Genomic DNA, 57671 nt, shown 5'->3' on the forward strand with positions numbered 1-57671 from the left:
AAAACTATCTCCAAGCCTTGTTTTTTGCCCATGTTGCCGGAATAAAGAACAACACGAGTGGATTCGGCAATGCCCCAACGCTTACGAAAAAGATCAGGGTCGGCATCCGGCGTAAGAAAATCGGTATCTACCCAATTAGGAGAATAAAACACTTTCTCAGGGTCTATATAGTTAAATGAGAGAATATGATCGCCGTTTAGGCCAAACCCTGATGAGTTCTCCGGCAAAGCCGGAGGTTCACTTTGATAAAGATGACTAGCGTATTCCTGGCCTTCCAGTTTACTGACCAGCCTACTTAGAATTTGGTCTTTCTTAAGATTATTCAGCGCAAACTGGTGAGCTACTTTGTTATAAAATCCTAGTGATTTTGCCAGCAAATTCAATTGCATTTCCTTTAATGCCGTTGTCAGAGCGTCTATATTTTCCGGCTCGATACATTTGGCAATGCCAGGATATTCTTGGCATAACAATCCTAACTCGGTATTAGCCTCGGCAGTAATTATGCACTCACCGCCAACCGCAAGAATAGTGGTCAGCTTGGAAGGCATAACAGCGTCAGCGGCTCCCTTTTTTTGCACCACCAAATGAATATCGGCCAAAGCCATGAGTGCAGGCAACTCTTCATAGGGCTGCAACGGATAGAACCTCAAATTATCCAGGTGCATCTGCTCTGCCTGTTGCATAAGCTCTTCCTGCGCGGCACCGTTACCTATCATCAAAAACAGCAAGTCAGGTTCGTGTCTGAACTGATCGGCAGCCTGTAAAACTATCTCCAAGCCTTGTTTTTTGCCCATGTTGCCGGAATAAAGAACAACACGAGTGGATTCGGCAATGCCCCAACGCTTACGAAAAAGATCAGGATCGGCATCCGGTGTGAAAAAATTGGTATCTACCCAATTAGGAAAATAAAACACTTTCTCAGGTTGGCTGGTTTTGTCTTTGGCTTTTTGCAACATGCTATAAGAAATGGTGGAAATCGCATCAAAGCGGCGCATAAACCAGCGCTCAACCTGGCCGGCAAATTGCGTAATAATCCCAGATTTTCCTAAACCTAAACCCAACATGGCATCGAGTTCAAAATCCTGAATGTGCAACAGACTTTTAATATTGCGCAGTTTGCAAAACAATACAGTCGCCGGCACGCAAAAAAAGGCCGGTTCGATACAAATTACAATGTCGGGTTTCCAAAACCATTGCTTGAATAATACCGGCAGGCTGGAAAATCCAAAACTGAATAAATGAATCAGGCGGCTTAAAGTTTTGGGTTTTTTAGGCACATACAACGGACAGCGAAATACGGTCACCTTATTGTGCTGTTCGGTTCGGTATTGCCAGCTTCTATACGGTTTATCAACCTGCCATTCTGGATAGTAGGGCGGGGCGCAGATAACGCGAACATCATGACCATGTTCAGCCAACCATTCGCACATCTCTCCGGAATACTTGCCGATGCCAGTCAGTTCAGGTGCGTAATTGAGGCTGTAGAGTAAAATTTTCATAAAGGTGATTTGGTTATCTCACCTATAATTGTTAGGAGTTTTAATCCGCGGAAAGCCATATTTAATGCGGTTTATGGCATTTGCTCAAAGCCGCATTATTTAAAGATTCAACAATTAAGGGTTAGGTAGAATTTATAAATGAGTTTTTGCTCATTCTGATCAAATCGCGTGAAAATATGATGACGTTCCGATGAAGCTTTAATGACATAAAAATGATTTTGATCATTTAATGTAAAACGCGGTATTAGCTAATTAACTCAGTTGCCTATGCTTTAGGCTTTTTGCAAGGCATCATATGATTTGCTCAGGGCAATCGCGCTATGTCGGTAGTGAGTGATCTCTTCCCTTCCCGAAGAGAGAGGGAACTAAAGGCGTTAACTTTCCGTATAGCGCGATTGCCCTGATGGGTTGCTCCATGCCCTTTACAAAAAACATATATTTGGTGTACTTGTTACGTTGTGGTTGCCCAGACAACTTGCTGACTTATGGCGAGCGTGTTTGTGCCAGAAAACCTTTTTGTTGAATAAAAAGCGCTTTAAATTCCATTTTGGATGCTATTTTTGCCCCCAGTGAAGCATGCCCGCTATTAAACGGGATTAGCTTCGGTTACAGGAAATTTCGCTGCCTTTGCTCAACTTATCTGCTAAGCGACAGGCTGTTTTTCGGCAACGACAACCATGCTTTTCCAGAAATAGGGGATTCTGCCCACGCCTGTAGCTTTGATGACTTTAAACCCCTGGTCTTCCAATAATTTGCTCAGTGTTTTTATGCTCCAAAATTTGATGTGTCCTCCTTCCCAAAGCGCTGTATGGTGATGGTCCCACTTATCAAAAATTGATAATGCTAAATTTTTCAGATAGCCATGGTAGGGTGTAGTGATAATCAGTTTGCCGTTTTTAGTCAAAATACTGTGCGCATACTGAGCCAGCAACTGGGGCGAGTACAAATGCTCAATCACCTCTGTGGAAACAACCAGATCAAAGTGTTCCCGGTTTTCATGCTCAAGCAAAAGGGCAGGGTTATCCTGTACACCATAATGATAAAAGTTGATTGATGGATAAGCTTTGCGGGCAAGTTCAACGCCTGTTGCATCATATTCCATGCCACAGACATAATGGTGGTTTTGAGCAATTAGGCCGCATAATCTACCGTTGCCGCTGCCAATATCGAGTACTCTTTGCGGCTGATATTGATCAATCAGGCCAACGACAAAAGGCGCAATATAATCGCAGGATTGAGGGGATTCAGCGGTTTCCCAGCCGTAATTAACAACGTTATTTGTAGACATGGTTACCTCTGATTTTATGTTATTTAAGTTGCAAACTGGTCAACTCGGTAAGCCGAGCGACTTTTTCTTCTCTGGAATCAGCGCCTTTCAATATCCGTTCAGCCTCCAGACATTTGAGATCGACCAGACAGCGATACCACAAGCCTTGCATGAAGTGATAGGCAAAGCCTTCCGGTCCATCCAGAAAGCCCAGCCTTAAAATATAACGATAGAAAAAATACAGCAGCGGCCTTACAAACAACGGTAGTTTGTTATAAAGCGTTTCTTTAACGAAACGTTTAAGTTTGGCTTGACCGCTTTCGGCTTCGGCAATCGATTCATCGCGTGAAAACAATTGGTATTTATGGTTGAGGATATCCAGCATTTCACGGCTGGCGTAACGGTTGTGTTTGGCAATAAACCATTCGACGGTATTCAGGTTGTCATCGACGAAGTCGCCTGCGCAAGTGATTGCCTTACCGGAATCCAGAACGATATGTTCATCCATCCAGCGGTTTTCGATATGCGCCTGGCCGGTTTTCCAGATGCGCAGCAATACCAACGGATATCGGTCGCCATGTTTAATCCAGCGACCTAAAAAATGGTGCTTTCGCTTTAAATAAATCCCGTTGATGTCGTTGGGTAACACAGGAAATTTTCTGATGATTTCATCAATTAAAGGCGACTCCAGATACTCATCGGCATCCATACGCATCACCCAACTTGTTTGAACAGGGCAATTATCAAGCCCCCACTGGAACTGATCGGCATAGTTTTTCCATGGACGTTGAAAAACTTTGGCACCCAGCGATTCTGCAATTTGCACGGTTTTGTCGGTAGAAAAGGAATCGACAATGAATATCTCTCGAGCTATCGGTAACAGATTCCTGATACAACGTTCGATATGCAGTTCTTCGTTATGGGTCAGGATGATGACGGAAATATCGGGCTTATTCATGGCTGCTAGCTCTGATACGGCGTTGTTTAACAGGTTGAGCCGGATTACCGCTGTAGACCTGCCAAGCTTGAAGGTTTTTAAACGTAGCGGCCCTGGCGCCCAGCACAGCGCCTTCACCAACGGTTACACCGGGTCCGATAAACGCGTCGGCACACACCCAGGCATCCTTGCCGATGCTGATTGGCCGAGCAAATAGCGGAAAATCCGGATCGTTATAATCATGTGAGCCGGTACACAAATGTGCGCCTTGAGAAACAATGACGCGCTCTTGCAATGTTATTCTGGCTTGCGTGTAACAAATAACATCGTTGGCAAGGCAGGCATAATCGTGCATTTCCAGATTCCACGGCGCCCAAATTTTAACCTTGGGATAAACATGGCAATGTTGGCCAAGACGAGCGCCAAAACATCGCAAAAGAAAAACCCGCCAGCTATGCAAAGGCCGTGGAGTAAAGCGGAAGAACATCAAATAGGCTAAATCCCAAACGACACGCAACATGCGGTTCTTCAGGTTAAAACTGGGGCCTGAAAGGCGGGTTTTACTAATAATGTCAGCTGTTTTTGTTTTGTTTGTCATGAATAAAAATCGAAGCAGTTCAGGAATATCTGGAACAGAGAGGCTCTGTTCACGGTTCAACAAACTCATCAATAACGGAATTAACTTTCGCCGTCCTGAGCATGCCGAAGGACGTAATTAGAGGGGCCTTTGAATTGGGCGAACGAATAAATTAAGCAAACTCATGGCTGCCTTGGTAATCTCAAAGCGGTTAATAAAACAGCAATAAGCATTGCTGCGCATTTCGGCTTTGCTGTTGTCATCCATTTGCTGCCAGCGTCTTATTAAATCCACACAACCGGCCAGTGTGTCATCCGCTTCCAATCCGGCGTTATCCTCGAGGATCTCTTGCCAAATATTGACCTTATAACTGATTAAAACCGGCAACGAACAGGACAGCGCTTCAGCGACCACGATGCCAAAATTTTCCTGATGCGACGGCAATATAAAAGCCTCGGCGGTTTGAAATGCCCCCCATTTCATATCGCCTTTTAACATGCCTGTCCAAGTTATTTTGTCGCTGATGCCATGTTTCTCGGCCAGTTGCTGCAACTCTACCTGCCAGCCGACTTGATCGGGTCCGGCAATCACCAGTTCAAGATCTGGCTGATCTTTGCTTGTTTTGGCAAACGCCTCAATCAACAAATCGACACCTTTTTTGGGATGGATACGGCTTAAAAACAGCAGAAAACGTTTGCCTTGCAAATGAGGAAAGTTTTCCAAAAACAGGCGGCGTTGTTCATCGGCATTGCCGGTATGTCCGGCGGTGCCGTAATTGACCACTTTTTCATTACAGCGGTACAGCCAGAAAGATTGACGCGCTAGAACTTTTTCGTCTTCGCAAGTAAATAACACATTTTTGGCATCGCGAATAACTGGGTATTCGCCCCAAGGCCAGTACAGCCATTTTTTTAAATGTTTGAGCGGGTATCGATGTTTGAACCACGGGTCCAGCATGCCGTGGGTAAACAGGTAATAGCGCCGGTTTAGGCTTTTTAATACGCTATGTGAGGCAAAGCTGTGGTATTGCCAGATGCCGTTGATAATAAAAACATCATAATCCTGAAGATGGGCTCTCAGCCAGGGTTTGAATTTACTGTTGTATCCGTAAATGCCTCTTCCCGGCCCCAAGGCATGAACGGGTAATGGACATTCTTTAACGGACGAATCATCCGGTGCATCCAGGCTGAGAACTTCGACGCTATGGCCGTGATCCTGCTTAACGCGAGCAAGCTGCATAACACCTTCAATCGGGCCGCCGCCCTCGGGATTAACTGAGCGGATAATGTGTAGAATTTTCATTTGATTAGTTTCGTTTTAAAATGATTTTCTTATAAAGAGACAAATACCTCTCCACCATTAATTCGGTACTGAATTGCAACAGATTGGATGGATTTGCATTAAGGGTTTTGTTAATAAGATCATTATTGTCGAGTGTATTATTGATAATCGATGCAGCCTGATCGGGGATTTCGGGATCAATATAAATAGCTGCATCGCCCCCTACTTCAGTCATCGGTTCACGATTGCTGGTAAATACCAGCGCATTACAGGCTTGCGCTTCAATAATCGGCCAGCCGAAACCCTCGCATAGAGACGGAAAGATAAATGCGGTTGCCAGCGAATAAAGAGCTCCCAGATCTTCTGTCGAAGGCTCGGTTAATTCCACTACTTTATCTTGAAGATCATACTGCCGAATAAGCCTGGACAGCTCGTCAGTAAAAGGCTTGCCTGCCATAACCAGCTTCAGATCGGTATCTGGCCGTTGCCGGATAATCCGGTTAAAGATAGCTAACAGTCCCCTGCGATTTTTGTACCACTGATTGCCGCCGACATGCAGTAAAAAGCGCATGTTTTGGGTAATGCCGTATCTATTTAACAATGCCAGCGCTTGTTCCTTTGCAACGGGATTAAAAGAATAATTAAGGCCGTTATGGATAACGGTTACATTATCAGAGGGCTGCTTTGCCAGACGCATAACATCCTGTTTGGTAGCATTGGAAACCGAGGCGATGTGACCTGCCAATTGCAGACCTTTCAAAATCCATTGTTGCTGTAATTGACCTGTTTTACCGACCTGATTATTTTCTTCAAACTCACCGAGTGCAGAACGAACAGCCATCAAGTCATGACAGGTGACCAAGTGAGCATATTTTTTTATATAAAATACATAAATAGCGTTGGAATGATCGCAGATATGGATAATATCTGCCCAGTGCGCCGACTTTCTAAGTGACAAGGGAAACAGCAGATACTTGTCGATATAACCCAACCATTTAGCAATGCCGGTAACGGTAGATTCAAACGGCCGACCAAAAAACGCTTGCGGCTGAAGTATCCGAACCTGATGACCTTGCTGCAACAGTCCTTGTTCCAGACAGGCAGAAAATTTCTGCATGCTGAATTGATGATCTTTGGCGTAATTACCGATGAGCAGTATTTTCATTATCTAATCAATTGGTTTGATTTTGTGTTTTAGGTATTCCTACCCATGCCTCAAAAGGTGCCAGCCAGTGAACGGTGGCATGGGATAGCTCTTTTAATGTTCTTTCTTTTACCATTCTGGCTGGATTCCCTGCTACGACTTGGTAAGGTGGAACACTTTTGGTTACAACAGACCCCGCGCCAACCACTGCCCCTTTGCCTATAGTTACGCCAGGCAAAATCATTGAATTTGTAGCTATCCAGGCATAATCTTCAATGACGATAGGTGCTTTAACATGACTCCAATTTGGGCAATTAACATCATGACTGGCAGTGAGCAATACACAGCCATCGTTAACAACAACGTTATTTCCGAGATTGATCTTCTCGTACAAAGCTAAATGGACATGGGAGCCAATAAAACATTCATTACCAACCACAAGATTGGCTGGACTACCATTTAACTCAGCGTCGCCAATCACAGATAAATACCCAATTTTTACACCTTTGCGAGAAAGACAAAAATTGCGCCATAGTATTTGGCATAAGCCTTTAAAATTAACAACTCGTTTAGCCCAGACTTTGTACCAAGGATAAGTAAAACGTTTCGGTTTAATCCTGTGTTTAATCAAATAGGCAATACAACCATTTTGTTGGTTTGGTTTAAATAAGTAGCGGTAGCAGAAATATGCAGACATGGCTAATAAAAATTCTGCAAATAAGACAGCATAACCGGCACCGTTTAAGCCCAACTGTTCAGTAAAAAACCACCCAAGGATGAAAGAAAGCGCTGAAATAATAAGGAACAATAAGGCAAACTGTAGATGCTTGTTAGTTGCCATTTGTGCTACCCAAAAAGGTTGCCAGAAAATATGAATGAAAGCCGTAGCTGTTAAAAGATTCAATAACAGTTGGTTGTGTTGTAGAGGAGTAGATGTCCAAATATCAATCAGTGACTCACCCATAAAATAAATAACACAGACCACAATAGCCCCAAACGTGGCGCAAATTAACTGCATTCTAATCACTAACTTTTTAACAGATGCAGTGTCGTCATTGCCATAAGCGTAGGAAATTTCAGGCCAAATTGCTTGGTTAATTGAAGTTGCCAATTGAATGGGAACGCGGGTAAATGTTCTGTAAATAGTAAACAGGGTAACCCCAGTAGAACCAACCAGACTGCTAACAATAAGAATCATGCCTTGCATTGAGAGTGACAAGCCCAATGGAAAGCACATACTGGCTATAGCTGGGCGTAATAACTGCTTGATGTGTTTAAAGGATGCATAGCGAATGCCGATTTTCAGAGGACTTCTACTGTTTTGCAATGCGATCCAAAAGCATATGTTGCCGAGTAATCGTATTAGCGACATGCCAATGGCGACGGCCAGAAAATTTTCCCCTAGCAAAACGATGATTGTCGCAGCTATCCATTCGAATAAACGAATTAAGTTACTAAAAAATATGGCAATTGGATTTTTTTTAATAGCTCTGAATGCTATTTCAAAGATGCCCGTTTGCATACTCATAGCAACGTTCAGCAATAACACAATAAGTGTCAAATTGAAGTCTAAATTATTGGTTAGTTTGAAATCGAATAAAGATTTTAGGTTGAAATTCAGGATGATTGCAGCAAGCAGAGCTAAAACACCGAAAGAGACAGCATTAACCATCACCCAGGTACTTTGATAGATTTCCTGCATGTGTTGCGCATCATCTTTTTCGGCAAGCATGGCCAGCGAATTTCCGGCAGTTGAGGTTAAACCAATATTGCTAAGTACAAGATAGGCGGGCAGTGCTGAAAGAGCGACCCATTCCCCATAAAGTTCAACGCCCCAAGCATGAATCATGATGGGTACACTGGCGATTTGTATCAGTAAGGTAACGGCTTGGCCAAAGCCATTGGCGCCTATGCCCTGAATAATTCTACGCTTGATGGGCATTAGCCAATTCTCACAATGTTAGGATAAAGTGGCTCGAATTTATTCAAGACCGGCAGTTTCGACTCAACTTGTTTCTTGGCAGCAGCCATGATCAAACCAACAAAAATCCAGTTGTAACCCATCAAAGTGCCAACATGGGTGATCTGCCCGGCGAATAAATAAAAACCAATAAACCCAAAAAACATCATCGGTAGCAGATTATTGTCGAGTCGGGCGCTTTTAATGGCTTGAGTGACCAGACTTAGGGTAAAAACAATACGGTACATGATGAACATCAACCCAAAACCTGGTCCTGCTTCCATAATTACGCGTGACCATTCATCTTCTGCCAATACTAATGCTGCTTTGCCTGTCGCCAGTTGCGAACCTCCACCGGTGCCGAAGCCGACGCCGTGACCGAGGATAGGTGTGGTGGTGAGATGATCGGTGAAAATGATTAACGGGGCCAGCGCTCGCCTGATGGCACTGCCTTCGGATTGTTGCGCTTGTTCAAAACGAGTGCCAAGAGCATCGAATGATTCCCTGAATGGCCCTAGAAATAAAATAGTTCCAATCAATAACAAGAAAACCATTAATCCCGCGCCTGTAAATTTCATCTTGACGTTATTGGTGAACAGCAAGCCGAAAAAGGTTGCCGCTACAATCAGCCCCGTCATGAAAAATGCAGTTCGACTGCCGGATAAGAGTAAGTGAGTCATTGATGCGCCCGTGGCAATAATTAACCAGAACAAGGGCATCAAAGTATATTGTTTGCGGTAAAGCCATACGAAAGTCAACATAGCCATTAAGCTGGAGGCAAAAAATGTTTGTCCTGCGGTAAAAGTAAATGTACCAGTGGTTCTCACAATGTTGCCTGTCACAACAAACGCCATGCCTTCGTTATAACCGGCATTTATAAAGCTGGTTCTCGGTGAGATAAATTGAATATAAACCAGTATTGACAATGGAATGGCCACATACAGGGTTTGCCTGATGAATTTATGAATGTCTTCTGGATGAAAAGCGTCTTTAATAACAAAAGCCAGAGGTAAATAATAAAAGTAAACTCGCCAGCCATAGATAAGGGTCAGAATGTTCATCTTAATGATCACAACCTGAAGAAAAATCAGGGGAATAAAGGCGAGTGAAATGATGACCCCTGCTATTAAAAGCCCATCTCGTGTAAAAATATTATTACGCCATGCAATGATGTAAACGAGCAGAACTACCGGATCACGCAGAAAGAAAATAAGTTGATGGTATTCGGGGAAAAACCATTTGCGGAACGCACCTTCAAAAATCAGCATCCAGTAAATCAGAAAGACATATTTCACTATTTTCTTTCTGGCGATTTCTTTGTTATTCATGATAAGAAATTAGGGTTTACAGAAAGAAATAAAATAGCCGGAATTAGGACTATCAATTTTAAATTTGTTTTTTTCATTGTTCTGACAATTTATCTCTTGAGTAAAGTAGTTAATTGATTTTGGTACTTTTCCCAGGAAAAAAGCCCGGCTTTGGTCAGTGCTGCTGTTTTCAGTTGATCAAGCAAATCCCGATCATCAGCCAACAATTCAAGTTTTTCAGCAATTGCCTGAGCTGAGCGGATAGGAACAATGTAACCGTCTTCGCCATCGGTAATGACGTCAGGCCCAGCAGTGTGCGATGTGGCGATTACCGGTATGCCACGCGCCATGGCTTCCAATATTACAAGTCCAAAGCCTTCGAATAGGGAAGGGAAGACGAATACGTCGTGCCGATCCATTTCTTTCAGAATTTCATGATGTGGCAAGCTGGGAATGTATCGATATTGTTGAAGGGCTGCATCCAATGGCGCACATTCGGCGATGCGGCTGCCTATAATCGTGAGTTGTATTTTATTGTTCAAAAAATTTGCCGCATCAAGAAGATAAGAGAGTCCTTTTCTTTGGCTGAGCCCGCCCACAAATAAAACTTTAAGTTTTTTATGACGGCTGAAATTAGGTTGGTCTATTGGTTGCGGGCTTCCGTAAGGAATCACAATGGTTTCCTTGTCACGAGCTTCCGACAATTTGAGGGTGTCGGCGGTAAATTGGCTGGCAACGATAATTTTATCGGCTAAGGCAAGTTCCTGATCTTTGCGAGCCAGTTTTTGAGCGCTGTCGAGCATGGAGAGGATAGTCTTGGCCCACTCCGGTTTTAATTGCGCTTCTTCGCCCATAATTTTTTGTGCAGCACACCAATAGCCGATGGGAAGTTCGTACAGAGTTTGACTATTTTGCTGTTTTGCGACTTTAAAGGTTTCCAAAGCGCCGTCTTCGTAGGCATAAATTTGGCTAACGCCTTGTTGTATGCGCAGTTGCTTGGCAACGTAGTTATCGAAAGTATGGTAAACAGCATCAACAGACAGTAAGCCGGTTTCGTGCTCGGTCAGAAAGTTGACTTTCAATTTGCCGGCAAGAAGTCTACAAACTTCCAGCGAAGGTTGAGTAGAGATAAGCTTTGCCGGGATGCTGTTGTATTCCCGGCGTTTTAATGTTGCAGCCAATCCGGCAGGGAGCAATTTTGCTAATTTCGATTGGCTGTTCCAGGCGATAGTAGTGTAAAACCGCGCAAGTTGATCGGCTTTGTAAAATGCTTCGGCAGCATTTCTTGAATTCTGGTTACCGGTTGGGTGGCTGATAATTATCATGCTTTAAAAAGGATGGGCAATCTGGTTACTAAATAGGCTATTGGTGGCAGGTTTGTCTAAGCTTTCTGAAAAGTTGCTGTTAATAATTAGGCCTGTGTCCAGATTTTGCGTGGTTGGTTGTGTCAGAGTGCTGTTGATGAAATAGCTGTTTTTGCTGGTTGGCGTGACGATCAAGCCGGAAGCAGCTGCACTGTTGTCGAAATTGCAATGATGGCAGAACACGTTGCTATCAAACATGACATTACCGGGCTGTTTGCTGACAAAGTAGCTGCTGACGAAGCCGGTGACTCTGTTGGCACGTAGTAACGGTTGTTCGGATACGGTTTCGAAAACACTGTTCGCGAAGAAAGTTGAGTCAGAATTGGTTAGGTTAATGGCTAGCCCGTTATTTTTAAATAGACAGTTGATGAAGGCATTCAGGTTGTTGCCGCGTTTTGCCTGCCAGTCAATCGCTATATCGTTTTCAATAAACTGGTTTTGGTAAAAAACGTTTTTGTCTAGAAATGTGATGCCTATTTGGTCACCGCCAACATAAGCCGGATCAGGCCTTTGCTTGATGCCGGTTTTACAACGGTAAAAAACAGCGTGATCGATAAAGTTGTTATCCCAGGCATAGATATTATCAATCAATATGCCTGCATTAGCCATGTCGCGGATAGTGATATGAGACAGTGTAATCCGGTTGTAATCAGCTCCTTGACCTGAACCTGCCGCACTGTGATTTATGCCGTTAAGGCCGCCTTGTAAGGTTAAATCGGCCAATACAAAAGACGTGACAACGGTTTTGTCATTAAAATGGGTTGCCCCGGCGATTAGATCGATAGTGGGTGATTTTGCAATAATGGCCGTTTTGTCAGCTCCAGCGCCGATAATGCCTTGTCCAGCCTTAAGCAATAAAGGTTTACTGATGTAATAAGTACCTGCATCAAGCTCGGCAATGCCGTTTTGATCGATTAAAGCCTGGATGGCCTCAGAAGAATCAGGCTTTTTGCTGAGATTGGTTTGCCATTTTGATCCTGCCGGATCAGGAATTTGGTTAAATACCGGTTTTTCCCAGAAGTTGTAAATGCTCTTTTCGGATTGCAATAAATTGGTAATGGCACTTTTAGTTGTGTTGCTCAGTTTTTCCGGTTGCAGGGTTTGATTATTCTCAGCTATTGATGGATTTGAATCGTTGAAAATATCAATAACCTGTGTTGAACCATTAAACTTTGTAAGCCCAATATTCTGAGTGTCTATGGTTAAGAGCTTTTCAACACCATCCCTCAGAATAATGCCAGGTTTTTGGGTAGTGCCTATTCTCATGCCCTGCAAGACAATGTTTTTAACATCCAAATTAAAATACTGGCCGGTTTTGTTGTAATTATCGCCGCCATTTGACATGAATACCGATAGAAAATCAGTATTCATTACGTTCATCATGCCAGGATAATCGGCTTTGCGACTCCAGTTCCAAGATTCTGAATCAATGCCGATAAAACCAACATCTTGTTGGTTCTTGATAATAATCCCGTCGCCATGGGGGGTTAGTATGTTTGTCCAGATGAACAAATTACCCTGGGATTGCTTGGTGCTATCGCCAATTATTTTTATTGCAGGATAAGCGGCGTGCACCATAGTGCGGATGAATCGATTGTTTTTCAAATAGCCTTTTTGGGATGTGTCGACATCAATAGTGACATTGCTTAAGTCGGTGAACAGGTTATTTTCAAGCAGTGCATTTTTGGCTTCTATTTTTGAATTGCTGATTCGGTTAAAGCAGTTGCCTTGGCTGAGCTTTGTAGATCCCTCAAAGCTGATCTTTTTCGGACTCACATCGCTAAGTATGGCGTTGCTTGTACCTTCGGGAATAATTACTTGAGGCAGTTTTGTACCCGCCAAACCGTAAAGCGCTTGATTAGAACCTAACTTGATGTTGAATGATCGTGTGTAATCTTCACCCGCTTTTAATCGAACGATATTATGTGTATTGAGCGCTTTTTGTAGCTGTGAAGCTTGATTTTCAGGCAGGTAAAACGCGCTTTGGGGTACGGCAGCTTGTGCAAGCTGATCTTCGCATAAGAGCGGCTGAGCAAAAACCGGCTTGTTAAAGAGGCAAGTAACTAATGCAAGTCCCCAAAAAGCCGTTTTGTGTTTATGCATGGTTGATTTCCCTATTTTTTGCAAAACACTGAATAGCGAAAGTTGAAAACAAGCCGCCACAAAAGTCAGCCAGTAAATCCCAGCCATTGGCATTTCTTCCGGGTACAAAAGCTTGATGGAATTCGTCAAACACCCCGGCGATAACAACTAAAAATACAGCAAGAGGTAATACGGGTATTTTTTTATAAATGTCGATGATGTTTAGTATCGCCAAGATCATAAGACCTAAAATGCTGTAAACCGCAAAATGCGCAACTTTATCCAGCCCAGGTATTTCACCCAATATTTTTGGCGGCGGCTGTGAAGATTCAACATAAATTAATACTATCCAGCCGATGGTGATCAGGCTGGAAAAAATTAACCATTTGTTATTTGTATTAATCATCATTGCCTTGTGCCTTAGTTGTGAAGAATACGTACGATTTGGAAATCATTCGCTAATACGCCTGCTTGCTGACAAAGCCTTTAAATATTGTCAAAAATACTATTTTTAAATCCAGCCACAGTGACCATTGTTTTAAATATTCCAGGTCGTGGTGAATCCTGGCTTCCATTTTGTCCAGCGTGTCGGTTTCGCCGCGGCAACCGTTAATCTGTGCTTGGCCGGTAATGCCGGGTTTGACTTTGTGGCGCAGCATGTAACCTTGGATCTGCTTTCGATAATATTCGTTATGAGAAATGGCGTGAGGGCGTGGGCCAACAACAGACATGGTGCCGTACACTACGTTTAAAAACTGGGGTAGTTCATCTAGCGACGTTCTGCGCAGAAAAGCGCCGAATGGCGTAATGCGTCTATCATTTTGGGTGGCTTGTTTTATGTCGTTGCCATTTTCGCAGACGGTCATGGAACGGAATTTCCATACTTCTATTTGTTCTCCTTTTACGCCATAGCGTTGCTGTCTAAAGATGACAGGACCAGGTGAAGTTAATTTAATAGCAATGGCGATGACAAGCATGGGAATGGCAATAACCGGCAATATGATCATGCACAGCAGAAGGTCTTCAATACGTTTTGAGATACCATCAAAGGCATTAAACGGGGTGTCAAATACACTGACAACGGGTATGCCTTGCACATTGCTCCATTTGGACTGAATCAGGTTAAAGGTGAAAAAGTCGGGTACGATGTTCACGGAAACGGTGCTGTCGGCTAGCTGTTGAATAAGCATGCTGATACGTTTTTCCGCGCACAAGGGCAGGGTGATGTAGATATGGTCGATTTCACCATTTTTTGATTTTTCAAGCAGTTGTTGAAATCCGCCCTTTATATCGCCAATCTGTTTTTGCTCTAAGCGCCTGTCATCGCATTCGGCACGGTCATCAAAAAAACCGATAAATTGATAACCTAACCAGGGCATTTCCGACAATGCAATTTTAAGTCTGTGACCTAACGGAGTGGCGCCGAGTATGGCGTAAGTCCTTGTGTTAAATCCATGCTTTCTTAAGTAGGATAAGCAGCCGCGTCGTATAGAGTGTGTCAGAATGATACTGAAAGGGGTAAGCGGCAGCCATAATTCTATGACTTCTAATGAGTAATCATATTCGGATTTATAAAGGTAAACACCGCTGATCAATATTGTAAAAGCCCCCAGCCAGGAAAACAGTATGCGCAAGGCTTCATCAAACATGGGCGCTCCGCGCCAGCCTTGATAAATCTCGTTGTTTTCAGCAAAAATACCGAACAGTGCGGCAGCTATCAGACAAGGCAGCATATATTCACGATCGAATGGAACGTTGTACTGATTTAACGAGACATACAAAGAAGCCACAATCAAAGCGCCGTCAAGCGTACGGGCTAAGGCTTGTAGTTTGGAATGCAGTGGACGAATAAATCCTTTATAACGTTCTCGGTTCATTGGCGTGGTTAATTGGATGTAGGTAGTGAATACCCTTTCGCTTTATCAGTATAAGTAGGGTTTGTGTCAGTTTGATGAAAAGGCAAACCTGATGAATTACCTTGATCTAAAGGGTGAAGCTTCCAATTTCACAGGTACTGGCAAAACACAGGGGACTTGTCTTCTCTGCCTTGGCTAACTATGCCTTGCTTCTTAATTAAGATTTTGAAGAAATCCTGTAACAAAGAGGTGTTAAAGTGGATAGCGTTACGTTGAATCGTTGGGGTGTTGGTTATTCGTCTTTCCTCGCGTTGGCGGCTCAAAGTCGCCAATGCGCGGTAGCGATTTTCTTGCGAATGGATGAAACCTGCATCAACCTTGTGAGGGTGAATGGGTCTACTTATCATAGTACTCTAATGTGTTGACACATCACTTGACGCTATGTCACGATGCCTCGCATTTTCTCCGCAACGAAAATCGCTCGGCACTACACAGCTTGTGGACTAAAAATTCCGTTCTGTTTCCTGGATTTTCAAGGTTATTTAATCAGTTTTCGCCTATTCATCATTGGTTATTTCAAATGAAGCATCTATGACATCGAATCATAAAAAATTCAGGCTAAATCGAATACTGATACCGCTTATGACGGTCGGAGTTATATTTGAGGCTCAGTCTGGGCAATTAAGCAGCACTCTTGGATCGATAGGGGCTATGGGTGTTAACCGCGTGTTGGAAAATTTTGGTTTTTCCGGTAGCAGTGATAGTAATTTGGCGGATGCTGTATTTCTTGCAACCAATAGCGATGAAAGTAATTCAGTGAATTTGCAAGGTGGCGTTAGTAATAATGCAGAAGCGGGTGGATGGGTAAAAAGAAATGGAGCTAACGGCGCAAACGTGAGAAACGTCAATGCTTTGGCGGCAGCGACCGTGACCGGCGGCGCCGGTTCAGGGGGACAAGGCGGAGATGCCGCCGGTTCTTCTGGCGCGAGCCGGGGTGGCGGCAATGCAAGTGCAATCATACCGGCTACTGACAGCAGTTCTAGATTAATTTTTGTATCGGCTCACCCCTTGGATGGTTCTAGCGTTAACTCTTATGGGGGTAACGGTGGTAATGGCAGTAAAGTCGCGAGTAGTGTCATCGTAAGCGCCGACAACAGCTATCTCTTGGTAAGCAACACCGCAACGGGCGGTAATGGTGGTGATGTTTATAGTGGGAGCGGTAACGGAGGAAGAGGAGGCAGTGCCAGCTCGAGTGCTATAGCCAGTAACATTGGTGCACAGTCGGTGTATGTTTTTTCGACGGCCAATGGAGGTGCCGGTGGAGTCGCACATGGAAGCGGCAGTAATGGTGTGGGCGGTAATGCTACTGCATATGCCAGCGCGACTAGCAGTGACGGTTATGCATACGCTTATTCGACAGCAAATGGCGGGCGTGGTTTGACCGTTCCTATCATTAATGCGCATGCAGTATCAAAGGGTGGCGCAGGTTCTCAAGCAAACGCTGTTGCAATAGCAACGGGTATTAAAGTCCATGCCCAAACAAAGGTAAATAATACTTCGGGTACGAGCGATGCCATAGCTACTATCATGCAACCGGCTATAGCGGCATCAAGTGCTGTTGGTAAAGAGGCTGCGGCTTATGGAACGGCTTTACCACAACTAGCGGACGTCAGTACTGCTTTGGAGGGGCAATCTACAGTGAAGCATTATTTTGATTTGGATGGAAATAGCCAGATTTGGTTGCTAGGCAATATGAGTGTCCTGAATACGTCGATAATCGAGGGTCTTCATGACTATCACAGCATGCTGAATTTTAATATAGATACCACTTCGATCAGTAATCCTCAGCATGTATTAATAGGATTACTGGATCCTTTATTTGGGAATAACAGCTTTTTGAATGGGAACGGCGACAGTCTGACTTTTTCTTATAGTATTTCCGGTGCTGGTGCAAACCGCTCGAAGACCTATGCGTTCAATTCTGCGGACGCTAATGATGCAGCTGATTTTTTTAGTGACAGGATTCTGGATTTGGGTCCATTATCAGGTTTTGTTACTTCAAATAATAAATATCTTAATTTGGTATTTAATCTTGATTTACAAACCAGTTTGACAGGCGCCGGGCTAAATTTGGGTTTAATTGCCGGAAATTCCAGCTTAGGTGGTGGTTCTGTAGCACCAGTGCCTTTGCCGGGAAGTTTTTGGCTGCTTGGTTCCGCTATTGCCGGAATGGGGTTCATTAATAGGCGCTATTTAAGATTACCTTGGAAAGTTAAATTAAGGACATCTCTTTATCAAGTTTGAGTCTCAGACATTGATAGCGGACAAAGGAAATAATCAATCACATAGGAAATAAAATGATTCCAGTAATTTTATCAGGTGGTTCAGGTACTAGGCTTTGGCCATTATCCCGTGGCCAGTATCCGAAACAGTTTTTGCCATTGGTGTCTGAAAACACCATGTTGCAGGAAACCGTATTAAGGCTCGATGGTGTCGCCGGTTTAAAACCGCCTTTAGCCGTTTGTAACGAAGATCATCGTTTTATGCTGGCGGAACAATTATGGGAAATTAACATTAAACCTGCTGCGATAATTCTTGAGCCGGTTGGCAAAAATACCGCACCAGCGGTAGCTCTGGCAGCATTAGCGGCAGAATCTGAAGATGAAGTTTTGTTGGTATTGCCGGCGGATCATGTCATTGGCGACAAGGAAGCCTTCCACGAAGCCATTGCAGAGGCCAAGCGTCTGGCAGAGCAGGATTTGTTAGTGACATTCGGCATCGTGGCCATCGAACCTGAAACGGGTTACGGCTATATTAAGCGCGGAAACACAGCTTATGGTAGTGCCTTTAATGTAGCGGCTTTTATCGAAAAACCCGATCTGGATACCGCCAAACACTATCTTGCCAGCGGTGAATACTTCTGGAACAGCGGCATGTTTGCGTTTAAAGCGGGTGTTTTTCTGCATGAGTTGGAGCGGTTTAATCCCGAGATGCTGGCAGTGTGCCGCGAAGCATTGAAAGCAGCCAAAACGGATCTCGATTTCACCAGGTTGGATAAAGTCATTTTCTCCAGTTGTCCAGCCGATTCTATTGACTATGCCGTGATGGAGAAAACGGATAGGGCCGTGGTTATTCCGCTGGACGCGGATTGGAACGATGTCGGTTCTTGGTCGGCATTATGGGATGTGCACGGGAAAGATGAACAGGGTAACGCCACTAAAGGCGATGTATTAACTTTCGATACCCAAAATTCATTTATACATTCTTCGAATAAACTGGTCGCAACAATTGGCGTTAGAGATTTGGTAATTGTGGAAACCGATGATGCCGTGATGATTGCGCCTAAAGATCGGGTTCAGGAAGTCAAGCAAATTGTAGATCAGTTAAAACAATTAAAACGCACCGAAGCGACTTTTCACCGCAAAGTGTATCGTCCCTGGGGGCATTATGACTGTGTCGACAATGGCGAAAGGCACCAGACTAAACGCATCGTGGTTAAGCCCGGCGCTAAATTGTCAGTGCAGAAACATCATCACCGTGCTGAACACTGGATAGTGGTGAAAGGTACTGCATTGGTCAACAAAGGCGAAGAAACAATACTGATAACTGAGAATGAGTCCATTCATATACCTTTGGGTACAATACATAGCTTGCACAATCCGGGGGTGATCTCTCTGGAAATGATTGAAGTGCAATCCGGCAGTTACTTAGGCGAGGATGATATCGTGCGTTATGAAGATCAGTATGGCCGGGCTTAATCGCTTAAATTGAGGTTGCAACAGATCATGCTGAGTTCAGTTATCCAGCATGATTAAACGGGTGTGATTAAAAGAGCGGTTTTTTAGATGATTATCACCCCCGTCCTTTGAGTGTATAAGTATCTACAAGACACGTCATCCCTGCCGGGATGACGATAATACAATTTGCGTAATATCTAATTTAGCGAAGATGTAACAATCAGCCGGGTAACACCGGCTTTTTTATGCTTGTTTTTAATGGCGGATTTTTTGAAACGCCTATTCACACAACCGGACGTACTCGGCAATAGGTATGTGTTTCTCAGACGCTCTTCTCTTAACTTCTACTGTGAAACAGGCATGGCGAAATAATTCGTGTTAATAACGATAAAAATTTCAGAGCTGTTGTCATCAACCGGTAATTTCACAATGTTAAAACTAAGCACTCAATCTAATTTATTGCTTGGAGACTTCCATGAAAAAAACTTTGCGTTGCTCGCTATTTTTATCTTTATACGCTGTTTCAGCCTTGTGTTCAGCTGCACCAAAATTACTGGCCATAGGCGAACTGTCAGGAACTGAGGATAAATCCGAATTAACCGGCACTTTGGAAAATAGCATTGATGACGCTAATGTTCTGGGTGGAATAGGCTCCGGATTGGCCTATGTCGGTAACAATACTTTCCTGGCATTGCCCGACCGAGGTCCTAACGCTGCCGAGTGGAATCCAGACGTCGATCACACTACATCTTACATTTCCAGATTTCATACCATCAGCATGGCTCTTACCGACACGGCTAATGGCGCTTTGCCGATGACCTTGACACCGAACCTGGACAGCACCACTTTGTTGTTCACCTCCGCTCATTTGAATTACGGCGAAGTGGTTCCTGGCAACAATACCCATAACAAGTTTTATTTCAGCGGGCGTTCCGATAACTTTGCCAACGGCGTATCCACTAATCCCATTAATGGCCGCTTTGATCCGGAAGGCATTCGTGTTAGTCACAATGGCAAGGTATATATATCCGACGAATACGGCCCTTACGTTTATGAATTTGATCGGGTAACCGGTAAGAGAACGCGTGTTTTCAACTTGTCTGTGGCGTTCGATGCAGACAATCTCAGCGCCAAAGGCGGCGATGAAATCGCAGGCAACACCAGTGGCCGTGTCGCCAACAAGGGCATGGAAGGCTTGGCGATTACCCCGGATGGCAGCATGCTGATCGGTTTCGAGCAAAGCCCGCTGATTCAGGACGGTGGTGATGGCGGCAGAGCTAATCGCATTATTACCATCGACATTGAAACTGGCGTAACCCATCAATATGTCTATGACAATTATTTGGCTGACAAAGCTAAGACTTATAACAGCAGCGAAATTCTGGCGATTAATAATCATGAGTTTTTGGTTCTGGAGCGCGACGGCAAAGGCTTGGGTGATGGCAGCAATGCTTCGGTCAAACGTCTTTACAAAATCGATCTGGACGGTGCTACCGATATTGGCGCATTAAACGAGGGTGCAGGCATCAGTGGACAGGCCAATTTATTGCCTTATGCCGTCGAAAAAACATTGTTCCTCGACATCAAAAAGGCATTAGAAAATAACAGCATTACTGCCGATAAAATCCCTGCCAAACTGGAAGGCGTAGCATTCGGTGATGACGTGGTGTCTGGAGGAGCGAGCTACCACACCTTATGGATTGCAAATGATAATGACTTTTTGCCGAACATCGCTGGTGGAAACAAGTTTTTTGTATTCGGTTTTACTGATGAAGATTTGCAAGACCTGGGTGTTAAAGACGGCCTAGTCGCACAAAGATTCGATCGTCGCGCTAACTTACGTTAAAAAATCGCAAGCGAAATCCGGGGTAATTCCCGGATTTCTTTACCTTTAAAATAACCCCGTCAGCAATTTATGGCACGGCTGATAGTCGGCAACGCATCACTGCAGATGCGTCAGAAACTCATCAACTGGCATCGGCTTACCGAACAGATAACCTTGGTAAACGAGACAGCCGCTATGTTCCAGAAAGTCGCTTTGTTGCTTAGTTTCAACGCCTTCGGCAATGACGTTTAGTCCAATGGTGTGAGCCATGCTAATGATGGTTTGCACAATCACTTTGTCAGAGGGATTGGTCAAAATATTTTGTACAAAACTTTCATCGATCTTTAACTGATCCAGTGGGAGTTGAGTGATATAAGCCAGAGATGAATAACCGGTGCCAAAGTCGTCCATAGAAAAGCCGATACAAAGCGCCTTGAGCGCCAGCATTTTTTTTATCGCGTCGGTGACGTTTTCCAACACCAGGCTTTCGGTAAGTTCGATTTTGAGGCGCGCCGGATTTATGGCCGTTCGTTCCACTATTTCGCGTATCCGCTCGACGAAATCGGTTTGGCGGAACTGGCGTGCACTGACATTGATGGCAATATGCAAGTTGCGGGTGCGCCAATCCGCTTCCCACTCTTTCAGTTGGGCGCAAACGGTTTCCAGTATCCACAGACCGATAGGAATGATCAATCCGGTTTCTTCGGCGATTGGGATAAATATTGATGGCGATACCGGGCCGCGTTTGGGATGAGTCCAGCGACACAGAGCCTCGGCGCCGATAACGTGACGCAAGCTGTTTATCTGCGGTTGGTAGTGGACTTGTAGTTCTCCGCGCATACTGGCTTGACGCAGATCGGCATCCAGTGCGCTACGCTCGTCCAAAGCGGTTTGCATGGAGGGGTCGAAAAAACGCAAGTGATTGCGATCGAGTGCTTTGGCCTGATACATGGCGAGATCGGCTTGTTTGAATAGCTCATCTTCCGGCGTGTCTTGGTTGTGAAACAATGTGACTCCAATGCTGGCCGTGCAGTAGTAGACGTGATCTTTGAGGTTATAGGAGTCGCCGGCAATAGCTTCATGGACCTTCTGGGCTACCAACTCGGCCTGGACGGCCGCTTCTTTAGATTCCTTACCCAAGTTTTCCAATAACACCACGAATTCGTCGCCGCCTAGTCGCGCCACGGTGTCATGTTCACGCACTGTGTCAAGAAGACGATGCGCCACACCGATCAGCAGCAGGTCGCCGACATCGTGACCGTGCGTATCATTAAGCGCTTTGAAGTTATTCAGGTCCATAAACATTAGCGCGCCGTATTGCCCGCTACGTTGACTGGAAACGCGCGCTTGGTTCAGCCGGTCACTCAGCATGCGGCGGTTGGGCAGTTGGGTGAGCGGGTCGTTATAGGCCATGTCCATGATCTCCGCCTCAGCCGCCTTGCGCACTGTGATATCAGTATGTGTGCTGACATAGTGGGTGACCGTCCCGTCATCCGCTTTCACCGCCGTAACGGTTAACCATTGGGGATAGAGTTCTCCATTCTTGCGCCGATTCCATACTTCGCCTTGCCATGTTCCTGTGCGGTTGATGATCACCCACATTTCGGCATAAAAGGCGTCGTCATGGTGCCCGGAATGAAGTATGCGCAGCTTTTGGCCCACTATTTCTTCGGGCGAATAACCGGTAGTTTCGGTAAAGGCGCGGTTGACCCGCAGGATTACTTGGTTGGCATCAGCGATTAAAATGCTTTCCTGACATTGGAAAGCGACAGCGGCTATACGTAGCTCTTCTTCAGCATATTTGCGTTTGGTGATGTCGGTAAGCGTTATGCAGATTATTGGAGCGCAGCCGGCCGTTAGTCGCCATGAGCAGTTAAGCTGGGCATGAAATACTGAGTTGTCGCCGCGTTGGAGCATCAGTTCGAAATTATGCCCTTCTTCATGCTGCATCTCCCCCATAAATATGCGATGCCAGCGGTCACTGTCTTTGGACACGACCAATGTAGCGAATCGGCGGTTAATCAGTTTATTCCGCTCCACGCCGAGAAGTGTGGCGCCGGTGAGATTGATTTCGGCGATCAGGCCTTCGCGTGTGACAGTGAGGTAACCAACCGAAGCAAATTCATAGAGGTTTAGGTAGCGGTCACGCGATTCTTCCAGAGCGAGATGGGCGCGCCCCAATTCTTCATATCGCGCCTCCAGTTCGCTTTGGTGAACATTGAACTCATGCGGCATTTCATCGGCAGGGCGAATTGATGCTTCGATGGCCGGTGTATGGGCAAGTCGAGTTTCTGAGTTCTCCTGTAGCGAGTCTTGTTTACTTGGCTTCTTGCTCATGAATTGATTCTCTTGGTATAGCGTCTACGTCTAATAGTGTTAAAGATTACTTCCAGCGACACCAATGCAACTTAAATTATATCTCAAAAACTGAATTTAAGTTTCTCTCTTTCACCCACGATTCAAGCTGATCTGCCGGCAGCGGTTTTGAATATAGGTAGCCTTGGACAGATCCGCAACCGCTGGACTGTACCATGGCCAGCTCGCTATCAGTTTCAACCCCTTCTGCAACCAATTCCAGCGACATGCTTTTTCCCAAAGCTGCAATGGCCCGGACAATATCGATATTTACGGGTTCTCGCTCTAAGTGACGGATGAAGGATTGGTCGATTTTTAATCTATCGATGGGAAATCTTTTTAGGTAACTAAGGTTTGAATAACCGGTTCCAAAATCATCAATTGCTAGTTTGACGCCAAATTTATGCAATTCATCCAACGTTTTAAGGACGATATCCACATCATACATGAACAGGCTTTCGGTAAGTTCGAGTTCAAGATAAATTGGTTGCATGCCGCTATCGATTATAATGGAGCGCACCATCTCGCAAAATTCGGTTTGGTAAAATTGCATCGCGGAAATGTTAACCGATACGGGCATTGGTTCTAAACCATTTTCTATCCAGATCATGTGCTGTCGGCACGCTTGTTCAAGTACCCATTTGCCGATAGGAACAATTAGCCCGGTTTCTTCGGTGATTTCAATGAAATGAATCGGGGAAAGCAGTCCACGTTTCGGATGCCGCCACCTTACCAATGCTTCGTTGCCGACTATTTTTCCGGTGGAGAGCTCCACTTGGGGCTGGTAAAACAACTCGAATTCATTGCGTTCCAAGGCCATGCGCAAGTCGGTTTCAAGAGTCATGCGGTCGAGCGAATATAAATTCATGCCAGGAACGTAATGTCGATAAGTATTACGACCACTGCGCTTGGCTTCATACATTGCGGCATCTGCTTTCGCCAGCAGGCCGGTTGATTCGCTGTCGTCATTGGGACATATTGCAGTGCCTATGCTGGCTGTGATGAATACTTCGCGGCCCATGATCTGAAAAGGCTGCTTCATCGATTCCAATATGCGATCACATAAGATATTCATATCGTCTTGGCAATTCGTTTTCTCCTGCATGATCGTGAATTCATCGCCTGACAAGCGAGCGACCGTGTCACTTTCCCTCGAGCAACTGGTCAAACGCGCAGCTACCGCCATTAGAACCTTATCCCCGAACCCGTGTCCCATCGAGTCGTTAAAATGCTTAAAGTTATCCAGGTCGACGAATAGCAGTCCTACTTGTGTTTTTTGACGATGGGATTCAGCAATAGCCATATCCAACCTATCTAGGAAGAGCAGACGGTTGGGTAGCTTAGTTAGTTGATCATAGTGAGCTAGGTAAAAAAGATTGGCTTGCTTGCGCTGTGTAATCTCATTCAATAGGTCAAGGCCATTCGCAACCCCAATGTATTGTTCGTTATCGGTGGCAATGAATCCGCTCACCATATGCTGCATACCTGCGTCAATAATGATCCTTGCAACATCATCGATGGCGGCTCCTTTGTCGACGATAATAGAAGACTTATTCATGAAATGAGTGTCCGAAATTTTCTTTTTTCCGAAAATTTCCTTGGAAAAGGGCTTAATGAAATTTTCGATAAAAGCTTTGCGATCAACAATACCTAAAGGGATGTTGCCGCTATTGACTACCGGAAGTGCAAATATGTCTGAATTTTCCTGGAATAACTCAAGTACTGTCAGGCATAGCATGCAGTCCTCAACAGGCGGAATGAATTTCAGCAAAGTCATTACTGTAGGGTTTTCGTTATTTTTAGCTAAATATGCCTGCATCGATAACTTTTTCATAAGCCTCATTCCTAGTTATTTCATGGTATTCAGTATTTGATATTAAATAAGCTGTAACCTTGGTGTAGTAAATTATCAGTGATTATTGTTACAGGAATAATAAAACACGCTGGAATTAGAATGATGATTGGTTTGCAAGGTGTTTTTATTTTTTTACAGAATAGTTCTGCGGCTTATTTCGATATTTTATGCTTGGTTATTAAGCCATACTCAGGCGCCGCTTGTGCCGAATTTCCTAAGACTTATAACGCAGACTATTCGATTAGAGCGTTTACGTCATACAACAGTCATATTCATGTCATATCATAAATGCATCACAAAAATTCATGTTCACTAGAGTTACGTTCAGACGTGTTCAAATACGCTATTCTGCAAAACACATCCATGCCTCATCTCGTCCTGATTCCTGCGCTAGCCTATTTGCTTTATGTAGCTATTTCAACGATTCTGGCTTTCGATAACCCTGAGCAATTGGCTGTTCTAACAGTTGAATCAGAGCAGTTGGATCAAGAAAAAACCGAAACAAAACAAATGGATTTTCTGGTTATCAAAGACTGGCATTTGTTCGGACAATCTGCAGTTATATCCGCTCAAAATAGTGAGCAGCAGGGCACACCCCAAGAAACGCAATTGCAGCTCAAATTGTTGGGTGTTTTTTTTCTGCCAGAGCAAAAAAGAAACAGCTACGCGATTATCGAGACAGATGATCATATACAAAAAAAATACCGCCCGGATGATGAGTTACCGGGTGGCGCCACTTTGCAATCGATAGCGACAGAACAGGTGATACTGCTGCGCAACAATCAACGCGAATCCCTTTCCATGGACAGGAAGAAAACCGGATTGCTGTTCAAAACTAATTAATTTTCTTTATATATAAATTTATGCGCATTGGTTTGCTAATCGGCCTAGGGTTGATGGTTTTTTGTGCTGTTTCGGCGGCAGAGAAAGACGAGTTTTCACTTAATCTTAAAGATGTCGATATTCACGCCCTGATTGAAACGGTTGCCGACGTTACCGGTAAAAACTTTATCGTCGATCCCAGAATAACCGGCAATATCTCCGTTGTTACCTCAACCCCGATGAAAGCATCGCAGGTTTATGACGTGTTTTTGTCGATACTTAAGGTACACGGCTATGCGGCGGTGCCCAACGGCAACATCGTCAAAATTATTCCCAATATCACGGCCAAACAGGATGGCGAAGAGAGCGAATTACGCTCAAGTTCGCAAAACGGCGATGAACAGCTGACCCGCACCGTGCAGGTGCGCCATCTTGATGCCAATCAGGTGGTACAAACCCTGATGCCTCTGATGCCGCAATATGCTTTTATGGCGGCGGTTCCAGAAAGCAACACCATCATTCTTTCCGATACTGCCGCTAATGTGAATCGGTTGGCAATGATGATCAAACAAATAGACAAAAGAGATGCGCAACAAATTGAAATTATCAATCTGCGCCATGCCAATGCGGCGGACCTGATTCAGCCGCTTAATACTCTGATTGCCGGCAATAACGCCGGAAAAACCGCTTCGCCTGCGCCGCCTCTGGTCGCTGATGAGCGTTCCAACTCCATTATCGTCGGCGGTGGTACCGACCTTCGTTTACAAATACGGGCCTTGATTGCCAATCTCGATACACCGATAGAAAAAGACGGTAACACCGAAGTGATTTACATGCGCTATGCATTGGCTAAAGAGCTGGTGGAAACCTTGACCGGTGTTGGTTCACTCAAGGACGAAAACGCGGATAAAGCTAAAACCACTGCTAGTACTCAAAAGGATTTCGATATTCGTGCCGATGAAGCTTCCAATGCGCTGATTATTACTGCGCCGCACGATCTGATGCGGACGCTCAAATCGGTGGTCAGGCAGCTGGATGTGCGTCGTGCGCAAGTCCACATCGAAGCAATTATTGTCGAAGTCGGTTATGGCAAGGCTCAGGAAATAGGTGTTGAATGGCAAACCAAAAAAGTCACGGATGGTGTGTATGCAACGTCAAGATTGCCGATTACTAGCGGTAGCACTTCCGATCTTGCAACTTTTGCCTCCAATATAGGGAAGGGTTTGAGTGTGGGTTATTTTGTCGGCGGTGAGTTGCGTGCGCTGTTGAGTGCTTTTGCTAATGATTCCAATATCAATGTTCTTTCAACACCTTCCCTTATTACGCTGGACAACGAAGAGGCCAGCATTATCGTCGGACAAAATATTCCATTGACGACAGGACAATTCTCCACCAATGCCGGAACCGGTGGCAGTCTAAACAGTCCTTTTCAAACCATTCAACGACAAGATATTGGTATCAAACTTAGAGTCTTACCGCAAATTAACGAAGGTAATGCGATAAATCTAAAAGTGACCCAGGAAGTATCTAGTCTGGCTCCCGGCAGCGGTGGGCAAACTTTTGACAAACGCGAAATTGTAACTTCAGTGATGGTCGATGATGGAAAAACTCTGGTTTTGGGTGGGCTGATCAAAGACGATGTTAAAGAAAGCGTCGATAAAATACCCATACTGGGAGATCTACCTTTATTGGGTTATCTTTTTCAAAGTAGTCAAACTAATATTCAGAAAACCAATTTAATGGTGTTTTTGCGCCCGCAGATTCTCCGGGACACATCTAAATCCGCAGTGTTGACTCATGACAAATACAATTACATGCGTGATAAGCAACAGGAGTTTAACAAGGACGGCGTGTTATTGATGCCTGATCAAAAACTGCCGTTAATTGACAGCTTGCCTGGAACCGGTTCGGCAACTCCGGCCACCATTGGCGGAGCGGGCAATAATGACGAATGATACGGAATCCGCAAACAGTGAAACTGTGATGACAGGCAAAATGCCTTCATACGGTTTTGCCAAGCGTCATGGTGTTGTTATAAAAAACAATACAGAGAATCAGGTCTGCATCGCATACTTGCAAAAAACACCGCTTAGCGCCTTGCTGGAAATGCGTCGCTTTGTGGATAAATCGTCTGTATTTGAACAGGTTTCGGAAGAGGGTTTTGAAAGCCTGCTGCAATCTGTTTATGAGCAAAAGGCCGGTCATGCTCAGCAAATGGTCAATGACATGCATGAAAACCTTGATCTTTCAGACATGGCCCAGCATTTGCCGAAACCGGAAGATCTGCTGGAGAGCGCAGACGAAGCACCGATTATTCGACTGATCAACGCGCTGCTGACTGAAGCCATCAAAGAAAACGCTTCGGATATTCATATCGAATCCTACGAAAAACGTATGGTAGTCCGTTTCCGGGTTGACGGCACTTTGCGGGAGATTATCGAGCCGCAGCGCGAATTTGCGCCGATGGTGATTTCCAGGCTAAAAGTCATGGCCAAGCTAGACATCGCCGAAAAAAGACTGCCGCAGGACGGCCGCATATCCTTGAATATCGGAGGGCGCACCGTCGATGTCCGGGTATCGACGTTGCCTTCCGGACATGGTGAGCGCGTGGTATTAAGGCTGCTCGACAAACAGGCAAACCAGCTCACTTTAAGGCAGATAGGCATGGCCGATCATGAGCTGGACAGTATTCAAGACATGATAGTACGTCCGCATGGCATTATCCTGGTTACAGGACCTACCGGTTCAGGTAAAACCACCAGTTTGTACGCCATTGTCAATCAGCTTAACGAACGCAGTCGTAATATCCTGACGGTAGAAGATCCCATCGAGTTTTATCTGGACGGTATTGGCCAAACCCAGGTCAACAGTAAAGTTGAAATGACTTTTGCAAAAGGACTTCGGGCCATTCTGCGGCAGGATCCCGATATTGTTATGGTCGGAGAAATACGCGATAGAGAAACAGCAGAAATTGCGGTGCAAGCCAGTTTGACCGGCCATCTGGTGCTGTCGACCTTGCATACCAATACCGCAGTAGGCGCCATTACCCGATTGCGCGATATGGGCGTAGAGCCGTTTTTACTCGCATCGAGTCTTGTTGGCGTAGTAGCGCAACGACTCTTACGCAAGCTGTGTCCAATGTGCAAATTGGCGGTAACCGTGCCGGTTCATGATCTGGAAAAGCTCGGCTATGTATCCGATGACCGGGACACGGTGACCGTTTATCAAGCACAAGGCTGCTCCCATTGCGGGCAAAGAGGATTTAAAGGCCGTGCCGGGATTTTTGAAATCATACCCATCGATGCTTCGATGCGCAGCTTGATTCATGAGTGTGCAGGCGATCAAGCCTTGGAGCAACAAGCGCGCTTATATTCCCGCAGCATTCAGCACAGTGCGTTGGAGAAAGTCCTCAATGGCGATACCAGTTTGGATGAAGCCATTCGTATTACCCAAAAGGATTAATCGGACATGGCAGCGTTCGAATATCGGGCAATCAACGCTAAAGGCCAAACTGTCAAGGGCACCATCGAGAGCGATACTGTTAAATTAGCGAGGCAGCAATTAAAAAGCAAGGAACTGACCTTGCTGGAAATTGATGAGGTCCATAAAAAGGAACATAGCCGCAAAGGACCGTTGATTGCTCAGCGTATCAGCATGCGTCATTTAGCACATATTACCCGCCAGCTCGCGGCACTGCTTAGTTCCGGGTTGTCCATCGATGAAGCGCTGGGGATTACCGCGAAACAGCTTGATTCAGCAAGAGCCAAACGAATTCTGCTTGGCGTCAGAAGCAGGATCATGGAAGGGCAAAGTCTGGCACAGGCTTGCAGTGCATTTCCCAGTACATTTCCTCCGCTATATCGAGCCACGGTTGAAGCGGGGGAGTCGTCAGGCAAGTTAGATCAGGTATTGCAAAGGCTAGCCGATTATCTTGGCGAGAAAGGCCAGTTACACAGCAAATTGCAGATGGCAATGATTTATCCCATCATGCTGACCTCGGTTTCATTATTGGTGGTGATTGGCTTGCTTGCCTATGTAGTACCGGAAATCACCAGCGTATTCGATAAAATGGGCGGGGAGTTGCCTGACATCACTAAAGTGCTCATTGCCTGTAGCGATTTTTTCAAGCATTACGGTTTGGTGTTATTGGGTGCTGTTATCGTCCTGTTCATTGGCGCCAATGCCATATTGCGATTACCCGAACCACGCATGCGCTTTCATTATTTGTTGCTGAATACGCCATTTATTGCCCGCTTTGCTAAAGGCATGAATACGGCTCGTTTTACCCGGACATTAGCGATTCTTACCAACAGCGGTGTTGAGCTGTTGCAAGCTTTAAAGATCTCAAGCCAAGTGTTGACCAATAATGCTATGCAGAAAGCGGTTGAAAATGCGGCAGTCAAAGTCAGGGAGGGGCAGAGCTTAAACAAAGCGATGGAAGCAAGCGGATTGTTTCCGCCGGTAACTATTCATTTAGTGGCGAGCGGCGAGGCCAGTGGGCAGCTGCCTAAAATGCTGGCCAGTGCGGCTGATGATCAGGAACGCGATATTCAGGCGCTAACCGAAATGACATTGGGACTGTTTGAGCCGGCACTCATCCTGTTTATGGGATTGGTAGTACTAGCCATCGTGTTGGCGATACTGTTGCCGATTTTTGAAATGAACCAGCTCGTTCGATAGCGCTAACAAATTATAGCGCTGTAATAATAATGTCATTTTTGCTTTCTACTCTTATCAGTTAATTCCCGGCAACTGCACGGGCTTACTTTTAATCCGATACTTTTATATACACATGTCTGATAAAAAATCCCACGGCTTTACACTGATCGAAGTCATGATTGTTGTTGTTATTCTTGGAATTCTGGCTTCTATTATTGTGCCAAAAATTATGGGCAGGCCCGATGAAGCCAGGGCAACCCGTACTCTGCAAGATATTAGAGCGATTACTGCGGCGCTTGATTTATACCGTCTCGACAACTACAGCTATCCAACAACAGAACAGGGATTGGAAGCACTGGTGACCAAACCGGCCGGTTTGCCGCAAGGCACTCACTGGAAACAGGGCGGTTATCTCGACCAATTACCTGTAGACGCCTGGGGAAAGCCTTACTATTATCTTAAACCCGGCATTCATGGAGAGTTTGACCTGTATTCTTACGGGGCCGATGGTATTGAAGGCGGTACCGATGCGGGCGCAGACATTACCAACTGGATACAGAAATAAAACTCAGCACGGGTAAAGCATGAACACAAGTAAAGGCTTTACCCTAATAGAATTGCTTATCGTCATAGTTTTGATGGGCCTGATAACCGGTATGGCCATGTTATCAATGGGCACAGCCGATCCGCGTGACCAGCAGAAGCTCGAAGCGGAAAGACTGGTTAAGCTGCTGGAACTAGCTTCTCAGGAAGCCATCGCCCGAGGCGATATCATTGGTTTGGAACTATTTAGCCAGGGTTATCGCTTTGCCGTTGTGCAAAATCAGAAATGGCATCCGGAAACAACCGATATGGTGTTCAAGCCGCGTGCGTTAATGCATCAAATGCAGCTGGCGCTGGTAATGGAACAGAAAACTGTCGACTTAAAGCGTGAGCCAATCCATGCTGTCGATCCGCAACCACAGATTATTTTGACCCCGGATGGCGATATGGAGTTGTTTCAAGTCAGAATGACTGTAAAGAATGGCGATAGCATTTTTGTGGTTAGTAATACGCAAGAAAACGGGCTGGTTATTAGTAACGAAGACAAGCTATGAACATGAGCTGTCGTACCCACCGGGCAAACGGATTTACCTTGTTGGAAGTGCTGATTGCGCTGGCAATATTGGCAATCTTGATGGTTAGCGCAATCAAGATTACGGCAGAAAACATCAAAAATTTGTGGTATCTGGAAAACAAGACCATTGCTTCAATCATAGCCAGCAATCATGCCGTGCAATTGCGACTGGATAAAGAAAAACCGGAAAGCCAGGATGGCTGGGATCAAATGGCAGGGCGGCGCTGGTACTGGCAGATAAAGAGAAATACAAATGTTATTGCAGGCGTATGGCGTTACCGCATTGAGGTATTTCTGGAGGGCGACAAAGCGCCTTATTTCAGTTTAATTAGCGATGTAATCAAAAGCTGATGAAAATTTCAGCTAAACAGCAAGGCTTTACGTTGCTGGAAATACTGATAGCACTAGCCATCTTTGCAATAATGTCGATGATGGCTTATGCAGGTCTGGCTGCGGTATTGGATGCGCGTGCTGCTACAGAGCCCCGGTCTGAACAGATGGCGCAATTGCAGACTACATTGTATCTGCTTAATGAAGATTTGAGCCAGGTAATCAACAGGCCGATCAGGGATGAACTTGGCGGTGCCGAACCCGCTTTCAGTGGAGGCCGCGGCAGTGAACTTCTGGTTTTTACCCGCCGTGTGCCGACATGGTCTAGTTATGCAGCGGCCAATAGCTTGCAAAGAGTCAGTTATCGCTTTGAAGATGGCGCTTTGTATCGACAGGTCTGGACCTTGCCGGACAGAACCCAGCAGACACAGTACCGGCGCAGAAAACTCATGAATGCAGAGCAGGTGGCTGTTAAGTTCTACAGTCAAACAACGCAAACCTGGCTGCCATTTAACGGCAGTAGTGGCGGCATACCGCATGCGATTGAAATCAGTTTTAACCTGGCCGGCTTGGGCAGCATTCAGCGTTCGTTTTTAATACGTTAATGACCTCAACCGGATACAGACAGCCAACCTCCGAACGCGGCATTGCACTGATTACGGTCATGCTGGTGCTTGCTGTTGTTACTGTGGCGTTGGTATCGATGTCAAGTAATCGGCAGATGGATATACGCAGAACCGAAAACCAGCTGCGTGCAATCCAGGCCTGGGAATATGTGTATGGGCTTGAAGCTTGGGCAGAAGGCCGGCTTCGAGATGATTTTGCCGACAATAAAAACGATGCGTTAACCGATCTTTGGAGCAAGCCGCTGTCTACGCCAATACCGGAAGGGAGCTTTGATGCAGACATCACTGAATTGCAAGGCCGGATCAACTTGAACAATCTGCTGGTCGATGGCGCAGCCAGCGATGACGATGTACAGCGCTTGAAACGCTTATTCAGCAATCTCGACATAAAACCCGAGTTGGTTGATGCCATGCTGGATTGGATAGATGCCGACATGGATATACGGTATCCCCACGGTGCGGAAGATGAAACCTATACCAAATCGCCGCAGCCATATCGTAGCGCCAACAGCCTGTTTTCCGACGTTAGCGAATTATTGCGCGTGCAAGGCTTTACACTGAAAGATTACGAAAAATTGCTGCCCTATATTTATGTGGCCGAAAGCTACGAACCGCTCAATGTCAATACAGCCAGCGCGGTAGTCTTGCGCGCTATGGTGGGTGACATAAAAAAAGATCAGGCGGAATCCATATTCAGGGCCAGTGGCAAGCCATTTGAAAAAGTGGAAGACTTTTTAAAGGACGAAGCCATGGCAGGCATTAGCGTCAACAAGACGAGCCTGGGCGTGACCAGCAACCATTTTCTATTATCAGGACAAATCGACATGGGAAAAAACGGATTGGCCTTCCGGTCACTGTTAAAACGCAATAAGGATGGCGTGGTTACAGTGGTCAGGCGGATGCGCAGGAGTTCAATCGATGGCTGAACGGATCATAGCCAGACTGATTAATCAACAGGATGCGTGTGTGCAATGGTTATTGGTAAACGATGCAACGCCCTCAGAAACACAACAGGGAACATTGCAGGATTTGGCCAATAGTGCCAAAAACAAGCCGGTTACCTTGATATTGCCGGCTTCGGATGTATTGTTGCTGGCATTGGACCTGCCCGTTAAAACAGCCAGCCAGATTAAAAAGGCGCTGCCTTTTGCGCTTGATGACCTGCTCGCCGACGATGTGGAAACGTATCACCTGGTCTGGCATCGGCATCCCAAGGATAAGGTTTATGTGGCTGCAATCAGTCATGACAAATTTCAAGCCTGTCTGTTGCCTTTTCAGGATGTCGGCATCGAGCTTGACAGCGTTTATCCGGAAACCTTGTGTCTGCCTTATCAGGATCAGAGTTGCTCGATATTGATTGATCGGCACAATGCTATTTTGCGCAGTGGGCAATGGCTGGGTGGCGGTATCGATGTTGAGGTTTTGCCCGCTTTTGTAGACAAATTGCTCGAAGAAAATCCACACCTGCAATCGTTGCAGGTATGGGATGCCGGTGTGTCAAAGCAATGGCTGTTCGGGTTACCGATAATCAAGGTTGAGCATGAGCTGGATTCGCCTTTGCAGCTTTTACAGGCTGGAGCTGTAAAGCTTGGCGGGGAACTTAACCTGTTAAGCGGACAGTACAGCCGAAAAAATAAGGCTGATTGGCAATGGAAAAAGTGGTCGCCTGCGCTTGGGGTTATCCTACTTGCTGCACTGATACAAACCGGCGGATTTTTAAACGGATATTGGAAACAGAAATCAGAGCTGGCGTCATTGGAAACACAGACACTAGCCCTGTTTAAGCAAACTTTTCCTGATGTAAAACGCGTCGTCAATATCAAAGTTCAGGCCGATCAGCAATTAACCGAATTAAAAAAGCAAAGCTCGGAAAATGGCAGTCGCTTCATGCGTCTGTTGTATCAGTCTGGCGAAGTGCTCAGCGCTAATCCCGGCTTTCAGTTGCGACAACTGGATTTTGCGAATGACATTTTGCAATTGCAACTTACCGCTCCGGACATTAGCCAAATTGAGCAATTCAAGCAACAGCTTGAAAGCAGTAATGAGTTGTCAATTAAAGTCCAGTCTGCGGAAGCAGGTCAAAATACTGTGGAGGCTCACCTTGAAATTAGAGAAAAATGATATCCTGCAACGTCTGGCAGAGCTGTCGCCTAGAGAGAAATTATTATCCGCCGGTAGCGTTGCCGTTATTGTGTTTTATGGCTTATATTTGCTGATTTACGCGCCGATAACAGTGGAAAAAACTCAGCTGGAGCAAAAAATTAATGCGCAACAGCAGACGTACCGGCACATAAAAAAGATTAGTGTGGAAGTCGCCGCGTTACGCAAAAACAAGCAGGACACCGTTAATAGCGGAGAAGAGCAGTCGTTAATGGCCGTGGTTGATGAGAGCAGCAATCAGCTGGAAGTCAAAACCGCGATCAAGCGCATGATACCCGATGGTGCGGATAAAGTTACCTTGTGGCTCGAAAACATTGCTTTCGATAAATTGACCTATTGGCTGGCCGTGTTGGAAACAAAACATGCAATTACCGTAAATCAGATTAGCGTTAATCGTGAACAGACCAATATGGGAACAGTAAACGCTAAGCTATTATTGAGCAATTAAATAACCATCAGCAGAGCCGGCGATTTATGGGGCAAACGCCCCAAGACACCCAAGATTAAACTTTTGCACCTTTTTCAATAAAGGGATATTTCTATAAAAACTACAGGAACGGCAATAGGCCATGAAGAACGAAATCTTGACTATAGAACAAACGTATCGGGGAGCATCAAACCGAATCGACAACATACCGAATTTGGTTAAAGCGTTAAACAGGTGGTATCTGGCCTACCCTGGGCAAAATTACCTCCATCCCTGCGTTATAGACGGCAAGGCGGCGCTGGTTTGCCAGCGCGGTTTAAGTAACAACTCTGGCCAAGCGTTTGTCGAGTTGCAGGCAATTGCCGATCAGTATCGGATTTATCTGAAGGAAGACATCCGGACTCAGGAGAGCAGCCACAATTTTAATAATCGCCGTAAAAATATAGGTTTAGTCCTGACCTTTTGTTTGGGGTTGATGGCTTCTTCAAGACTGGTGACAGCGGCCGAGTTACAACAGCCGGCGGCCAGCTCGGTAACAGTCCAGCTTGCCATGCCGATTAATTCAATGCAAGCAAAGGTAGAGGTTGGGCATGATGGCGAAGAAGTGATCAGTTTGCGGCGTACACGGTTGCCGACAGCAGAGCAGGTTCTGGAGTCCTATGCCAAGCAGAAACCTTCTATAAAAATTGATGGACAGGCGCAAGAAAAAATCAAAAACTTCCTGTCTGCTGCATACCAGCCGGAACCCGGTGACCCAGCCAATATTGGCAGCGATATTGCCGACATTGCCCAGTATTATGCCCAATACCCGCAAGTCATCGATTTGCTGGAGGAATTGCAAGGAAAAAAACTGGTGCTCAAGTACAAAGCCAACAACTGGCAGGCGCAGGCTTGGGGCAATGAGTTCTCTGTCGATAGTGTCGTCATTTCTTTCGACACACGGGTCGGCGCGCAACTGTTGAATCAGGCCGATTGCCATGCCAATCCGGCCTGCAATATTTCTCCAGCCGATGCTTTATTGCACGAGCTCCTGCATGCAAAACTGATGCTGATAGACAGCCAGCACTTTATCGATAGCGGTGGCATGAAGCAAACCCTGTATCCTTTCGAACACGAGCGGGAAGTGATCGCCAGCGAAAACCAGCTGTATCATGAAATGAATCAACAAGACGGCTTATCGAGGCCGTTACGCCACCGGCACAGCGGCGAGCTGTTTCAAGTTAAATGCGCCGCTTGCCTGCCTACCGAGACACTTGCTGCAAATTAGAAGGGTGAGTAAAACTCCTGGCAACTGCCTTTCTATAGGCTCAGGGCGAACGGTGGCAGTGCTGAATATACCGTTCGTGGCGAGCCCTTCGACTTTACTCAACAGAGCCTTGTCGAACCCACATGCTTGCGGAAGTGTTGTAATCGGAATGACTGCATGGAGCAGCTGCCGAGAGAACGGGTACGGCAGCAAAATGTTTTTTATGTGGGTGCGATTTATTCGCGTTTTTTAATTTGCCGCGCGAATAAATTCGCGCCCACAACATTCAAGCATAACTATTTTTCGGCTTAAATTAATGGCAGAGCCTGCTGGACAAGGAGTAGTCATACTTGTGTGGAGCTTATGGCCGCTCAGGACGTGTGTTCACTGAACTATTTTAAATGTCGAATCGGATTCGGGCTGACTAGTAGTTGGGCTATCTACCCTTTGGCTTCATCTGTCTCAATATCTTCATTGATGTTTTTAGCTAGTCCGTATTTTTCTACAAAATAACTCTCAAGCCAGGCGTTGATATCATACTGTTTAAACGCAACCGCATTCTGTATCTGCAATAAGCGTTGGCGCACCAAATGCTGGGGAAGCAGCAGCAATTCTATGTCGGACATGGCAACAAATTTTTCAGGGTGCGAAATGCCGTTGTTGACAATATTAAACAGCTGTTGTTTTTTCAAGCCCAGGTTCTGATTCAATTCTTCCCTGAATTCAATAAACAAAGGTAGTAAATCGGTGCCAGTACAATCCAAGTCATGTAGCTTGTGCATGCGGTTTAAAAGAGTATTAACAGCGAAGCGATAAAGTTCGGATTCTCGTACAAAAAGACGGGACGCCATCGACTGGATCGCAAGGCGGTCATCATTATTCAATCGCATGGAAACGATATGTTTTTTTTCGTTTTCGGTAAATCCTTGTTCTGACATGGTTTCGATTCAGATTGTAAGTTGAATGGTTAAGAAGCCTTTGCGCAGTCCTTCGGCAAGTTTCACCACAGGGTAGTCGAAGGACAGACAAGCGGTACAACTTGATCTCCCACCGGTATGCGCTGTCTTCGTTTAGCTGACGGTTCTAGCTCATCAGGAATTTTGTTAACTTTAATAGATTAATGTTACAGCTGTATAACAAAGGGTACATTTAATCAAATTGTCATCATTTCAAAATGCCGGCCGTGTTCCCATTAGCAAATAGCATCTGTGGTTCGACAGGGCTTTCCTGAACGAAGCCGAAGCCTGTCATGAGCTTGCCGAATGGGGCTCGCCACGAACGGTATCACGATCACCGTTCGTCCTGAGCCTGTCGAAGGTTGGTTATCGGAAGTTATAACCCGCTTTAATTTTTCCACTGCTCGTCGGCAACTGTCTGCAGGGTATTACAGATGTAATACATTACCTGTTCCTGTAACTGACCTGTAACCGAAACAACTTAATCGTTATGGGATACTGTGCACCAGTTGAGAACATCTGGAATAGATGTTGGCTGAACAGGGAAAGCAGGATGCAATGCATCGGCGGTACTGAAAAAAAGCATCAGGAAGGCTTTATTCTTGTTTCAGTACTAAACAGTGAAAGGATCAAGGGAAAACAACAGGAGCAGGAAGCAAGGAAATAGGGAGTAGGAAATAGGGAGTAAAGAGAGAAAATAAAAAATGGTAGCGGGGTGCGGCGCTGTCTGTATGTTAGATAGTGCTGGTAAAGCAGGAATATCTATAACGTGTAAAAAGCTAAACCCGCTGTGAAGCGGGGACGGAAAGCTGCGGGTCTTGGAGTAGTTGTTAAGATAGCCGGGTTGTCACCTTATGTAATTTATTAAACTTTAAATTTAACTAAAACATGAGGCTTTTCTAATGAAAACATTTAACAAAACATTGATTGCTGCGGCGTTGATGATAGGCGCAGGTTCGGCTAACGCGAGTATCGCTAACCACAATGGCGGATTGAACGAAGCTTATTTGTCAGCTTATGACATCACTACCGGTAAAACTTTTACTTTGGATACCGGTGTTACATATAACCAGTTGGTTGCTAACGTTAACAATGCGGCTTACAGCCTGAATTTTGACCTGTCTGCTTTGAGTAACTGGACATCATTTATCACTGGCGCAACTACAAGCGCTATCAAATACGTGGTTGCTGTTGGTAATACTATCGATTTCGGCGCAGCGATAACCGGTGCGCCTCTGGCCACTTCTCCGGCTCTGTTGTTCGGTTATGATACAGCCTCTGCCATAGAAATACATGCGAACGATATCAACACTAAAATTGGTGTGATTAACAATGCAGCAAACTTAAGTACTATGGTATTGGACGGCGAAGCTGGAGATGCGGTGGGTCAGCATGGTTTCGCTTCGTCTGTATGGGGCGGCTGGATCCAGGATCCGCAAGCTGATTACGGTCAGTCTATCGGTTTTCAATTGGGCCAAATGGACCAACTTACCGGCGACAACATTGCTACAACTTTTGCTGGTAAATGGTTGCTGGCTGGCAATAGCCTGACCTTTTCCGCGCCTGCTGTTGCAGCTGTGCCTCTTCCTGCCGCGGTATGGATGTTTGGCGCAGGTTTGATGGGTGTGTTGCGTTTGAACCGTCGTAAATCAATGGCCGTATAAGGTTATTGGTCATTCCCGCGTTGTTGCGGGAGTGGCTTCCATCTTTATTTAACAAGCGAGAAAAAAAATGAAAAAATTACTCTTAGGCGCGGCAGTTTCTGCCGCCTTGTTTGGTGGCGCTGCACAAGCTGCCATTACTCTGGACGGTGCGGGCAAAGTGGTTGTTACCCCGGCCAACACTTATGAAATCTATTTGGGAGGCGCTTCCGCGGCGCTGGATTATATTGAGCATTTAGTTACCAGTCCTTTAGTGATTGCGGCTGACCGGATGTGCGATTCAACTCAGCCTGTCTACAAATTCAAGGATAACGGCACCGGCAAGGATCAAAACGCTTACTATTGCACATTGAATCCGCTTAACCCGCAATTGGTAGGTCTGGCTGGCGGCAAAACCGAGTTGTTGATCTACAAACGTAGCGCAGGCGGTTCAGCGTATGGTGTAACACCTATCATCGATGACGCCAAGGGAGCGGCTACTGCGTCGATTGCCTTCTTGAACGTCGATCCTAGCGTTTGTACGGTACCTGCTCTTTCAGCTGGTTTGAATGTTTCTACCTGTACTTATTCCGCAACCACTCCCGGTCAATTTCAGTCGCATAAGCCTGACTTCGGTGTTTCCGATGTTGACCCTGAGCAATTTCGCGGCGTCAATACACCAGCCGGCTTTTCAGGGGTTACTTCATCCGACGTCAGCTTACTGAATGTTGAATCTGCCGGCGGCCAAGTGTTTGGTATCGGTGCTACGCTGAAACTGCGTAATGCCCTGCAGGAAGCGCAATTCGGCGTAGGAAATGCTTGCGTCGGTTCGGAGACCGAAGCCTGTATGCCTAGCCTGACTCGTGATCAAGTAGCCAATCTCTTTACCGGTAAAATGGATAGCTGGAAAGACCTGAAAGTCGGAGCCAGCGATTTGTATACTACAGCCAGCGCCGCCAATAAGCCGGGTAATGCCAATGCACGAGTACATATCTGTACACGTACCGATGGCTCGGGTACTAAAGCGCAATTGGGTATCAACTTCCTGAACTATCCTTGCTCTTCAGCCGCCACAGCTCCAGCAGTCGATACCGGTGCTTTGATTGAAACCATCGCAAAAACTCAGGTACATGCGTTGTCTTCATCTGGTGCTGTGTCCGAGTGTTTGAGAGAACTGGACGCCGGCAACAACACTATCGGTACTGGCTTTAATAACACTTATACGGCAGGCGGTGCACGCTGGGCGATCGGTATTCAGGGTCTGGAAAAAAATGGTCACTTAACACTTCCACCAGAAAACTGGCGTTTTGTCAAAATCGACGGTATCGCTCCGACTCTGGAAAATGTCGCGAAAGGCAAATACCACGATTGGGCTGAATTGACTTTCCAATATTCCAAAACTCACGTTTGGGATACTAGCGAAGACCTGATTGTTAAAGAGTTCATCAAAGCTGCCGGCAATCCGAATGTTATCGTTTCTCTAAATGCGACTAACGTACATCCTTTCGGCCAAAGCGGCTATTTGGCTTCTCCTAAAAACTTTACGCCAGCTGTCGACGGTAACTTCGTGGCTACTTACCCTGTTAACATATACAGCCATGCTACGACTGCTTTAGCCGTAAACAACTGCCGCGTACCAACTGCGTATGACCTTACTACTAACCCTGCTTCTGGTGTTCAACTTCAATAATGTGCAACGCATTTAAGATGTTGTAGCGGTAACGGATTATCGCAAATACAAGCAAACCAGCCGTTTTAGGACGGCTGGTTTTTTGCGTTTGTAATGGCTGGCCGTTTGAACTAGCGGTTGGCTAAACGCATTTAAAATGCTGAAAAATGAAGAATTGCCGTAAAAAGCAAGCGAACCAGCCGTTTTAGGACGGCTGGTTTTTTGCGTTTGTAATGGCTGGCCGTTTGAACTAGCGGTTGGCTGATGAAGCGTATGGTTAACCGGATAGATGTCGGGTTCGGGTTAGTTCCAGTTCGGTTTGCGTAAGCAAGCCGGTATATTTAATTAACAGGAGTCACTCTTATGAACTATCAAATTAAATCATTATTCATTGCGGCGTTAAGTCTGATCGCTTGTACTACCGAGGCAGCGTTGATCGATCGCGGCAACGGTCTGATTTACGACAATGACCTGAACATGACCTGGATGAAGGACGCCAATTTTGCGAAAACGTCCAATGCCGATAGCGATGGCCGTTTAAACTGGGCCGCCGCCAATATCTGGGCTGAGCAGTTAACCTTTGCCGGTTTCAGTGACTGGCGTTTGCCGCGTCTGACTGACAGCAATGTTTGTGTTGGCGCCAACTGCAGTAACAGCGAACTGTCGCATCTGTTTTACGGCGAACTGGGCGGCCATGCCGAAGCCGATCTGGCTGTTCAACATAACGGAAACTATGCCCTGTTCAATAGCCTGCAATCATCGGTGTACTGGCAGAAAGACCAGATGGCTATTGCGCCCGGTCTGGCGCTAGGTTGGGGCTATGTGATCAGCGGCGGTATCATCAACGGTTATCAGAATCTCTATAACGAAAGCAGCGAGCTATATGCCTGGGCGGTTCATGACGGCGATATCGGCGCGGTCGCTAGCGATATTCCTCCGGCCAGTGTACCTGTACCGGCAGCGGCCTGGTTGTTTGTAAGCGGTTTGTTGGTTGTATTGGGAGCCCGCAGTAATAAACGCGGTCTTTAAAGAATTTTGCCCGTTTCCGCAGTCAATACTAGGACGGTAAACGCTAAAAAGTCAGTGCTTCGATGCTCAGCACGAATGGTTCTAATTTTATTGAAAAGTTATGTTCGTGCCGAGCCCCATTCGGCAAACTCATGACAGGCTTCGACAAGCTCAGGAGAACTCTGTCGAATCCTGAATGGCTTAGCGGTTTCTTTATAAGTAACGGCAAAAGCCCTATAAATTAATCGCATACAAATGTAATTCATGTAACCAAAATGTAATTATTCTGAAAATAGCGGCATGTGAAAATAACCATGTTTTTGAAGCTAAGCGCGATGCGAAACGGAGGGAAGGATTTCGAGACTGATTAAGACAAGAAAGCCGATCTGTTCCATAGTGGCTCTTTTCGACCAAACTTTGAACCGGATTATTACCTCTATCCTGTCACAAAAGTTTAACGCAAGCGTCATAAAATACATGGTTTAGAGGTTTTCAAAGGGAAAGCCGGCAATTACACGGATAACACAGATTACATGCAGACGAATAAAATCAAGCCGGGCTGGCCTTTGTTGTGGCTGGCGGGCTGCGTTTTCACAGTGGCTTTCGACGCGCTTGCCGAGGAAACCGCTCAGGATGCGCAAGTAGGGGCGGAAACGGTGAATCAACAGCAAAATGCGCCCCAACAACCCGCTACTTTCGATCTGATGGAATTGCGGGTGAAAGGTAATAGCCTACTCGACAAAAAGCAATTGGAACGCACCATCTATCCATTTCTGGGACCGAAGAAAAGTATAGATAACGTCGAATCAGCACGCGCTGCGCTGGAAGAACTGTACCGGACGCAAGGTTATCAAACCGTATCGGTGGATATTCCCGAGCAAGACGTAAAAAACGGCATCGTTTATCTGCAGGTGGTGGAAGGCAAAATTTCGCGTTTGCGAGTTAAGGATTCGCGCTATTTTTCACTGGGGGCAATCAAAGCCGGTGTGCCGGAACTGGCAGAAGGCAAGACGCCCAATATGCCGGAAATGCAAAAACAGCTGGCAGCCTTGGGCGGAGAAAGTGCAGATCGGAAAATCGTGCCGATTTTGCGAGCAGGCGAAACGCCGGGAACATTAGAAGTCGATTTAAAAGTGAAGGACGAATTGCCGTTACACGGCAGGGTTGAACTCAATGGCCGAAATACGTCCAGCACATCGCGGCTGCGCTTGGTGTCGTCATTACGTTACGACAATCTCTGGCAGGCAATGCATAGCGCCTCGCTAATGTATCAAGTGTCGCCGGAGAATAATAAGGAAGTCGATGTTTGGGCAGGCACCTATGCGATGCCGCTGTTCAACAGCGATACCCGGTTGGCGTTTTATGCGGTCAGTTCGTCGTCGAGCGCGCAAATAGCCAGTGCCGGAGCCTTGTCAGTGATTGGTATCGGTAACATATACGGAGCCAGGTTGGTCAAACCTTTGCGACCGCGTGGAAATTATTTTCACAGCGCAACGCTGGGCGTCGATTATAAGGATTTTCAGGAAGATTTAAACCTGATCGGTGCTGACACCATCAAGACGCCGATCGCCTATACGCCGTTTTTGGCACAGTACAGCGGCAGTTTGCGGGGCATGGAATCGATGACGAGTTTCGATCTGGGGCTACATTTTTCAGTTCGCGGCTTAGGTAACGATCAGTTGCAGTTTGAAAACAAACGCTTTTTGGCCAGGGCCAATTATATGTATCTGACCGGCGACCTGAAGTTTCAGCACGATTTGCCGCTGGGCATGGAACTGGTCAGCCATTTTTCCGGACAAATGGCCGATTCACCCCTGATCAGTAATGAGCAGTTCTCGTTGGGCGGCGCACAGAGTGTACGGGGATATTTCGAAACCCAAGCGCTGGCCGATGACGGTGTGTTCGGTTCGTTGGAATTACATTCACCGCACTTGGGTTTGGATGATTGGGAGATGGTTAACAAATTAAAACTGCTGGCGTTTCTGGATGCCGGCAGAGGTTGGATCAAAGACGCGTTGCCGGGTAACGTCAAGGGCAACACGCTCAGCAGCGGCGGTTTCGGTTTGCATTTTCAGTTATGGAAGCAGCTTAGCGGTGCGTTTGATGTCGGTATTCCGTTTGCAACGCTGGCGCCGGTGCACAGCGGTGATCCGCGATTGCATTTTACTATTGCTACTGACTTTTAAAGCTGCGGAACGATTTCACTGGATTTCAAGTAAGAGCTTAGGATTCAGTAGAAGGTTTTTTATTGTGTTAATGCTAAACCCGTCATCAAACGGGGGGTGGAAAGCTGCCGGGTCTTGTCTTGCAAGACGGTCGGTTTGTCGCTGACTAAGTGTATTAATTATTTTTGGTAAAGGAACAATTATGTCTCACAAAAAACAGTTGGCTACGCATAAACCTGTAGAAGATGTTTTCAGATTAAAACCGCTGGTTGCATGTATGCGTCTGGTAATCACCAGTGGATTGTTCGCGAGCATAGTCGCGCCGGTTCATGCCGAATTACCGGTTCCAATGGCCGGTTGGGTTGGAGCCGGCAGTGCTACCAATCAGGTTATCGGTGACACCTTGCGAATCGATCAGCAGACGGATCGAGCGATTCTTAATTGGCAAAGCTTTAATGTTGGCCGCGAAAATACCGTGCAATTCGTTCAGCCCGGCGCTTCGTCGATTGCACTGAACCGTATCTATGATAAAGATCCCAGTCAAATCCTCGGGCAGATCGTCGCCAACGGTCAGGTGTATCTGTATAACCAAAACGGCTTTGTGTTCGGCAAGGATTCGGTCGTCAATGCCAATAGCCTGCTGGCTAGTACACTGAATATTACCGACGAGGTGTTCAATCGCGGTATTACTCGCGTGTTCGATGAAAATGGCAGTGCCGCACTGGTGATTGAGCCGATGAAACCCGGCGCCACTATGGACCCTAAAACCGCCAAGATTTTGATTGAAGCCGGCGCCAAAATCCATACCGACAAGGCAGGTCGAATAATTATTGCCGCACCTACCATAGAAAATAAAGGATCTTTGTCCAGCGACGAGCAGGGGCAGATTATCCTGGCGGCCAGCCAAGATAAGGTCTATTTGCAAGCGGCCAGCAAGGACAGTCCTTTCGCGGGTCTGGTGGTTGAAGTCGATACCGGCGGTAAGGTGACCAACGCCGGCGATATTCTGGCGCGGCAAGGCAATATTACAATGGCCGGATTTGCTGTAAATCAGGAAGGCCGGGTTAGCGCCACTACCTCGGTGAATGTGAACGGTTCCATTCGGTTGTTGGCTCAGGAGCAACATGGTTCGCTCGGTGGAAAATTGGTAGCCACCAAAACTACCCGCGCTGCCGATAACAACGACGGTTTGGGAACTAAAGCAAAATTGACATTCGGCTCAGGTAGCGTCACGCAAATCGTGGCTGATAATGACGGCGCTACCGCAATTGTCGAGCAAAATCAGCCGTCATCCTATTTAGAAGCCAAGGCCCACACCGTTGAACTGAAATCCAATTCGGCTATTGTCGTGCCCCACGGTAGGGTTGACATAACTGCAACCGATAATCTGGGTTCGCCAACTCAGGGAACTTCAGGTCGCATTTATATGGAAAAAGATGCGCTGATTGATGTGTCGGGTTACAAAGGTGTGATTGTGCCGATGGAGCGTAATGTCGGTGAGATTTCCGTGCAAAGTTATGAATTGCGCGATGCCCCATTGCAGAAAACCGGCGTACTGAAAGGTGAAACGATCAGGGTCGATCTTCGCAAGGACACCAAGATTGTAGATACTAGCGGCGCCTTAGCCCGGATAAAACAAGGTATCGACGAACGTTTAGGTGAAGGCGGTGAAATCAATTTGACCTCCAGTGGGGATGTCATTATCAATGACGGTGCAAAAATCGACATTTCCGGAGGCTCGGTTGATTATCAGGATGGCTACATCAGTACTACCAAATTATTAACGGATTATAATCGCATCGTTGATATCAGCGACGCCGATCCTAATGAACATTACATGGCAATATTCGGTGTAATTAAGGAAGTACACAGAAAATGGGGTATTGAAAGGGTTTGGGATATTCAGAATCAATTCGGTCTGGGCCAGTTTGAACAGGGCTACCGGCAAGGCAATGCGGCCGGATCGATAAATATTCATTCGCCGAATTTAATCTGGAACGGCGATTTAACTGCCGGCTCCGATGCAGGACGTTATCAGCGTTTGCCTGGCAAGCGTCCGGATGGCGGCCGGTTCTTGTTTGATTCGACCGTAGTTGCTGCTTCCTCTCTTCAGAATATTCGCTTTCAAACCGAAAAAGGATTGGTTCCGATCGGTCTTGAAGATTCGTTCCCTGTTGATGCAGATAACAAACCTGAAGCTACAGTGTTATCGACTCAACTGACTAATCAGTCGGGCGTCCAGCATTTGACAGTTAAAACCAGAGGTGAGGCCATAGTAGCTGGTGGGACAAATTTACAGATGGTGCCAGGTGGTGAGTTTTCTTTGCAGGCTGCCGATATTGACGTTCAAGGACAAATACATGCGGCGAGCGGTTCAATCAATTTGGCCATTGCCGAGAATTTATCGGGTGAAGTGAATTTGGGGGCTTCATCTACTTTAGATGTTTCCGGGCGCTGGGTGAATGATTTAATGCAAGACTCGACGGCAGCCCCTGTTGATCCACTGTATCTGGACGGCGGCTCAATCAAGGTTAGTTCTTTAGGCGATTTGTTTTTACAAGCAGGATCGAAGGTAATTGCGGATGGCGGGGCATGGCTAGCACAGAATAGCAAGCTTACCGCTGGTAAAGGAGGAGCAATTGAACTGGCTGCGGTGGGTAATGGTGTTGCTTCGACAATACATCTGGATGGAGAGGTTTCGGCAGCTTCCTTAAGCGAAGGAGGCAGCTTAACATTAAGTAGCGGTGAGATTGTTGTCGGCTCCGCACCCTCAAAAACGGCCGATCCTTTAATACTGGCAGTGAATAATGGTCATTTTGCTTTTGATCCTGAATCAAGTTTTGGCGAAATCAATTTGGTAGGAAACTTTGAGGGAGTAACAGTTGCTTCCGATACAAGCCTTGATTTAGAAACCAAAAATTTGTTGTTTAACGACAATTTCAGGGACAAGCCATCCGATAGTTCCATCCGTGAGTTCGCCGGTCTTGAATTATTACCGGAGCATTTGCGTCAACCTTTCCAATTAAGCCTAGACGGCAATACCGATGTCACCGTTGCAACCGGTAGTTCGATCACTACCGACAAACAGTCGACCGTTAATTTGGTTTCCCGGTTGGGAGGTGTTTATGTTGATGGCACTATCGCAACGCCCGGAGGCAAGATCAACTTGTCCATCATTCCTGCATCCAATTCTGAGTACGACCCGTCACAAAGCATACGCTTGGGTACGCATGCCCAGTTACTTGCTCAAGGCACAACAAGGCTAAAACCGTTGAATGCGCTGGGCCAACGTAGCGGTGACGTATTGGATGGCGGTCAGGTCGTGTTCGGTCTGAAAAGAGGTTATCTGATTGCTGAAAAAGATTCGTTGATCGATGTTTCCGGTACGCATACAGTTCTCGATTTACCGCAGACAGAAAATTCTGGTTTAGGCGTAGCTAATGTACCTGTTGACGTTGCTTCCAATGCGGGTAGTATCGCCATGACGGTCGCGGAAGGCGCAGTTTTGGATGGTAACATGCGCGGCATTGCCGGTTCCGATTCAGCACGGGCAGGCCGTTTTTCGCTGAAACTCGATAATACTGACCGTAAGCCGCCTGACGAACCCAAAGTCGCTTTTCCGAACAATCCGTTGCTGATCCGGGTCAGGGAAAATCAGCAGCAGCTATTTAACGCGGGTATTCAGTTTGGCGATAATATTCCTGGCGAATTTAACGGTCAGGCCGTGGTTGCTGCCGATGCGTTGGAAGCGGGCGGTTTTAGCGATATGCGTTTGTCGACTCCAGACGAGATTCGTTTTGAGGGTAATGTTGGCCTGACTGCCAAGGCTCGTTTGGATCTTGATTCCGGTAAAATCGGTTGGACTGGCTTGAATGGCGAGACTACGGGAGCGGTTAACCTGAATACGGCACTGCTGCGCATGGGGTCGTCACAACAGCGGGAAGTGAGCAGTTTGCCGGTAGCCGGTGCGGGGCAATTTAATGCTAATGCACAATGGATCGAGTTGTTTGGCGCTTCGCGCTGGGATAACTTCAGCCAGATTAACCTCGATAGCGCTCATGACTTACGTACTGTCGGCCTACGTTCCGGTTCGCAACGCGAATTTTTGGGCGCGATGGTGACTGCCGCCAACCTGAATCTTCATGCCAGCCAAATCTATCCAACCACGCTTAGCAAATTTACTTTTGCCGTCAAAAACAATCCTAATGGTCAAATCAATATTGCCGGCAGTAATACTGATAACTCTCCATTGTCGGCGGCTGGCGAGTTGACTTTCGAGGCCCCGGTTATTAATCAGTCCGGTGTGATTAAGGCGCCACTGGGCACTATTAATTTAAAAGCCGGCAGCAAACTGACGCTCGCAGAAAATAGTCTGACGTCGGTGTCTGCCGCTGGTCAGGTTATTCCTTTCGGTGTAACGCAAGGCGGTCTCGATTGGTTGTATCCGCTAGATATTGTCCGCAATCTGGTGTTTAACACTCCGCCCGAGAAAAAGCTGGTTCTGCAAGCGCCGGAAGTCATTTTGGCCAAGGGTAGCACAGTCGATCTCTCAGGCGGTGGTGATCTGTATGGATACGAATTTCAGCCCGGTTCCGGCGGTTCCTATGATTATCTGAAACCCGGCAGCGATTCTTACCAAGGCGGTTTTGCGGTAGTGCCTAATTTGGGCTCGGATTTGGCGCCGTTTGATCATTATCAATATGCCGATTGGGGTGTTGAGCCAGGCAGCAAAGTCTATTTAAGCGGCAGTGCAGATCTGCCTGCAGGTGAATATACAATATTACCCGCCCACTATGCCTTGTTGCCGGGTGCATTTTTGGTAACTCCGCAAGCTAAAACCCAGGATCAAAACCTTACTACCTATACTAAGCAAGGCTTGCCAGTGGTACCCGGCTTTCAAACCGTTGCCGGAACAGATACGCGCGATGCCCGTTGGAGTGGTTTCCGTATAGAAAGCGGTGCTGATATTCGTCTGCGCTCACAATATGAAGAACATCTGGCTAACGATTTCTATATTGCAAAAGCACTGAAGAACGAAACAGCCGTGCCGGTGTTGCCTATGGATAGCGGTCAGATTTCGATCATTGCCCAGAATAAGCTGGTTTTGGACAGCACTTTTATGGTTGATGCTATGTCGGGTGGCAGAGGTGCGAAAATGGATATCGCCGCCGATAAAATTCAGGTGGTTAACCAGTTGAGCGAAGCGCCTGATGCCGGTACATTGGAAATTCTCGCCGACGATTTGAGTGCATTGAAAATCGACAGCTTGATGCTGGGTGGTGCACGTAACCGTAATACGAACACCGGTGCAACCGATGTCAACGTTACTGCGAAGGAAGTGATTTTCTCTGCCAATAGCAAAGTACATGTCTCCGATATGATTGCGGCCGCTACCGATCTGCTCGAAGTGCAGAGCGGTGCCAGTTTGGCCGCAAGCGGTCAGGTCAATAGTGGCGACAGCATACTGAATCTTAACGGTGATGGTGCGTTGCTGCGGATTTCCGGCGATAAACAGGTGATTTTGAACAGAACCAATGCGCCTGGGGCTAAAGGCGAACTGCGTGTTGCTGCCGGATCGACACTGACTGCATCGGAGTCGATGCTGCTGGATGCAAGCAAGTCGACTACGTTGACGGGCGATATTCTAATGCACGGCGGTTCTTTAAACTTGAGCGCTAACGCCATTAATATGGGTGATGTAGCGGGCTTGGCCGGCAATGATTTAAATTTGACCAACCAAAAATTATTGAATCTGTCCGTTGACGAATTGGTTTTAAACAGTCGCGGTACGGTCGGTTTCTATGGCAATATCGGTCAGGTTGACGGCAGCAACAATCCAATTTTGGGTGATGACGGTTTGCAGGCGCCGATAAAATTCGACCGATTGGTCATTAATGGTTCCGGCTTTTCCGGCTTTGGTAGCAGTGGGCAAGCGGCAAGATTACAGGCTAATAATCTGTTGTTGGCAAACCCGCAGAACGCTGCCGCGACAACCACAGGTACCGGGCAAGGCCGTCTGGATTTATTGGCGACGAATTTTACTCAGGGTGCCGGAACTTTTGATATTAACGGCTTTAATGCTGTCAATGTAATCGTTAATAAAGGATTTAATGCCGACGGCAAAAGCATATTGAATGTTGCCTCGGATTTGACTTTGAACGTCGGTTATCTGACGACGACCGGCGGTTCCAATCTCAAACTGGATGCCGGCGGTCATACACTCCACGTTAATGGTAATGGTAGTGCAGTTAGCGAAGCTTCATCCGGCTTTGGCGGAGCAATGGAGTTTATTGCCGATTCTGTTGCCTTTGATGCCAACGCGTTACTGCCGTCCGGCAATCTGAATCTACATGCCCTGGTCGGCGATGTGGCTGTCGGTTCATCTGCCAATATTGACTTGGCCGGTCGTGCAGTCAAATTTGCCGACAAGATTGATTACACACCGGGCGGCACTTTTTCTGCCATTGCCGATAACGGTGCTGTTACGCTGGCTTCAGGATCTAAACTGGATTTAAGCACTGGCGGTGGTTTGGCGGCAGGCGGCAACCTGGTTCTGAAAGCCCCCAAACAGACGGTAACATTGGCCGGCCAGATCAAGGCCAGTGCCGGTAGCGCCGAATTCGATGTATCGACTTACAGTGCCTCGTCCGGTTTCAATAGTTTGATGGACGTTCTCAAAAATGCCGGCATATCCGATTCGATTTATTTCCGTAGCCGCGATGCCGACATCATTCAAGCGGCAAGTTCAGTAATTGACGCTAATAAAATAACATTGGTGTCCGATAACGGCGCTATCGAACTTTTCGGACAGCTTCGCGCCAACGGGGTAGAGCAGGGCGGCAAGATCAGCGTCTTTGCCGGCGATAGCATTATTCTGGAAAATGGTGCCGAATTGACCGCCAAAGGTACAAAAGGCGGCGAGGTATTGTTGTCCTCGGTTGATTCCGATAATGATAACCTTAGCGGTATCAACCTCAAGACCGGTTCGCTGATTGACGTCAGCGGTGCGACAGAGGAGAAAGGCGGTGAAGTCACACTACGCGCCTTGCGCGACGGTAACGGTATTAAGATTCAGCCGATTGCGGGCTTGGTGCAAGGCTATGCGAATAAGTCCCCGGTCTATGATGCCAATGATGTGTTGACAGAATACGGATACAGCAATTTTTATGCGGAAGGTGTCAGGAAATACGTCAATGCCGGTTTGGGTAATGATGGAGAAATCAATACTACCGATATCGCTACAATCAAGGCCGATACCGATGACTATATGACAGCGGCAAATATGCAAAGTGTTACTGATACGCTAGGTAACTATATACGCCTACGGGCCGGCGTAGAGATTAACTACGATGGCGATCTGAAATTAGCCGATAAATGGGATTTTGCCGACTGGCGTTATAACGAAGGTACCGGGTTAATCGACCTGCCGGGTAATTTGTCCGTTAGCGCTACCGGCAAAATCACGCTGAATGCTTCTATTTCTGATGGTTTCAAGGATGGGTTCATTTATTTTGATTCACTTCAAGTCAAAGATTTACTCCAGGCTGGTGACTCATGGTCCTATCAGGTGACTGCCGGTTCAGATTTGACATCGGCTGATCGTTTAGCTACTAGCACAGAAAATGACCTAGTAATCGGTGCAGATGTGAGTGTCAGAACCGGTAGCGGCGATATGCATTTGGTATCAGGAGGCAATATTATTTTTACCGATGAAACGTCAACTGTTTATAGTGCAGGTAAACCGACAGATACTGATCGTTACGGTACTTTGTACGCAGACACTGTCGGATTTGTACTCTATGCTGAATATCCTGTTCAGGGTGGTGATCTTGTCTTGAAGGCTGGAAAAGATATCCAAGGCGCGGAGACCAGCCAGTTTATAAGTCCGTGGTTATTGCGTCAGGGTAATTGGACAGATAACGCCAATCATAACGGAGAGACGCCGACAGCGTGGGGTGTAGCTCTGGGTTATACCACCGATTTGTATGGTAATGCCGCTGATTCCAGTTCACCGCTATTCAAGCAAAATATAGGCTCGTTCGGGGGAGGTAAAGTTGAAGTTATCGCTTCCGGTAATATTAAAGATCTGTCTGTGATGATGCCAACGACAGGCAAGCAAATCGGCCAGCCTGTATTTGATCCTAATGTCCCTCAACCACCCTCTTACGATTTTATAAACAATAAAGTTCAAGTTAACGGTGGAGGTGAAATGCGGATTTCAGCCGGCGGTGATATAGCGGGTGGTGCGTATTTTCTGGGGCAAGGGCAAGGTTCGCTTTCAGCCAACGGCGCTATCAAGGGAGGTAGTCAGTTCACGGCCGGGCCGCAACTGGTGATGGGCGATGCTCAGTTCGAGTTGCAGTCCAAGAAGGATTTAAGCCTGACTGGAGTATCCGATCCGATGATGCTGGAAAAGGGTTCAGGTAATACCAAGTTCTTTAGTTATAGCGATACCAGCGCAGTCAGTGTCAGATCTTTGTCCGGCGATGTGCATTTGGGGGCTAATGCTACCAAACTTGCCGAGATTCTCGGTTTCGGAAACAATCAAAAAACGCTGGCGGAAGTTTATCCGGCCAGCCTGCTGGCAACTGCTTTTGGCGGCAGTGTGATTCTGGATAAGGCGATGATCTCGAATAACGCTCTGTTCTTGTTTCCTTCGGCTAAAGGGGCGCTGAATGTGTTGGCTGAGCAAGATATTAGATCGAATGGTGAGGCGATTAGGCTAGGTATGTCCGATGCGGACAAGACGCTGTTTCCGACCGCGTTGTCGCCTCGTAATGAATCAGGCTTAGGCGACAGTGCGACTCGTATCAAACCCAACGGCCTGGCGAATCTGGTGCATGCCGCCACGCCGGTGCATGCCGGTGATAACGAGCCGGCAAGGCTGGTAACGCGTCAGGGCGATATTAAAAATATCCAGTTTAATCTGGCTAAACAGGCGCTAATTCATACCGGTCGCGATTTCGCCAATGTGCAATTGGATATTCAGCATCCGAATCAGAATGACGTTTCCATTCTTGATGTGGGTCGTGATTTGCGGTATGACAGCGACAGAGGCCCTGATGGTGATGTGCTTGACAATACGGGTGAAATCAAAGTGTCAGGCGCCGGCGAGGTATTGGTTAAAACCGGCAGGCATTTTGATTTGGGCGCGTCGGTCGGTTTATCGACGATTGGAAACCTGGTCAATACTGGTCTGGAGGATCGCGGAGCAAATATTACTGTAATTAGCGGTCTGAATGGGGGTAATCCGAACTATGCGGGATTTATCGGCAAGTATTTAGAAAATAGTTCGCTTTATGCAGCCGATTTCGCTAAGGCTTCCAATCTGATTACCGGTTTTATGCGCCAGCGTTCGGGTAATGCCGGGCTATCTGCCGATGAGGCATTAGCCGGATTTAAATCGTTGCAAGCCGAAGATTATCTGGCGATAGAGCCTCAACTTAATGCGCTGATTCTGCCGGTTTATATGAACGAAATTCGAGAGTCAGGCTCGGCTTCCGCTAGTGGCGCGGGTCTTGCCAATGAGCGTGGCTATGCCGCTATCGAATCCTTGTTCCCAGGTACGCAATGGAGCGGCGATTTGACTCTGTTCTTCAGTAAAATTCAGACCTTGGATGGCGGCGGAATTAATATGCTGGTGCCCGGCGGCAAAGTTAATGCCGGTTTGGCGGTGTCGATTACCGATAAAGGTCCAAAAAAAGATACGGATAAAGATAAAGATAAAGATGCCTCGGATCTGGGTATCGTTGCGCAGAAGGATGGGGCTATTAATGCGGTGGTTCGTGACGATTTCCTGGTTAACCAGTCGCGGGTATTTTCGTTGGATGGCGATGATATTACGCTCTGGTCGTCCACTGGCGATCTTGATGCCGGTCGCGGCGCCAAGTCTGCAATTGCCGCGCCGCCACCGAATGTCAGTTTCGACGAGAACGGTAATTTGGTAATTGAGTTTCCACCGATCGTTTCCGGTAGCGGTATCCGTACTGCAGCGAGCTCGGCTGGCGTTGTGCCTGGAGACGTCTTTCTGTTCGCGCCGAAAGGCGTAGTTGATGCCGGGGAAGCCGGTATCGGCGGCACTAACGTCACAATCTCTGCAACAGCAGTACTGGGAGCCAGCAATATTCAGGTTAGTGGCGTCAGTACTGGTGTGCCGGTCGCTTCTACAGGCAGTGTGGCTGCGGGTCTGACCGGTACGAGTAATGTTACTGCTAACGCCAGCCAGGTAGCACAGGCTACAACTGGAATGGATGACAATAATAGCAGCAGCAAGAATGTTGCATTGGGTATGTTGAGCGTCGAAGTTCTGGGGTTTGGAGAATAAGGCCTTAAGTACGATCTAATAATCTTTAATACTTTAAGAATCCGGTTTTAATCAAGACTAAAACCGGATTTTTATGCGCTTAAGGAATCGCTAACAAGCTGATTCCATTCATGGTTCGACAGGCTCACCACGAACGGAATCGACAGGCTCAGGACTAGTGGAATCAAACAGTTACCGCTCGTCCTGAGCTTGTCGAAGGACTTAATCATAGATTCCTTAAAGTTCTCGACGTAGCCTTATGTGCCGGCGTCACATTAATGTAATGAATCTTTGTAATAATTCCCTAATTGATACACAACTGAGAGAAAGAATGAAACGGTTTGGCTTTTTATTGATGATCCTTATGCTAATACCCTCATTGGCTTCAGCCTGGTGGAGCGATGATTGGGGATATAAGAAAAAAATTACTTTGGATATACAAAAGCTAAAACAGGATGGTGTTACCGTCCCTGCTTCCGGGTTTGCGTTAATTCGTTTACATACCGGAAATTTTACTTTTTTTGCCGATCTTGCCGACAAGGGCAAGGATATACGCATACTGGCTGCTGACGAAAAAACGCCTCTTAAGTTTTATATTGAAAAGCTGGACAGCATTAATGAGATGGCGTTGATCTGGGTGAAATTGCCTGCTGACATAGCCACTGCTGAAGATCCTGCAGTTTGGCTGTATTACGGTAATCCACAAGCAGTGGATGCGCAGGATGCGGGAGGTTCTTATGATGTTAACCAGATTTTGAGCTATCAGTTTGGCTCGGCCGGCGCAAAGGATTTGACGGCGTATGGCAATAACCCAAGCGAAGCTACTGCAACCACTGGAGAAGGCGGTCTGATTGCCGAAGCTGCGGTGTTTAATGGCAGCCAGATTATCCGTATTCCAGCAACGCCATCCTTGCAAATGTCATCGGCATCCGGCTGGACTGTTTCAACCTGGGTGAAAATAGACCAGGCGCAAAATAACAGCATTATTTTTCAAAGATCAGGTTCCGGAAGTAGGGTGAGCTTATCGATCCTGGGTGAAACGCCTTATGTAGAAGTTGAGGAGGGCTCTAAACAGGAAATTAAAGGGCCAATGCCGTTAGCATTAGGCGTTTGGCATCATCTGGCTTTGACTGTAAGTTCGGCCAATTTGACGCTGTACGTCGATGGTGTTTCCGTAGGGTCTTTGGGCGTGGCGACTCGGGATTTAACCGGTGAAATGACGATTGGAGCAGATGCTGCCGGCGCTCGCAGTTTAACGGGTTTGCTGGATCAATTATCCGTTTATAAAGTCGCGCTGGATGCCAATGCCATCAAGTTTGATGTCCAAATGCAAGGGGTATCAATGACGGCGTTGACTTACGGCGAAGACAGTACGCCGGACAGCGAGGAAGGCGGCGAGTCCTTAATTATGGGTTCGATAAAAAATGTGACCACAGACGGCTGGGTCATTATCGGTATCCTGGGCGTCATGTTTGTGGTCAGTTGGATGGTAATGATAGTTAAAGCCATCGTTCTTAATCGTGTGCATAGCGAGAACAAAAAATTTCAAGAAGCCTATAGTCAATTGACTACCCAAGAAATTGGCAATCTAAACAAGGAAGACGATGAAGATGACCAAGACTTTGATGAATCTCCGTTGTTGTTGTCATTTACTACTAAACATGGCGCTTTTAAGGGTTCTACCATTTATCGCATATACCATGTAGGTGTCGAAGAGATGAATCGGCGCTTGAAAAAAGTCGAAAACGCTTCAACAAGCGAACAACTTTTAACAGCCCAAGCCATGAATGCCGTTAAAGCAACAATGGACGCGACGTTAATCAGAGAATTGCAAAAACTTAATTCACAGATGGTTCTGTTAACTATCGCGATTAGTGGTGGGCCGTTCCTCGGACTGTTGGGTACTGTTATTGGGGTAATGATTACTTTTGCAGCGATTGCGGTCAGCGGCGAAGTGAATGTCAATGCGATCGCGCCGGGTATTGCGGGCGCGCTGACGGCAACAGTGGCTGGTCTGATGGTGGCGATTCCTTGCTTGTTTGGATACAACTATTTAGGTGGCCGCATCAAGGAAATCACTGCTGATATGCATGTGTTTGTTGATGAATTTGTCGCAAAACTGACCGAGCAGCATACCTAAGGGTATTTCAATTGAAGATGCTGGAGTACAGCGCTTATCTGGACATCATGTTCTGCTAGAGAAAATTAACTATGAAATTACAAGAAGAAAATGCGGCTTATGACGAAATCAACGTTACGCCGATGCTTGATTTGGCATACGTATTATTGATTGTGTTTATTTTAATGACCACGGCGGCAGTTCAGGGCGTACAGGTCAATTTACCTAAAGCCAGTAATACCCCTAGTTTGTCCAAACCCCAAACCAAGGCGATTACAGTGACTGCTGACGGCACCATTTTTCTTGATACGTTTCCTGTCACTATGGAACAGCTGGAATCCACTTTACAGCAATACAAAGCGGTTAATCCTGCCTTGCCGGTGGTCGTCAAGGGCGATGCCACAGTGCAGTATCAAAGTGTTATCAATATTCTTGCTTTGTTGGGCAAGCTGGAGATTACCCAGGTCGGATTAGTGACTCAAAATCTGGTTAAGTAGGTTCTGCCCGGCTCATGACTAATAAAAAGCATTTAAGAGTGTATGTGCCTAAAATCATAGGCGGGTTGATACTTCTTGTGGCTATCGGGTACGTGGTAAAGATCATTAGCCGTTTCATTGATGAGCCACCTAAACATGAGAAAAAAATCCAGCCCATTACGTTATTAGCGCCGCCTCCGCCCCCACCCCCACCGCCGCCGAAAGTTGAACCGCCGCCGCCCGAGCCGGAAATGGAAAAAATTGAAGAACCGCAGCCGGATCCAGAGCCTTTACCCGATGTACCGGATCAACAACCGGCCGGTGATACGGGACTGGATGCGGAAGGAACGGCGGGTTCGGATGCGTTTGGTTTGGTCGGCCATAAAGGCGGCAAAGGGCTTCTAGGTGGTGGGAACCCTAATGCCTGGTATGCCGGAACGATAAAAGCCAGCTTGGTCGATATTTTGTCAGAACATGACGAATTACGGAAAAAAGGCTATTCGGCTGTGGTCAAAATTTGGCTGAATCCTGACGGTACCGTCACGCGCTTTGAATTGGCGAAAGGCAGTAATGACCCGGACATCGACAAGTTATTGGAGAGGCTGTTAGGCAAATTCAAAAAAGCAAGCGAAGTGCCGCCGCCGGGTATGGAACAGCCCATTAAATTTAAAATTTCATCAAGACTTTAATCTTAAAATTTGTAGGAAACACCCATGGACAACAAGAAACCGCTACTGGCTTTGGCATTGATGTGCGTAGCCGGTGTGACTCAAGCGGGCGAAAAGGAGGAATTGCTAAAGTTACGCAATACCACTACCAATCTGATCAAACAGCTGGTCAAACAAGGGGTGATTACTGACAAAACGGCCGAGGAAATGATCAAGCAGGCCGAGGCGGATGCC

The 57671-nt window shown here is 46.5% G+C and carries 38 protein-coding genes, 1 pseudogene and 1 riboswitch (1 of these 40 running past the window's edge); of the genes and pseudogenes, 24 read left to right on the plus strand and 15 right to left on the minus strand.

Features of this window, described 5'->3' with window-relative positions:
* From EPO18_RS00005 to EPO18_RS00060, 12 genes and pseudogenes are all read right to left on the minus strand, one after another.
* Positions 1–1499, minus strand: a 1499-nt coding sequence (locus EPO18_RS00005) for a glycosyltransferase WbuB (RefSeq protein WP_292428743.1), incomplete at its 3' end; no start/stop codon positions are given.
* A 643-nt stretch (positions 1500–2142) separates the two neighbouring features.
* Positions 2143–2787, minus strand: coding sequence for a class I SAM-dependent methyltransferase (locus EPO18_RS00010; protein ID WP_292428746.1), 645 nt, complete (start codon positions 2785–2787; stop codon positions 2143–2145).
* 19 nt (positions 2788–2806) lie between these two features.
* Positions 2807–3724 carry a glycosyltransferase family 2 protein gene (locus EPO18_RS00015; protein WP_292428749.1) on the minus strand — a complete coding sequence of 306 codons (918 nt, stop codon included), beginning with the start codon at positions 3722–3724 and terminating at the stop codon, positions 2807–2809.
* The gene (locus tag EPO18_RS00020; RefSeq protein WP_292428751.1) at positions 3717–4301 is read right to left on the minus strand and encodes an LbetaH domain-containing protein; all 585 of its coding nucleotides are present in this window, start codon (positions 4299–4301) and stop codon (positions 3717–3719) included. Before EPO18_RS00020 ends, EPO18_RS00015 begins: the two co-directional genes overlap by 8 nt.
* A 117-nt stretch (positions 4302–4418) precedes the next feature.
* A complete protein-coding gene (locus tag EPO18_RS00025; RefSeq protein WP_292428754.1) occupies positions 4419–5582 on the minus strand; it encodes a glycosyltransferase in 1164 nt (387 codons plus the stop codon).
* A 4-nt stretch (positions 5583–5586) separates the two neighbouring features.
* Positions 5587–6726, minus strand: coding sequence for a glycosyltransferase family 4 protein (locus tag EPO18_RS00030; protein WP_292428757.1), 1140 nt, complete (start codon positions 6724–6726; stop codon positions 5587–5589).
* Positions 6727–6843: 117 nt separating this feature from the next.
* Positions 6844–6949 (minus strand): annotated as a pseudogene (locus EPO18_RS20770) (acetyltransferase); the annotation flags it as partial.
* 1697 nt (positions 6950–8646) lie between these two features.
* Entirely contained in the window at positions 8647–9993 is a 1347-nt protein-coding gene (locus EPO18_RS00040; RefSeq protein ID WP_292428762.1) for a hypothetical protein, read from the minus strand.
* An 89-nt stretch (positions 9994–10082) separates the two neighbouring features.
* Complete coding sequence (locus tag EPO18_RS00045) at positions 10083–11297, minus strand: glycosyltransferase family 4 protein (protein ID WP_292428765.1); 1215 nt, start codon at positions 11295–11297, stop codon at positions 10083–10085.
* A 3-nt stretch (positions 11298–11300) separates the two neighbouring features.
* Positions 11301–13439 (minus strand): pectate lyase family protein, encoded by a 2139-nt coding sequence (locus tag EPO18_RS00050; RefSeq protein WP_292428767.1) that lies wholly within the window; start codon positions 13437–13439, stop codon positions 11301–11303.
* Positions 13432–13827: a VanZ family protein gene (locus EPO18_RS00055; protein ID WP_292428769.1), complete on the minus strand. Its 396-nt coding sequence runs from the start codon at positions 13825–13827 to the stop codon at positions 13432–13434. The genes EPO18_RS00050 and EPO18_RS00055 overlap by 8 nt, the downstream gene beginning before the upstream one ends.
* A gap of 49 nt (positions 13828–13876) precedes the next feature.
* Complete coding sequence (locus EPO18_RS00060) at positions 13877–15295, minus strand: undecaprenyl-phosphate glucose phosphotransferase (protein ID WP_292428771.1); 1419 nt, start codon at positions 15293–15295, stop codon at positions 13877–13879.
* Positions 15296–15841: 546 nt separating this feature from the next.
* On the opposite strand from EPO18_RS00060, the gene EPO18_RS00065 reads away from it, so the two are divergent.
* From EPO18_RS00065 to EPO18_RS00075, 3 genes are all read left to right on the plus strand, one after another.
* The gene (locus tag EPO18_RS00065; protein ID WP_292428774.1) at positions 15842–17578 is read left to right on the plus strand and encodes a hypothetical protein; all 1737 of its coding nucleotides are present in this window, start codon (positions 15842–15844) and stop codon (positions 17576–17578) included.
* Between the two features lie 53 nt (positions 17579–17631).
* Entirely contained in the window at positions 17632–19032 is a 1401-nt protein-coding gene (locus EPO18_RS00070) for a mannose-1-phosphate guanylyltransferase/mannose-6-phosphate isomerase (protein ID WP_292428776.1), read from the plus strand.
* A 454-nt stretch (positions 19033–19486) separates the two neighbouring features.
* Positions 19487–20857, plus strand: coding sequence for an esterase-like activity of phytase family protein (locus EPO18_RS00075; RefSeq protein WP_292428779.1), 1371 nt, complete (start codon positions 19487–19489; stop codon positions 20855–20857).
* A 96-nt stretch (positions 20858–20953) separates the two neighbouring features.
* Here EPO18_RS00075 and EPO18_RS00080 read toward each other — a convergent pair whose 3' ends face one another.
* Positions 20954–23173 carry a putative bifunctional diguanylate cyclase/phosphodiesterase gene (locus EPO18_RS00080; protein ID WP_292428782.1) on the minus strand — a complete coding sequence of 740 codons (2220 nt, stop codon included), beginning with the start codon at positions 23171–23173 and terminating at the stop codon, positions 20954–20956.
* Between the two features lie 76 nt (positions 23174–23249).
* On the minus strand, positions 23250–25025 hold the full coding sequence (locus tag EPO18_RS00085) for an EAL domain-containing protein (protein ID WP_292428784.1): 1776 nt from the start codon (positions 25023–25025) through the stop codon (positions 23250–23252).
* 384 nt (positions 25026–25409) lie between these two features.
* Between EPO18_RS00085 and EPO18_RS00090 the strand changes: the two genes are divergently transcribed.
* The 12 genes from EPO18_RS00090 to EPO18_RS00145 all read left to right on the plus strand — a co-directional run bounded on the left by EPO18_RS00090 (position 25410) and on the right by EPO18_RS00145 (position 36454).
* Entirely contained in the window at positions 25410–25889 is a 480-nt protein-coding gene (locus tag EPO18_RS00090) for a type II secretion system protein N (protein ID WP_292428786.1), read from the plus strand.
* A 20-nt stretch (positions 25890–25909) separates the two neighbouring features.
* On the plus strand, positions 25910–27823 hold the full coding sequence (gene gspD / locus EPO18_RS00095; RefSeq protein WP_292428789.1) for a type II secretion system secretin GspD: 1914 nt from the start codon (positions 25910–25912) through the stop codon (positions 27821–27823).
* On the plus strand, positions 27813–29330 hold the full coding sequence (gene gspE / locus EPO18_RS00100; protein WP_292428791.1) for a type II secretion system ATPase GspE: 1518 nt from the start codon (positions 27813–27815) through the stop codon (positions 29328–29330). The genes gspD and gspE overlap by 11 nt, the downstream gene beginning before the upstream one ends.
* A gap of 6 nt (positions 29331–29336) precedes the next feature.
* The gene (gene gspF, locus EPO18_RS00105) at positions 29337–30548 is read left to right on the plus strand and encodes a type II secretion system inner membrane protein GspF (protein WP_292428793.1); all 1212 of its coding nucleotides are present in this window, start codon (positions 29337–29339) and stop codon (positions 30546–30548) included.
* Between the two features lie 112 nt (positions 30549–30660).
* Entirely contained in the window at positions 30661–31092 is a 432-nt protein-coding gene (gspG, locus tag EPO18_RS00110) for a type II secretion system major pseudopilin GspG (RefSeq protein ID WP_292428796.1), read from the plus strand.
* A 19-nt stretch (positions 31093–31111) separates the two neighbouring features.
* Positions 31112–31624 carry a type II secretion system minor pseudopilin GspH gene (gene gspH, locus EPO18_RS00115; protein WP_292428798.1) on the plus strand — a complete coding sequence of 171 codons (513 nt, stop codon included), beginning with the start codon at positions 31112–31114 and terminating at the stop codon, positions 31622–31624.
* Complete coding sequence (gene gspI, locus EPO18_RS00120) at positions 31621–31995, plus strand: type II secretion system minor pseudopilin GspI (RefSeq protein ID WP_292428800.1); 375 nt, start codon at positions 31621–31623, stop codon at positions 31993–31995. The genes gspH and gspI overlap by 4 nt, the downstream gene beginning before the upstream one ends.
* Positions 31995–32579 (plus strand): type II secretion system minor pseudopilin GspJ, encoded by a 585-nt coding sequence (gene gspJ / locus EPO18_RS00125; RefSeq protein WP_292428802.1) that lies wholly within the window; start codon positions 31995–31997, stop codon positions 32577–32579. The genes gspI and gspJ overlap by 1 nt, the downstream gene beginning before the upstream one ends.
* Positions 32579–33526 (plus strand): type II secretion system minor pseudopilin GspK, encoded by a 948-nt coding sequence (gspK, locus tag EPO18_RS00130; RefSeq protein WP_292428804.1) that lies wholly within the window; start codon positions 32579–32581, stop codon positions 33524–33526. Before gspJ ends, gspK begins: the two co-directional genes overlap by 1 nt.
* Positions 33519–34721, plus strand: coding sequence for a type II secretion system protein GspL (gene gspL / locus EPO18_RS00135; RefSeq protein WP_292428807.1), 1203 nt, complete (start codon positions 33519–33521; stop codon positions 34719–34721). The genes gspK and gspL overlap by 8 nt, the downstream gene beginning before the upstream one ends.
* Positions 34702–35208: a type II secretion system protein GspM gene (locus EPO18_RS00140; RefSeq protein ID WP_292428810.1), complete on the plus strand. Its 507-nt coding sequence runs from the start codon at positions 34702–34704 to the stop codon at positions 35206–35208. The genes gspL and EPO18_RS00140 overlap by 20 nt, the downstream gene beginning before the upstream one ends.
* 121 nt (positions 35209–35329) lie before the next feature.
* Positions 35330–36454 carry a hypothetical protein gene (locus tag EPO18_RS00145; protein WP_292428812.1) on the plus strand — a complete coding sequence of 375 codons (1125 nt, stop codon included), beginning with the start codon at positions 35330–35332 and terminating at the stop codon, positions 36452–36454.
* A gap of 419 nt (positions 36455–36873) precedes the next feature.
* Here EPO18_RS00145 and EPO18_RS00150 read toward each other — a convergent pair whose 3' ends face one another.
* Entirely contained in the window at positions 36874–37371 is a 498-nt protein-coding gene (locus EPO18_RS00150) for a hypothetical protein (protein ID WP_292428814.1), read from the minus strand.
* Between the two features lie 786 nt (positions 37372–38157).
* Positions 38158–38241, plus strand: a riboswitch (cyclic di-GMP riboswitch).
* A gap of 50 nt (positions 38242–38291) precedes the next feature.
* Between EPO18_RS00150 and EPO18_RS00155 the strand changes: the two genes are divergently transcribed.
* From EPO18_RS00155 to EPO18_RS00195, 9 genes are all read left to right on the plus strand, one after another.
* On the plus strand, positions 38292–39053 hold the full coding sequence (locus EPO18_RS00155; protein ID WP_292428816.1) for a hypothetical protein: 762 nt from the start codon (positions 38292–38294) through the stop codon (positions 39051–39053).
* A 67-nt stretch (positions 39054–39120) separates the two neighbouring features.
* A complete protein-coding gene (locus EPO18_RS00160) occupies positions 39121–40719 on the plus strand; it encodes a type 2 periplasmic-binding domain-containing protein (protein WP_292428820.1) in 1599 nt (532 codons plus the stop codon).
* 342 nt (positions 40720–41061) lie between these two features.
* On the plus strand, positions 41062–41727 hold the full coding sequence (locus EPO18_RS00165) for an Lcl domain-containing protein (protein ID WP_292428822.1): 666 nt from the start codon (positions 41062–41064) through the stop codon (positions 41725–41727).
* Between the two features lie 512 nt (positions 41728–42239).
* Positions 42240–43892 (plus strand): ShlB/FhaC/HecB family hemolysin secretion/activation protein, encoded by a 1653-nt coding sequence (locus tag EPO18_RS00170; protein ID WP_292428824.1) that lies wholly within the window; start codon positions 42240–42242, stop codon positions 43890–43892.
* 181 nt (positions 43893–44073) lie between these two features.
* Positions 44074–54195: a filamentous haemagglutinin family protein gene (locus EPO18_RS00175; RefSeq protein WP_292428827.1), complete on the plus strand. Its 10122-nt coding sequence runs from the start codon at positions 44074–44076 to the stop codon at positions 54193–54195.
* A 310-nt stretch (positions 54196–54505) separates the two neighbouring features.
* Positions 54506–56314, plus strand: a complete 1809-nt coding sequence (locus EPO18_RS00180) for a DUF2341 domain-containing protein (protein ID WP_292428830.1) — start codon at positions 54506–54508, stop codon at positions 56312–56314.
* A 71-nt stretch (positions 56315–56385) separates the two neighbouring features.
* On the plus strand, positions 56386–56790 hold the full coding sequence (locus tag EPO18_RS00185) for an ExbD/TolR family protein (RefSeq protein ID WP_292428834.1): 405 nt from the start codon (positions 56386–56388) through the stop codon (positions 56788–56790).
* Between the two features lie 44 nt (positions 56791–56834).
* Positions 56835–57458 carry a TonB family protein gene (locus EPO18_RS00190; RefSeq protein ID WP_292428837.1) on the plus strand — a complete coding sequence of 208 codons (624 nt, stop codon included), beginning with the start codon at positions 56835–56837 and terminating at the stop codon, positions 57456–57458.
* 24 nt (positions 57459–57482) lie between these two features.
* On the plus strand, positions 57483–57671 hold the beginning of the coding sequence (locus EPO18_RS00195) for a putative porin (protein ID WP_292428840.1). It continues 1530 nt past the right edge of the window; 189 of the gene's 1719 nt are visible here — the first part of the coding sequence; its start codon is at positions 57483–57485; its stop codon lies beyond the right edge, outside the window.

It is taken from the genome of Methylobacter sp., from assembly GCF_004322395.1.
Taxonomy (GTDB): Bacteria; Pseudomonadota; Gammaproteobacteria; order Methylococcales; family Methylomonadaceae; genus Methylobacter_A.

Bases quoted from the DNA above. Each gene is read 5' to 3' on its own strand.
- EPO18_RS00010 (WP_292428746.1), bottom strand. From the start codon at position 2,787: ATGTCTACAAATAACGTTGTTAATTACGGCTGGGAAACCGCTGAATCC.
- EPO18_RS00015 (WP_292428749.1), bottom strand. From the start codon at position 3,724: ATGAATAAGCCCGATATTTCCGTCATCATCCTGACCCATAACGAAGAA.
- EPO18_RS00020 (WP_292428751.1), bottom strand. From the start codon at position 4,301: ATGACAAACAAAACAAAAACAGCTGACATTATTAGTAAAACCCGCCTT.
- EPO18_RS00025 (WP_292428754.1), bottom strand. From the start codon at position 5,582: ATGAAAATTCTACACATTATCCGCTCAGTTAATCCCGAGGGCGGCGGC.
- EPO18_RS00030 (WP_292428757.1), bottom strand. From the start codon at position 6,726: ATGAAAATACTGCTCATCGGTAATTACGCCAAAGATCATCAATTCAGC.
- EPO18_RS00040 (WP_292428762.1), bottom strand. From the start codon at position 9,993: ATGAATAACAAAGAAATCGCCAGAAAGAAAATAGTGAAATATGTCTTT.
- EPO18_RS00045 (WP_292428765.1), bottom strand. From the start codon at position 11,297: ATGATAATTATCAGCCACCCAACCGGTAACCAGAATTCAAGAAATGCT.
- EPO18_RS00050 (WP_292428767.1), bottom strand. From the start codon at position 13,439: ATGCATAAACACAAAACGGCTTTTTGGGGACTTGCATTAGTTACTTGC.
- EPO18_RS00055 (WP_292428769.1), bottom strand. From the start codon at position 13,827: ATGATGATTAATACAAATAACAAATGGTTAATTTTTTCCAGCCTGATC.
- EPO18_RS00060 (WP_292428771.1), bottom strand. From the start codon at position 15,295: ATGAACCGAGAACGTTATAAAGGATTTATTCGTCCACTGCATTCCAAA.
- EPO18_RS00070 (WP_292428776.1), top strand. From the start codon at position 17,632: ATGATTCCAGTAATTTTATCAGGTGGTTCAGGTACTAGGCTTTGGCCA.
- EPO18_RS00075 (WP_292428779.1), top strand. From the start codon at position 19,487: ATGAAAAAAACTTTGCGTTGCTCGCTATTTTTATCTTTATACGCTGTT.
- EPO18_RS00080 (WP_292428782.1), bottom strand. From the start codon at position 23,173: ATGAGCAAGAAGCCAAGTAAACAAGACTCGCTACAGGAGAACTCAGAA.
- EPO18_RS00085 (WP_292428784.1), bottom strand. From the start codon at position 25,025: ATGAAAAAGTTATCGATGCAGGCATATTTAGCTAAAAATAACGAAAAC.
- EPO18_RS00090 (WP_292428786.1), top strand. From the start codon at position 25,410: ATGCCTCATCTCGTCCTGATTCCTGCGCTAGCCTATTTGCTTTATGTA.
- gspD (WP_292428789.1), top strand. From the start codon at position 25,910: ATGCGCATTGGTTTGCTAATCGGCCTAGGGTTGATGGTTTTTTGTGCT.
- gspE (WP_292428791.1), top strand. From the start codon at position 27,813: ATGACGAATGATACGGAATCCGCAAACAGTGAAACTGTGATGACAGGC.
- gspF (WP_292428793.1), top strand. From the start codon at position 29,337: ATGGCAGCGTTCGAATATCGGGCAATCAACGCTAAAGGCCAAACTGTC.
- gspG (WP_292428796.1), top strand. From the start codon at position 30,661: ATGTCTGATAAAAAATCCCACGGCTTTACACTGATCGAAGTCATGATT.
- gspH (WP_292428798.1), top strand. From the start codon at position 31,112: ATGAACACAAGTAAAGGCTTTACCCTAATAGAATTGCTTATCGTCATA.
- gspI (WP_292428800.1), top strand. From the start codon at position 31,621: ATGAACATGAGCTGTCGTACCCACCGGGCAAACGGATTTACCTTGTTG.
- gspJ (WP_292428802.1), top strand. From the start codon at position 31,995: ATGAAAATTTCAGCTAAACAGCAAGGCTTTACGTTGCTGGAAATACTG.
- gspK (WP_292428804.1), top strand. From the start codon at position 32,579: ATGACCTCAACCGGATACAGACAGCCAACCTCCGAACGCGGCATTGCA.
- gspL (WP_292428807.1), top strand. From the start codon at position 33,519: ATGGCTGAACGGATCATAGCCAGACTGATTAATCAACAGGATGCGTGT.
- EPO18_RS00145 (WP_292428812.1), top strand. From the start codon at position 35,330: ATGAAGAACGAAATCTTGACTATAGAACAAACGTATCGGGGAGCATCA.
- EPO18_RS00150 (WP_292428814.1), bottom strand. From the start codon at position 37,371: ATGTCAGAACAAGGATTTACCGAAAACGAAAAAAAACATATCGTTTCC.
- EPO18_RS00155 (WP_292428816.1), top strand. From the start codon at position 38,292: ATGAAAACATTTAACAAAACATTGATTGCTGCGGCGTTGATGATAGGC.
- EPO18_RS00160 (WP_292428820.1), top strand. From the start codon at position 39,121: ATGAAAAAATTACTCTTAGGCGCGGCAGTTTCTGCCGCCTTGTTTGGT.
- EPO18_RS00165 (WP_292428822.1), top strand. From the start codon at position 41,062: ATGAACTATCAAATTAAATCATTATTCATTGCGGCGTTAAGTCTGATC.
- EPO18_RS00170 (WP_292428824.1), top strand. From the start codon at position 42,240: ATGCAGACGAATAAAATCAAGCCGGGCTGGCCTTTGTTGTGGCTGGCG.
- EPO18_RS00175 (WP_292428827.1), top strand. From the start codon at position 44,074: ATGTCTCACAAAAAACAGTTGGCTACGCATAAACCTGTAGAAGATGTT.
- EPO18_RS00180 (WP_292428830.1), top strand. From the start codon at position 54,506: ATGAAACGGTTTGGCTTTTTATTGATGATCCTTATGCTAATACCCTCA.
- EPO18_RS00185 (WP_292428834.1), top strand. From the start codon at position 56,386: ATGAAATTACAAGAAGAAAATGCGGCTTATGACGAAATCAACGTTACG.